We start from the raw sequence: 55,590 nt of genomic DNA, 5'->3' as shown, positions 1-55,590 counted from the left end.
CTCATGGCTGGCAGTGTTTGCGCGGTGGAGGGGATCCCCAGAATGGGTGAATACCCAGCAAACCTTGGCGTAAGAAGAACCGAATGAATTACGATAGGCAACGCCGGCCACGCTCTTGTACCACTGGTAGGTGTCCGTGAAGACGACCATCATGCGGTTTGAGCTAGATGTGGCATCGTAGACGGAGCGGTCAGTCGTCACGTTGATATTGAAGGGGAGGTAGTCCTCCTTGACGGTTTTCCAGATCTGCTGGATGTCGTGGTCGTTGTTGAAGCGTGAAGCAGAAGCATTGATTGTGTTGCCGTTGTTCCACCAGGCGGCGTTTACCACTTCACCGTCGAAATCGAGATAGAGAGTGTGCTGGCTGCCAGGAAGACTCTGAAGTGAGAGGGTGGAGCTATTTGTAGGCTCGGCATCGGGAGCTGCTGGCGCTGAGGTGTCTTCTTCGGCTGCAGGAACCGCATGAGTACCGGGAAGGCCGATTTCTGGAGCCGTGCCGCAGATGAGATCGGTAATGGCGACGTTTTTAACTTCATATTCAAGGCTGTCGTGGGTGCCTTGGATCTGGTAGGCGACTGAACCTTGTGGGTTGGCGATGGAGCCGCCCATGCCATAGCGCTCGTCATTCCAGAGTTTGAGAGTTGCGCCGTCCATATCGTCCAGGCTGACAATGAAGAGCCAGTTGCCGTGTTCATCTTCCGGCGTATTTAGCATGACCGAACCTTTGACATCCAGGTCGCCGAGTTTGAATTCAGCTTTGGCAGCCTTCGGGAGGCTTCTAAGGGCTAGGATAGGAGCCGAGTCGATACGCTCAAGTGTATTGCCTACGTTCAAAGGGTCTTTGGTGGCCTGCTGCCCAAGACGGGACAGGAGTGCTTCTTTGGCCTTAGCCTTTCTGGCTTCAGGAGATTGAAAGGATGCGCTTGCTGAATCGGAAACTTTGGAAGCTTTGGTGTCCTTGGAATCCTTGCTTGCTGCATCCTGACTCTCAATCTGAGAGTGGAGTGTGAAGAGGCTGACTGAAAGTGAGCCAGCTAGTAGCAGTGTGACGTGTGTTGGTTTGATTTTCATTCTGTCAGGAATGTGTGTGGTTTTATGAATGGAATGTAATGCTAAGTACGTCCTCTTCATGACAAGTCAATGAGAATAAATTCATGTAACTAGCTAAAAATGATAGAGATGTGGGTGGTTTTATTGTCCCGCAATGGATTTGTCCTCTCGAAGTCGTATGAAATATTTTTGGATAAATAATCTACTTATCTTAAGTGAGTTGTCGTTTTTGGGTTCGATTTTGTGAAGATGACTTCATGGTCGTCTCCAAATTGAGATTTTAGAGAGTCTTTCAAGCAGGAGTGTGAGGATTGGAATCCTTGTGTTTATCAAGGTAAACAGTCGTTTGTGAGAATGGATGTCAGGCAGAGGTGGTGCTAGATGAATTCATTTTCATGAAACGATTGTTCATCTGCTTACAATCAGGGTAGTACACGAAAAAGCCCCACCCTGATTTCAGGGTGGGGCTGGTAAATCCGGTGATGTGACCGAGAGTGCCTACTGTGCGGAGTTCTCCAGGATTCCGAAGAATGAATCAGGATCGAGGGCCGCACCGCCGACGAGTGCGCCGTCGATGTCTGGCTGGCCGAGAAGCTCTGCAGCGTTCGCAGGCTTTACGGATCCACCGTACTGGATGCGGATCGCTTCAGCAGCAGTGGTATTGTAGAGGTCCGCGATGACGGAGCGAACGAACTTGTGAGTGTCCTGAGCCTGCTCAGCAGTGGCTGTTACACCTGTACCGATTGCCCATACTGGCTCGTAGGCGATTACAACATTAGCGAGGTCTGCGTCGGAAACGTCCTTGAGACCCTCTGTGATCTGGGTGCGGAGGACGGACTCAAGCTTGCCGCCTTCGCGCTCTTCGAGAGTTTCACCGATACAGAAGATCGGCTTGAGGCCAGCTGCGATGGTCTTCTTGACCTTGGCGTTGATGATGGCGTCAGTCTCATCGTAGATGGAGCGGCGCTCGGAGTGACCGAGGATCACGTACTCGACGTGAAGTTCCTTGAGCATGTCTGTGGAAACTTCGCCAGTGAAAGCGCCGTTGTCCTTGTCAGATACATTCTGGGCAGAGACTGCGACGCTGGAGTGGCCGCCAAGTGTACCTACTGCGGTAGGAATGGAGATGAATGGAGGCGCGATGACGATGTCTGCGCTACCAGTGAAGCCGTCGAGCTTCGGGATAAAGGCGTTGAGGAAATCAGAAGTTTCCTGTGGGCCTTTGTTCATCTTCCAGTTTGCTGCGATAATTAAAGTTCGTGAACTCACTTTTCGTTAATGGTTATTGGTTAAACGTGAATAGGAATGGGTGCGGCTCTGGGGAGCCGACTATGATTTTAGATTACTTGTCGGTGAGGGCTGCTACACCTGGGAGGGTCTTGCCTTCGAGAAGCTCAAGGGAAGCACCACCACCAGTGGAAATGAAGTCGAAGTCAGCAGGGTTGCCGAACTTGTTCACGGCTGTCACGGAGTCACCGCCACCCACGATGGAGAGGGCAGGAGACTTGGCTACCGCCTCAGTGAGGGCCTTGGTGCCTGCGGCAAAGTTGTCCATTTCGAACACGCCCATCGGGCCGTTCCAGAGGATGGTCTTGGCGCCAGCAACCACTTCAGCGAAGTCTGTGATGGCTTGGTCACCGATGTCGATACCTTCCCAGTCGTCTGGGATTTCGCCGCCGTCAGAGTATGGAGCGGTTACCTTGGTCTCAGCGGTAGGGCTGAACTCCTGGGTGATGCGGGTGTCAGCAGGAAGGTGGAACTTGATACCTTTGGCCTCAGCTTCAGCGAGGATCTCGTTGGCGAGGTCGAGGTAGTCGTTTTCTACGAGAGATTTGCCGATCTTGTAGCCCTGAGCCTTACGGAAGGTGTAAGCCATGGCGCCACCGATGATGAAGGTGTCTGCCTTGCCCATCATAGCCTTGATGACCTGGATCTTGTCGGAAACCTTGGCGCCTCCCATAATGGCGACGAATGGCTTCTCTGGATTCTCCAGTTTACCCTGGAGGAATTCCAGTTCCTTCTCGATCAGGAAGCCCATGGCGGACTGGGAAACATAGTGAGTGACACCTTCTGTAGAGGCGTGGGCGCGGTGAGCGGTACCAAAGGCATCGTTCACAAAAATCTCAGCATTACCGGCGAGAGCCTTGGCGAATTCTGGGTCGTTGTCGGTTTCGCGGTTGTCGAAGCGTGTGTTTTCAAGCACGACGATGTGGCCTGCCTCCAGAGATGCACGGAGGGTCTGGGCGTGTTCACCGATAGTGTCGTCTGCGAAAGCGACTGGGGTGCCGAGAAGTTCAGAAAGACGGAAGGCGACAGGGCGCAGGGAGTACTTCTCCTGAGGCTCGCCCTTGGGGCGGCCGAGGTGGGAGCAGAGTACGAGCTTGGCGCCTTTTTCGATGAGGTGCTTGATAGTTGGGAGTGCACCTTGGATACGGGTCTCGTCAGTGATCTTAAGTTCGTCGTTGAGCGGGACGTTGAAGTCGACTCGCATGAGGACTTCCTTGCCTTGGACGTCGAGGTCGGACAGTTGCAGTTTCATTGCTTTATTAGGATTGGTTTGGATGGAAAAGCGGTAGGGGAAGCAAAACGGGGGAGAGCCTGATGTGGCAATCCCCCGTTGAAAATGTTAGTTCACGAGAACCTGAGCATTAGAGGGAAGCGCCAAGCATGGCGAGACCTTCAGCTGCACGGTTGGAGTAACCCCACTCGTTGTCGTACCAAGAAGCAACCTTGATCATGTTGCCTTCGATGGCGTAGGTGCAGCCAGCGTCGAAGATGGAGGAGTGTGGGTTGGAAACGATGTCCTGAAGAACGATCGGCTCTTCTGTGTACTCGAGCACACCTTTCATTGGGCCTTCAGCAGCTTCCTTGAATGCGGCGTTTACTTCCTCAACAGTCACTTCGGACTTCAGTTCAGCAACGAAGTCTGTGATGGAACCGGTAGGAGTAGGTACGCGGTAGGAGTTACCGTTGAGCTTGCCCTTCATCTCTGGGATGACTTCACCGATGGCCTTGGCAGCACCTGTGGAAGTAGGGATGATGTTAAGAGCGGCAGCGCGGGAACGACGAAGGTCGCTGTGTGGAAGGTCAAGGATGCGCTGGTCGTTGGTGTAAGAGTGGATAGTCGCCATGATGCCACGTACTACGCCGAACTTGTCGTTGAGAACTTTTACAAGTGGAGCCAGGCAGTTCGTGGTGCAGGAAGCGTTGGATACGATGTGGTGCTTGGAAGCGTCGTAGTCACCGTCGTTGATGCCGATGCACATGGTGAGGTCTGGGTTCTTCGCAGGAGCGGAGATGAGGACCTTCTTGGCGCCAGCGTTGAGGTGCTTCTGGCCACCCTCCTGGGAAGCGAAGAAACCTGTGGACTCGAGAACTACGTCTACGCCGAGCTCTTTCCATGGAAGTTGCTCAGGGTCACGCTCAGCAGTCGCTTTGATCTTGTGGCCGTTTACGATGAGGTTTTCGTCATCGTAGGAAACTTCAGCGTCAAGCTTACCCTGAGAAGAGTCGTACTTCAGAAGGTGAGCAAGAGTGTGGTTGTCTGTAAGGTCGTTGATAGCAACGACTTTTTCGAGTTCGCCTTTTTCGATGAGCGCGCGCAGAACGTTACGTCCGATGCGTCCGAAACCGTTGATAGCGTAGGTAGCCATAGTGTGTAAAATTTTGTTTCTAGGATTAGAATTTACCCAGTCAGAGAGACTGGGGCGGAGCGATTATGGGGTGCGAGTAAGAGACGTCAATACCGGCTTTAATTGATGCTGTCATGCAAACTTGTGCAGATGCGTAAGAATTATGAAAGTCTGATGAATCCATGGAAATGTGGCTTTCCAGCAAGCTGATAGGATGAGAGGTTAGGTCACGTACTTGGAAAACGAATGAGGAAAGGAATAGTATCTCTTGTAAGTGTCTCAGCTCTAGCGCTGTGTGCTGTCTTTGTTGGGTATCGATTGTGGGATGCGGGTAAGGGCGAGGTGGTCAAGAAGGAGTCTGATGAGTGGCCGGATACAGGAGTGCAAGTGGGCGAATTTGAGGGAGTTGTCATTTATTCCAATGGTCCGGAAGTCTATAAAAGCCACGGCAAGTATTACTCAGAAGACGGATATTATTACGGACATCAGTGGCAATGTGTAGAGTTTGTGAAACGATACTACTACGAGGCCAAGCGACACCGGATGCCCAATGTGTGGGGCCACGCGAAATCATATTTCCAAGAGGGGCTGGATCACGGGGCGCTCAATGAGGGGAGAGGGATGCTACAGTATCATAATGGCGGCGATGTTGTGCCTAGTCCGGGAGATCTGCTGGTATGGAACGAAGGACCTTATGGTCATGTCGCTGTGGTGAGCAAGGTGAATGGTGATTCCGTCGAGGTAGCCCAGCAGAACATCAAAGGAAAGCCGTATGAGATACTGTCCATGACGCGGCATGGGAAAGGCATCCGGGTGGGTGGCGAGCAGGGGCCAGCGGGCTGGTTGCGGTTGCCCTAAGTGACTTTCCGGTTCCAGCGCGTAACGATGGCCGTGGAGGCGACGAGACAGAAGAAGGTGATCGTGAAGAGGATCCCCTTGCACCAGACTAGGGTGCTTAGCTTCTTGCCGAACCAGAACTTGTATTCATCATAGAAAATCGATTGCTTGGGAATTCCGCCGATGACATCCGGATCAACCTGGTTGTCAATGGATGAACGCTGGATCTCAGCCCGGCGCACGAGAAGTTCATTGCGGCTGTTCTGGAAGAAGGATGAACTGGATGGAACGCTCATAATCGGAGGGTAAGGTCGTACCTCGAGCTTATGAAACTCTTCCCAAGTGCCGTAGAGGGCGGTGCTGGCAATTTCTCTGGAGCGCTCAGCAGCCTCATCCGCATTCTTCGCTTCGGAGCCGGCGATGTAAGTCAGGCCCTGCTTGAGAATGTCCAAGCGCTCAGCCTCTTCATCGGTAAGGAAGTTTTCCTCCTTACTCGGGTCAGCCGGGATGGTTTTCTCTTTGAGCTCGTCGATGCGATGCTGGATGCGGCGCCGCTCTCGCTCGTAAGGGTTTTCCGTAGCTTGTGATACCACCACGCCCTCGAAGGCATATCGTAGCGGCATGAAGCGGGCCGGGACGGGTTCGGCTCCTTTGTTTCGAGCCTTATCACCGCCAACAAAGAGACCACGGTTCATTTCATCAAAGGGAACCAAGGCGCCAGCAAGAAGGAGCTGGGGGACCAGCAGCAGAGGTACTGAGGAGAGGGCTGCACGCTCGCTTTTGACGATGGTAGATACCAGCATGGCCATGGCGGTCCCGCACAAAGCGGCAGAGCTCATCCATAACCAGTGAATGACAAACATGCCTTTGATCTCTAGCATGAAGTGGCCGATCCCCACATAGATGCAGCATTGCAAGAGAGCGAGGATTGTGAGGGTGGAAAACTTGGCGGCTACATAGAGGCCAGTGCCAAAGCGGTAGTTTCTCTCACGCCGAAGTACAGGCAGGTCACGTAGGATTTCCGTGGCACTGTTAGTGAGCCCTAGGAACATGCCCACCGTGACGGTCAGGAACAGATAGGTGACGATGTGCAGGCCAGTTGAGAACTCATAGGAGCCATCAGCGGATGCCCGTAGGGTGAGTGAGATCAGAAACGCCAGTAATGGGGCCTCGAGGATCGTACAATAGAAGGTGCCCCGGTTTCTAAACTTGGAGTAGAAGGAGCGCTTGAAGTGGGTGAAGAACAAGCGCATATGGTCCTTGGCTCTGCGTGCGCGTGAGACCGGGATGGGCATGTTGTCATCTGCCCTTGGCATGTCACCCAGTTGGGTCTGAGCGGGCATGTCGCCACGGGCAACACTCTCAAGAAGCCGGTGGCTCTCCAGTCTTTCCTGCCAGAATGAGGGGGGGAACCGGCGGGCGAAGGATGAGGACTCGTTGGTGGCGAGCATGCCATGGAGCGGGGTTTCTAAAACGTCGAAAACAAAATCAGCGCCTGACTTTTCAGGGGAACCTTGTTTCACCCGGCTAGGGATGCGTAGCTCGTTACACGCATCCGTGAAATAGGCGAACATTTCATCCGGAGCTCCGTAGAAAGCGACTTTGCCTTCCTTGTCTAGCAGGAGCACCTTATCGAACAGGCTCAATACGCTTGAGCCCGGGCGGTGTAGCGAAGCGATAACGATCTTGTCTCTGGCCAGGCCTCGCAGAGTCTCTGCCACGTGTTCGGAGTCTTTTGATGAGAGTCCGGAAATAGGTTCGTCAAACAGGAAGATTTCGGCAGCGGACCCGAGGTCCAAGCCGAGGTTGAGGCGGCCGCGTTCACCGCCGGAGATAGTTTTATCTCCCCGGGTGCCCACGCGTCGGTTCGCCAGAGGCTGGAGTGCTAGCTCGGAAAGAATGCTATCGACCCTGCGTGAGTGCTCGCTAGAGCTGAGATGGGGGCGCCTGATGGAGCATGCATGCACCAGGTGTTCGCGGATAGTAAGTTGGGGGTTAAGAGCTTCCTCCTGTGGCATGTGGGTGACAAAAGGAGCCAGACGACTACGATGAGTGTAGAGCGAGATGCCGTTGAGTCGGACGTGTCCGCGGGTGGGCTTCAGGTGGCCGGCCAGTGTTTCCAGGAGCGTGGATTTACCGCTGCCGCTGGGACCCATGATGCACAGCATCTCACCTCGTTTGACAGTGAAGTCGATGTTGTCGAGAGCCGTGGTGCTCTTGTTGAAGCGGTGGGTGAGCGCGTCTACGTGGAGTTCGCGGATGACGGTACGTTCTTCATCAATGAGGCCTTCGCTGAACCGGCAGCGGACAGCCTGGCTGGCACTGAGGCGGATCAAGGTGCCGTCTGTTAGCTGGGTTTGGCCGCGAACGATTTGACCATTGATCAAAATTTCACGTTCCGACTGGATGATCTCCAAGAATCCGTTTGAGGTTGCCGGATCAAAGGTGATCTTGAGGACTACCTTTCCTGCGAGACCGGGTGAGAGCAAGAGGTCTCCTTTTCCAACGATTGATGGTTCATTGGAGACCAGACAGCTTTGCTGCTCGTTAGACAGGCGGAAGCGTCCACCTGCTTCCATGGCCTGGTGCCGGATGTTCTCCAGGGAAACCTTTGAGCCGTTAGAGAGTGTTAAGTGGTCGTGTAGACTGAGGACGATGGGGGTGTCCTCCATGAGAGTCTGGCCTTCGATAGTGATATCCGATGGACGCAGGAGCTGAAGCTCTACCTTGGTGCTGAAATCGATCCGAATGGTGGAGGAGCGCGTGCGGCTTCGCTCTGCAATGAGGCCGTTGTCTGTCTGGTGTACGAAGATGGAGCGCTTTTCGTTATGGCGTTTGCTATTGAGAAAGAACGCCAAGTCTGAATTAGAGAGTGCCCACTGCGGCAGGGTGATGCGCTGGTGTGAGCGAAGTCTCGTAATGTTGCCAGGGAGAAGGGCTGTTCCACTTAGCCAGAGGGTGCGGATGCCCGTGTTGCGGATCAGAACGACTTGACCCGCTTGATAGACGCGGTAGGCGTAGGCGGCGGATTCAGGAGGCAGGATGACATCGGCATCCGGTTCTGCGGAGAAAATCAGGCGAGTGAAGGGGAGTTCTTTCTGCCCCTCGTAGCCTTCGGTCATTTCCTGGAGAATCAGATTTCCGATCGATTGGTCGCTGAGGCGATCCATGAAATCGACAAAAATGCTGCGACTGCGTGTGCGGCGGTCAGAGGCTTCCACCAGGAGAAGGAGCTGAAGGCCCAGAGAGACAATGCCCTCATTGTCCAGCTTGTCTGAAATATAGAGAGCGAGTGATTTGGGGGAGGCCGGGGACTTGAGCGCTCGCTGGAGCCTGCGAGCCAGCCAGGCGTGATCAGCCTCTGGAAAAGCATTCCGCAGCAAATCAAGAGCGATGTCTGCCTCTGAGGTGTCTACACTTCTATCAATGGAGATGAAGGACGCGAATACATCCACCAAGGTGCTGGCGTGAGAAGATTGCTCAGGTGCTTTGGCGAACCAGCGGCTGAACATAGAGCCGCCATTGCGCAATTTATTCTTCGCGGGTCGCTGGGATGCATCGGTGGGTGATTTCACTTCCATGATGCTGCACGCGCCGGGGCTGGAACGCAAGCCACCATAAAAAAGGATTTATTTTTTCGAATCCGCGTTTAGCGTGTTGCGCACCAAGGTTCAGAAACCTGAGTTTTGTTGCTATTTTATATATCTGATCGAATTTAATTCTATGTCCGAATCGAAACCACCGAAACCACCGATGGGGCCCAAGGGGGCTCCCGGAGAGCAGCCGCCAGGGAGCGGAGGCACCAACTGGCGAGTTCTCATTCTCTTTGGCTGTGCATTGGCGATTCTTATGATTGCCTGGTACACCTCTACCAACGCCAATACTGCCCAGCTGGATTTCGCAGAGTTTCGTAAGAGTTATGAGCGGGGGCAGGTGTTAGAACCAATGGCTCTGCCGGAGGTGCAGGAGTTGTCCAGTCGCGAAGAAAAGATCAAGAAGCTGGGAGAGCTTGGCTTAAAGGAAACAGATCGGCTCACTTTCGTGACCCAAGAGGGGGCTCCTAGTGGTCGCCTAGTAGGTAAGCGAAATATTGTTGATCCAAGGGATTTGGAGAAGGAGCCTAAGCTGGTGCCATTCCGTGTGGCTATTGATACCAGTCTGCACTCAGCAGAGCTGGATCAAATGCTTAGCTCCCGCGATGTGCCTCTTGTGAACGTGGCTGAATTGTCCTCACATAACGACTCCAAGAATTACTCTATCAAGCAGCTCCGAGAGTGGCTGGCCAAAGATGAGGTGGTTCTCGACGGTGAAAATGTGCTCAAGATCTACAAGAAGGCTGGCACCAGTGATGCTGTGCTCGAAGGTACGCGCCGCGAGTACCCTATGAAGGGTGGCGAAGCTGCAGAGCCTGTCTGGCAAGCCTTCTCTGTGAGCGTAAATACTTTCCAGTTGAGTGACAGAGATAAGAATCTCATCAACTCAGCTGCATTTCTCAAGCCGGAGTCCAATACCATGCGCATGGTGTTGCTCAACTTCCTGCCGATCATCCTGATCGTCTTGGTTCTTTTCTTCCTTTTCCGTCATCAGATGAAGAATGCGGGCAAGGGGGCCATGAACTTTGGCAAGAGCAAGGCGCGCCTGCTTTCCCAGGATAAGCACCGCGTTACCTTCAAGGATGTTGCTGGTATTCAAGAGGCCAAGGAAGAGCTTTTTGAGATTGTGGACTTCCTCAAGGATCCAAAGAAATTTGAAAAGCTGGGTGGTAACATTCCTAAAGGTGTCCTCATGGTAGGCCCTCCAGGTACAGGTAAGACACTTCTCGCCCGTGCGATTGCTGGTGAGGCTGACGTGCCATTCTTCTCTATCAGTGGTTCAGACTTCGTTGAGATGTTTGTTGGTGTGGGTGCCAGCCGTGTTCGTGACATGTTCGAGCAGGGTAAGAAGAACTCCCCATGTATTGTCTTCATCGATGAGATTGATGCTGTAGGTCGTCACCGCGGTCACGGCATGGGTGGTGGTCACGATGAGCGTGAGCAGACCCTGAATGCCCTTCTTGTGGAGATGGATGGTTTCGACGCCCGCTCCGGTGTGATCATTATCGCTGCAACCAACCGTCCAGACGTTTTGGATCCTGCCTTGCTGCGTCCAGGTCGTTTCGACCGTCAGGTTACAGTCGCTCTTCCGGATGTGAAGGGGCGTGAGCAAATTCTCCGAGTGCACTCCAAGAAGATTAAACTCGCTGAGGGTGTAGATCTTGGTGTTGTGGCCCGAGGTACTCCAGGCTTCTCTGGTGCTGAGCTTGCCAACCTGATTAATGAAGCTGCACTCCTTGCTGCCCGCCAAGGGAAGAAGGAAGTCAAGCTTCCTGAGCTTGAAGAGGCACGTGACAAGGTTCGTTGGGGGCGTGAGCGTCGTTCACTGGCTCTCTCCGACAAGGAGAAGGAAAATACAGCCTACCATGAAGCAGGTCATGCTATCCTGAATATCCTCTGTGAGCATACTGATCCTCTGCACAAGGTGACCATCATTCCGCGTGGTCCGGCATTGGGGATGGCGATGTTCCTTCCTGAGGAAGACAAGATCAGTTTCCGCAGGGCCGAACTTATTGATCAGCTTTGTGTCGCCATGGGCGGCCGTGTGGCAGAAGAACTCGTCTTTGGGAATCCTACCATTGGAGCTATGGGAGATATTCGTCAGGCTACCAATATCGCACGCAAGATGGTGTGTGAATGGGGGATGAGCGAAGAACTCGGCATGGTTGAGTACGGCGGTGATGAGAGTGGTGAGGTGTTCCTGGCTCGTGATATGGGTAAGGTGAAGAACTACTCCGAAGAGACTGCGCGTAAGATCGACTTTGAGATCAAGGGGTTGATCGATGATGCCTACAAGCGCGCTGAGTCCATGTTGACTGAGCACCGTGAGGCGTTGGATCAAGTGGCTAAGGCCTTGCTTGAGTATGAGACGCTTGATGGTAAGCAGGCTGAAGAGATCTTGAAGTATGGTGAGTTGAAGAACCCGCCTTCAGCTCCGACTCCGCCGGCAACTCCAAATTCTCCGACCGTAGAGAGTGGAGACAAGGTGAAGTCTGCCAGTGATGATAAAGAGGATGATGACCCGCTCGCTGGAGATGTGGTTGGCGCGCCAGCGTAACCTCTGAGATACTCTGCAAATCAAAACGGGCCACTCGCGTAACTGCAAGTGGCCCGTTTTTTTGTGTTTAAAGTTCGGACGTGGAGCTGGGGCTCACTGGATGAACTTGCTCAGATCCTTGTGGAGCTTCTCCAGGTCTGGCTGGTTGAGGTAAAACATGTGACCTGCCTCGTACCACTCTACGCTGATGTTTTTCCGGAGTTGGTCTGGCAGCTTGAGGTGGTCGACTGAATGAAGGATGCCGCCGGGAGGGGTGGCTAGGTCGGTTTTTCCGCAAAGGATCAGGAATCGTGCCTTCGGGTTGTCGCTCAAGGCTCCTTCGATAGAGTCGGAGAGGTTGACGTAGCTGTTAGTGGCGCCCCATTTCCAAGGGTGGACTTTGCCGGTGAGGATTTCATAGGTGCGCTTGTCCTCCCATCCGAGCTCCCTGGTCAGGTAATCAAGCATGGCGGTAGAGAATGGGCCTTTTGCAACGCTGAAGGAGGGGTCGTAGGATGGGTGGTCGGACCCGGGGTTCATGGCGTCCCAGGCGACTCGGGAATCAAAGCGGCCGACCACTTTACCTTGTTCGGCTAGGAGTTCCTTGCGGAATTTGGAGGGGTGGATGCGCAGGTCGTTTCTCAGGATCCACTCTTTATCCATTCCTGTGAGCTTGGAGAGTGTGCTGGCGACTTCTTCTTTCTCCTGAGAGGTGATCTTGGAGCCCTTGTGGAGTGCGGACAGGTAGGTGGTGTCTGCGAAGGTCTTCGCTTCTTGCATGAGTTTGTCTCTGTCTCCTTTGATGACGCCATGGTAGTGGGCTGTGGCTGTCAGGGTGGGTAGATAGACGATGTAGGAGAGGTCGTTTCCTGTGGATGGAGATAGGGTGCGGAAGTCAATCAGCCCGGACAGGAGTACCACGCCATTCAGGTGCATGCCGTAGCGGTTTTGAAGGTGTCCTGAGAGTCCTGCGGCGCGCAGGGCGCCGTAACTTTCTCCGATCAGGTATTTTGGGGAGGACCAGCGTTGGTTGTCGGTTACCCATCTGCGGATAAACTCGCCGACGGAATCGAGGTCTCCCTTCACACCATGGAATTTTCCAGCCTTGTCTGGGTCTTCAGGTCTGGACAGTCCTGTGGAAACGGGGTCGATAAATACCAGATCTGCTACATTGAGGATGGAGTAGGGGTTTTCCTGAACGGTGATTGGTGGGTCGAGTGGGGTCGTGCCATCAGGGGAAGTAGGAACGATGCGGGGACCGAGGGCGCCCAGGTGGAGCCAAACGGCGGACGAGCCCGGGCCGCCATTGAAGGCGAAGACGACGGGGCGTTTGGAGGGATCGTTTTCTCCTTTTTTGATGTAGGAAACGTGAAAGATGCTTGCTTCGCTCTTGCCTTCATCATCTGTGAGTTTGAGTTCTGAAGTGGTGACCGTGTAGTCGATACTTTTACCGTCGATGGTCACGGAGTTGTGGCGGACTACAGGTTTCTCTGTCTCGTTTATGTGTTCGGTGCTGGCTTTCTCTGAGCTGGCAGTGTCCTGCGCAATAAGCGGTGAGGCGATGCCCATGGTTAGCAGGAAAGCAAAGGTGACTGGTTTGATCTGCATGTTTGCTATGTTAGGCATAGAACAGCAGCCTTGCAACGATAAGGGAGTTAGGCTGGGAGAGATTTTGAGGTGCAGAATGGGAAAAAGTGGCTATGATGAAGGTGTCTATGAAATTACTAGCCCATGTTATTCTCGCTACATTTGTCTTCTTTTCCGTGGGCTATGCGGAGGAGGGTCCTAGTTTCAAGGCCAAGGTGGCGAGATTGCTCATGGGAGAATCCGGAGGTGATCGACTTTTTTATTATCCCACCAAAAAGCAGCCCCATACCCCAGGGAAATATGGATACAAGTATGAGGATGTGTATTTCAAGAGTGAGGATGGCACGAAGCTTCATGGCTGGTTCCTGCCTAGTAAGTATGGGGCACAAAAAGCAAAAGGCACGATTGTCTTCTCTCACGGGAATGCTGGAGCCCTAGGGCATCACTTCTACTTCACTTACTGGATGGTGCGGGAGGGGTATAATGTATTTATGTACGATTACCGAGGCTATGGGAGTTCTGGTGGTAAGGTATCTCGCAAAGGTTTGGTGGAAGATGCGCAGGCGGCATTCAGGTATATTGTGACGAGGGTCGATATTGATCAGGACAAGCTGGTTTCCTTCGGGCACAGTCTCGGTGGGGCGAAGTCGATAGCGGCCTTGGCGGCAAATGCTCCAGAGGGGCTCAGGGCTGTGATCGTGGATTCTACTTTTAACTCCTACGTTGAGATGGCGGAGATCATCGCCGGAGATACGGGAAAAAATATTGTTTCCGGTAGTTACGAGCCTGGAAAACTAATCGCTAAATTACCTAAAGTACCGCTTCTGGTGGTGCACGGTACCCTCGATCGGACGATCCCTCTGAGTCAGGCGGAGAAACTTTTTCAATCTGCTCATCAGCCCAAGACTCTCTTCAAAGTAGAGGGGGCAGGGCATACTTCCACCTTGATTATCAATCAGGAGGAGTACAGGAAGAAGCTTTTGGTTTGGCTCGATGCAGCCATGGAGAAGGAAAAAATCGCATTTTAGGTTAATTTTTTGTAGACAGTTCATGGGGTCTGCGTTAAATCGCCCGCGCCGCAGCGCAAGCTGAGGCAGTGGAAATTGTGGCACGATAGCTCAGTGGTAGAGTAGGGGACTCATAAGCCCTTGGTCGCGGGTTCAAATCCCGCTCGTGCTACCAATTTCTCCATATTTTACCTTTATTGGTTAAAAAATGTGAATAACTACACCAGCCTAATCCGCTGGTGTTTTTTTATTTAGATTGAAACTGGTTATAGGAGAGGGGTTTGTGTTCTTGGCGGGGTGCTTGGCTGAAATCGGAATTATCTCAAAATAGGGCTTGCCAGATGACTTTTTGTGGGTAGATTCGCCGCCCCACAACGCGTGTCTGAATGAAATCAGATATGCACTCAATCGAGAAAAACTAAGAATTATCGGGTGCAGCACCGGAAAAATGGCTCTACGAGAGAATCTCGTCGCCCTTCCGTCGCGCCCTGTAACTAAACTAAAAAGCAGGAAATCCATGCCGACAATTAACCAACTCGTTCGCAAAGGGCGTAAAGTAATCAAAGAGAAGTCCAAGTCCAGGGCTCTCCAAAACTGTCCACAGCGCCGCGGTGTCTGCCTTCAGGTCATGACCCGTACGCCGAAGAAGCCAAACTCCGCTCTTCGTAAAGTAGCCAAGGTTCGTCTTACCAATGGCCGTGAAGTCATGGCTTACATTGGTGGTGAAGGTCACAACCTTCAGGAGCACTCCATCGTTCTGGTCCGTGGTGGCCGAGTGAAGGATTTGCCAGGTGTTCGTTACCACATCGTTCGTGGTGCTCTCGATACACTCGGAGTCAGCAACCGTAAGCAAGCCCGTTCCAAGTACGGTGCTAAGCGTCCTAAGGCATAATTAGATCCTTAGGTTTTTTATTTTTAAAGATTTACTGAAATTTTATTATGGCACGCCGTAGAAAAATTCACGCAAAGAAAGATCGTCGCGATTCACGTTACGACAGCCAGCTTGTTGGTACTCTTATCAGCAAGGTGATGAAGGATGGTAAGCGCTCCCTCGCAGAGCGTATCGTTTATGATGCCATCGATTCTGCTAACAGCGGTACCGACACTGTTGATCCACTTGAGATCATCACTCGTGCGATCGAAAACGCCAAGCCACGCGTAGAGGTTAAGTCTCGCCGTGTTGGTGGTGCAACTTATCAGGTGCCTCTTGAGGTTGAGCCTGCACGTTCCGAGTCCCTCGCTATGCGCTGGCTCGTTACCTTCGCTCGCAACAAGAAGGGTGTACCAATGCACAAGGCTCTCGCTAACGAGATCAAGGACGCAGCGAACAATCAAGGTTCCGCAGTCCGTAAGCGTGACGACATGCACAAGATGGCTCAGGCCAACCGTGCGTTTGCTCACTTCCGCTGGTAATCACCAGCCCCGCCAAGCTGTAGGAGACTTACTAACTCGCTTTAGACAATGTCATCGAACCCAAACAATCCGAACCGTCCTTGCCCATTGGAGCGTACGCGCAACATCGGGATCGCGGCTCATATTGATGCGGGTAAGACGACGCTTACTGAGCGAATTCTCTTCTACACCGGCATGATTCATAGGATCGGTGAGGTGCACGATGGTGCGACTACTACCGACCATATGGAGCAAGAGCGCGAACGTGGTATTACCATTACCTCGGCTGCCGTGACTTGTGAGTGGGTTCAGAAGCCCAATGATGGGATCTTTAAGCTTTTCGAAAGCGAGAAGCAGCGAGTGAATATCATTGATACTCCTGGTCACGTGGATTTCACGGCTGAGGTTGAGCGCTCCCTGCGCGTTCTCGATGGAACAATTGTGGTATTCTGTGGTGTGGCTGGAGTCCAGCCACAGACAGAAACTGTCTGGCGCCAAGCGACCAAGTACAATGTCCCGCGCATTGTATTCGTCAATAAGATGGATCGTGTTGGCGCAGACTTTAACAATGTCCTTAATGAGGTGCGCGAGAAGCTGCATGCTACGGCTGCAGCTGTTCTTATTCCGATCGGAGCCGAAGATCAGCTTCGTGGTCAGATCGATGTGGTCAACCAGCAGGCTGTCATCTATTCGGATGATGACAAGTTCGGTTCCACCTTTACAATTGAAGAGCTTAGTGAAGATCAGAAGCTCATTGCCATGGAGGCTCGTGAAGAGCTGATTGATACTGTGGCAGATTTGGACGACGAACTCGGTGAGAAATATCTCATGGAGGAAGAGATTACTCCTGGGGATCTCAAGTCCGCTATCCGTCGTGTGACCATTGCGAATAAGTTCGTACCGGTATCCGGCGGTTCCGCTTTCAAAAACAAAGGTGTTCAGTTCCTGGTGGACGCCGTCATCGACTATCTGCCAAGCCCGCTTGATGTGGTTCCGGCCAAGGGTCAGAAGGCAAACGATGAAGAGGCTGTTGTCATTGCCGAGGCAGACGATAACAAGCTATTCTGCTCATTGGCATTCAAGTTATGGGCGGATAAGTACGTTGGTAAGCTGGTTTTCTTCCGCGTGTATTCCGGTACCGTGTCCAAGGGGGATTCAGTCTACAATCCGCGTACAGGTAAACAGGAGCGTGTTTCCCGTATCATTCAGGTGCAGGCAGACAAGCACGAGGAGATCGAAACCTGCTATGCTGGTGACATCGCCGCGTTTGTAGGGATCAAGAATGTTACTACCGGTGACACTCTTTGTAACAAGAAGTTCGACATCATGCTCGAGCCGCCGACTTTCCCTGAGCCAGTGATTGCCATGGCTGTTGAGCCTAAGACAAAGGCTGACCAGGAGAAGATGTCCATTGGTCTGGGTCGACTCCAGGAGGAGGACCCAACTTTCGTTGTGAAGACAGATGAGGACACCGGCCAGACGATCATCGCAGGTATGGGTGAACTTCACCTCGAGGTGATTATTGATCGTCTCAAGCGCGAGTTCAAAGTGGAGGCCAATGTGGGTAAACCACAGATCGCCTACCGCGAAACGATCACCAAAGCAGCTGCTGGAGACGGAGTTCTCAAGAAGCAGACTGGTGGTAAGGGGCAGTATGGCCGCGTGAAGCTCGAGGTTCGTCCTAACGAGCAGGGTAAGGGTCTTACCATCGAGAACAAGGTGGTTGGCGGTGCCATCCCTAAAGAATTTATTAATGCAGTCTATGGCGGAATCAAAGACGCCATGGTGAACGGTAGCGTTGCTGGTTATCCAGTCGTGGATGTACACGTCGAAGTAGTCGACGGTGATTCCCACGATGTGGATTCCAACGAAAACGCTTTCCATATGGCTGCTATTTTCGCCATGAGAGATGCCTTTGAGAATGCTGGTGCTATTCTCCTTGAGCCTGTCATGGATGTCGAGGTGACCACTCCTGATGAGTATCAGGGGGATATCATGGGTGACCTCAATCGCCGTCGCGCGCTCATCGGTGGTATGGAAACCAGGGGTCCAGTGTGTACCCTGAAAGCCAAGGTGCCACTTGCCGAGATGTTCGGCTACATGACCGCGCTCAGAACAGTCTCTTCTGGCCGTGCTTCATTTACTATGGAGCCGTCCAGTTTTGAACCAGTCCCACAGGCAATCGTCGATGAAAAATTCGGCGAGCGCGTGTAATCAACAAACAATAACAAGGTAAAAACAATACATCTTCATTATGGAAAATCAGAAGATTAGAATCCGTCTCCGCGCCTACGATCATCGTGCGATCGATCGTTCCGCACAGGAGATCGTCGAGACCGCCAAGCGTACAGGTGCTAAGGTGGCCGGCCCGATTCCTCTGCCGACTCGCGTTGAAAAATTCAGCGTTAACCGTTCTGTTAACCAGAACAAGAAGTCAGCCGACCAATTCGAGATCCGGACCCACAAGCGCTTGCTTGATATCGTAGACCCTACAGCCCGCACCGTAGATGAGCTCAAGAAGCTTAATCTTCCAGCTGGTGTAGACATCGCAATCCGTATCTGAGCCCTAACCAAGTAGAAATCATAAGATATGTCACTCGGACTATTAGGTAAAAAAGTAGGTATGACTCGCGTCTTCGACCAGGAAGCAGGAATCATGATCCCTGTCACTGTGATCGACGTAGCAGGTAACGAATTCCTCCAGCTCAAGACCACTGAATCTGACGGTTACTCCGCAGTTCAGATCGGTTACGACGAGCAAAAGGAAAACCGCCTCAACGCTCCAACCAAAGGTCATTTCAAGAAGTACGGCGCAAACGCCAAGAAGCTTGTTAAGGAGTTCCGCTTCACTAGCGACGCAGATCTTCCTAACACTGAGGAAGCACACCCAGGTGCTACCCTTTTCGAAGACGGTCAGACCGTTGACGTAATCGGTACAACCAAGGGTAAAGGTTTCCAGGGTGTTGTTAAGCGTTACAACTTCTCCGGTCAGCCTGACTCACACGGTCACATGATGCACCGCCGTCCTGGTGGTATCGGTGCCGGTACATGGCCAGGTCGTGTATGGAAGAACAAGAAGATGCCAGGTCGTCACGGCCAGTATCGTCGTACTGTTCAGAATCTCAAAGTTGTTCAGGTCCGCGCTGAAGACAATGTCATCCTCGTATCAGGTGCCGTTCCGGGCCACAAGGGTGGTTACGTTGTCGTTCGTCCAGCAGTTAAGGGCGCTAACAAGTAATATTAATTAAGAAAGGATCACTGAAATGTCAGGAAAACTACTTTCAATCTCCGACGCCAAGGCAGCCAACATCACTGTTGTTGAAGGCGACAAGGGTGCACAAGCAGTGCACGACTTGATTACTGCCTACCGCGCAAACCGTCGTACTGGTTCCGCTAACTCCAAGACTCGTTCTGAAGTAAGTGGCACTGGTAAGAAAATGTACCGTCAGAAGGGTACTGGTAACGCACGTCACGGCGACAAGGGTGCACCAATCTTCGTGGGTGGTGGCGTTGTCTTCGGACCTAAGCCACGCAGCTACAACAAGAAGGTCACCAAGAGCGTACGTAAGCTTGCTCTTCGTAAGGTTCTCGGTGAAGTCATCGCTTCCGAGCGTGTACTCGCTGTTGACTCCTTCGAGATCGCAGACGGCAAGACCAAGTCTTTCGTTTCCGCTATCAAGGGTATGACCGACGCCAAGAAGGTGCTCGTCATCGCTGGTAGCTTCGACGAGAAGACCTACCTCGCTGGACGTAACGTACAGAACGTTCTTCTCATGACTGCAGCAGAAGTAAACGTGGAGCAAATCCTCCACGCTAACGCTATCGTCATCGTGAACGACGCTCTCGAAACACTCGCTAAGCGCACAGCATAACCCAAACCGAATAGAAAACGATGAAAGACATTTATCAAGTCATCGACACCGTTCGCCTCAGTGAAAAAGCTACTCTCCTCCAGGAGTTGAACAACGAGTTTGTTCTTAAGGTGGCACCTAGGGCAAACAAGCTCGAAATCAAGCGTGCTGTAGAACAGCTCTTCGGCAAGAAGGTTGAGTCTGTACGCACATGCAACTACAACGGCAAAAAGAAACGCCAACGCCGCAGTGACGCGGGCCGCACCGCTAACTGGAAGAAGGCCATCGTCCGTCTCAAGGACGGTGAGACTCTCGACCTCGTCTAAGGTTTAGACGGAGTCAATCCGCTGCAAAAACGAAATACTAACATTCGAAAGGAATAGCGAAATGCCTTTAAAAACATTCAAACCAGTAACTCCAGCCAACCGCTACAAGGTCTGGAACACATTCGAGGAGATCACTAAGTCGACTCCAGAGAAGTCCCTTACTGCTCCGCTTAAAAAGACTGGTGGACGTAACAACCGCGGTCGCATCACTTGCCGTCACATCGGTGGTGGTCACAAGCGCAAGTACCGTCTCATCGACTTCAAGCGTCGTAAGTTTGACGTAGAAGCAACAGTTGTAGCTATCGAGTACGATCCAAACCGTACATGCCGCATTGCACTCATCGAGTACGCTGACGGTCAGAAGAGCTACATCCTTGCTCCTGTTGGTCTCACAGTTGGCAACACTGTTGTCGCAGGTGAGAAAGTAGCTCCTAAGCCTGGTAATGCTACACCACTGAAGAACGTACCACTTGGTACAGCTGTCCACAACATCGAGCTCGTTCCGGGTGCAGGTGGTAAGGTAGCACGTTCCGCAGGTCAGCAGGCCATCGTTTCCAACCGTGAAACTGGTTATGCATTGGTGAAGATGCCATCCGGCGAGATCCGTAAGTTCAACGAAAACTGCCTCTGCACCATCGGCCAGGTAGGTAACCGCGATCACATGAACGAGGTTTCCGGCAAGGCTGGTCGTACACGTTGGCAGGGTGTTCGTCCTACCGTCCGTGGTATGTGTATGAACCCAGTCGACCACCCGAACGGTGGTGGTGAGGGTAAGTCCAAGTCCGGTGGTGGTCGTCAGCACCTGAAGTCACCTTGGGGTCACACCAAAGGCCAGAAGACACGTAAGAAGAAAAAGGCTAGCGACAAGTTCATTGTACAGCGTCGCAAGACCAAGAACCGCTAATCAACTGAACTTATAACTATTTAGAACTATGCCTAGATCGCTTAAAAAAGGACCATTCGTGGACCAAAAACTTCTGGATAAGATCGATGCTGCTATTGAAGCAAACAATAAGAAGCCGATCAAAACCTGGAGCCGCCGTTCCATGATCACGCCTGACTTCGTAGGTCACAACTTCGCAGTTCACAATGGCAAGACATTCGTCGCTGTCTACGTGACTGAGAACATGGTGGGCCACAAGCTCGGGGAATTCGCTCCTACGCGTATCTTCAAAGCTCACGGAGGTATCGGTAAGAAGTAATTCTTAGATTCACTCGTCTCATGCGTCTGTTTTCACAACTTCTGGTACTGTTCGGGCTTCTGGTCCTGGCAGCCGGGGTGGGGCAGGCGCAAGATTCAGACGAACGCGATGCCCGCATCCGCAGGCTAGAACAAGAAGTTCGAAGCCTGCGTTCACAGAATCAGAACCTCTCCGCAGCCCTTGCTAATGCCAACAAGCAGGCGCAGGACGCGAACGGAGAGCTAGAGAAAATCCGCTTGGAACTTGAGGCGCTCGGAACCTACCCGCTAGGGACTGACGATGAACGACTCAAGCAAGCAGTGGCTAACCGCAAGGTGCTCGAGGACAAACTAGCGTCGCTTGAAAAAGCGTCTCTGGAACTCAAAGCTTCGATGCAGGAGTACCTCAAAACCGCCTTTGCTGCCGATCCCGAAGCAAGACTAAAAGTCGAATCTGCAATCAGAGGACTTGACGTCGAGCTCGGTTTAGGGCACAAGCCGCGTCCCCAAGTAGACTTAGGTAACTTACAGGAAGCCAAAGTCATTAGTATTGACGGTCAATCCGGCCTGTTGGTGCTGAACGCGGGGGCAAAGCAGCAAGTGCGCATGGGGATGACATTCCGCATCATGCGCGGTAACAGCCAAATCGCAGAAGCAATGATCGCCGGGGTCAGACCAGATATATCTGGAGCCCTGGTAATCAAAGTCGAAGACACCAAAAACGCGGTTCGCCTCGGTGACATCGCAACAATCAAGATTAAATAATCAGGAACAAATCATCCAACGGAACTACAACGATGGAAGTTAAATCAACATACAAATTTGCTCGCATCTCTGCCAAGAAGGCACGTGATGTGGCTCGTGAAATCCAAGGTCTTCCTGTGTCTGCTGCCATTGACGCACTTACCTTCACTCCGAAGAAAGCTGCTTTCCTTATCGGCAAGACCCTGAAGAGCGCTATTGCTAACGCAGAAAACAACTTCGAACTTGATGCAGACGACCTCTACGTCAAGGAAGCCGTCATCGGTGAAGGTCCTACCTTCCGCCGATTCAAGCCACGTGCACGCGGATCCGCAGGTGCTATCCGCAAGCGCACGAGTCATATCTTCATCACACTCGCCCCTAAGGCCGAGGCATAACCACAAACTACTTAAAGAACCAATATTATGGGACAGAAAGTAAATCCGATCGCATTCCGCCTCGCAGTCAGCAAGGACTGGCGCTCCAAGTGGTATGCCACCGGCTCAGACTACGCCAACAAGCTTCATGAAGACCTCAAGGTACGTAAGTACATCAAGGGCCGTCTTCAGTTCGCAGCACTCTCCCGCGTGACCATCGAGCGCGCATGGAACAGTGTTCGTGTTACTCTTCACACCTCACGCCCTGGTCTTGTTATCGGCCGTAAGGGTTCTGAGATCGAGAAAATGACCACAGACATCTCCAAGATCTGTGGTGGTTGCCAAGTGAAGATCGACATCATTGAAATCCGCAAGCCTGAGCTCGACGCTCAGCTCGTGGCAGAAAACATCGCCGTTCAGCTCGAGCGCCGTATTGCTTTCCGCCGTGCGATGAAACGCTCCATCCAGACTGCCATGGACTTCGGTGCCGACGGTATCCGTATCCGCTGTGCAGGACGTCTTGGTGGTGCTGACATTGCTCGTGCAGAGTGGTACCGTGAAGGTAAAGTGCCTCTTCAGACACTTCGTGTACCTATCGACTACGGCTTTGCAGAGGCTTCCACCGTTTATGGTATCATCGGTGTGAAGGTATGGATCAACAAGAAGGAAGAGAAGGTAAACGCCGGTGGTGGCCAAGGTCGCGGTAATCGTGGCGGACGTCGTCCAGCTCGCGAGCGTCGCCAAGGCTAAGTCTTACCGAAACTAAGAACATTAACTATAGAATTTAGGAGGACAAAACTATGCCTTTAATGCCAAAACGCACCAAGTTCCGTAAGTTCCAACGTGGTAACCGTGGCGGTAACGCCCAGCGCGGTACTGACGTGAGCTTCGGTGACTATGGTCTTCAGTCCCTCGGACGCGCTTGGATGTCCAACCGTCAGATTGAAGCATGCCGTATTTCCATCAACCGTTACCTCAAGCGTAAGGGTAAAGTATGGATCCGAATCTTCCCTCACAGATCAGTCACCAGCCGTCCACCAGAAACTCGTATGGGTAAAGGTAAGGGCGCTGTAGACCGTTGGGTAGCAGTGATCAAGCCAGGTACAGTAATCTTTGAGGTTGCTGGTGTTCCTGAGGCAGCTGCTAAAGAGGCACTTCGCCTCGCATCAAACAAGCTCGGCTTCCGCACTCGTTTCATCGAGCGTAACAAGCTCAGCTAATCCTCGCATCTAGAACCGCGAAACATTGACCAAATACCATGGCAACTAAAATTAGCGAAATCCGCGAGCTTTCTGTTGAGGAACTGACCAACCGTCTTCGTGACCTCAAGCAGGAAAGCCTTAATCTCCGTCTCCAGCAGGCTACTGGCCAGCTCGAGAATACCGCCCGTATCAAAGAAGTACGTCGTGAAGTAGCCCGTGTGAACACCGTTCTCACCGAGCTTCGTAACAAGGCCGAACAATAATAACACAAGGAATCGAAAATCATGAGCGAATCAACTACTAATAAGCCAGGTTTGCGTAAGTCCCGCGTCGGCGTTGTTGTTTCTACTAAGATGGATAAGACCATCGTGGTGGAATACGTAGCCCGTGTACCTCACCCTCGCTTCAAGAAGATCGTTAAGCGTACGAAGAAATTCTACGCTCACGATGAAGAGGGTCAGGCCGCTGTAGGTGACAAGGTGCGCATCACTGAGACCAAGCCAATCTCCAAGAAGAAGTGCTGGGTTCTCGCAGAGGTGCTTTCTCACTAATTTGTTATGCGGCACTTCCGGGTGCCGCATCTTTCTAAGAATTGCAAACTACTAACTAGAAGAACTTTTATGATTCAAATGGAATCCAAGGTTTCGATCGCCGATAACACCGGTGCTCGTACCGCAAAGATGATCGGTGTTCTTGGAACTCGTTCCAAGGTCGCAAACGTGGGTGATATCATCACTGCTCACGTTCGTGAAGCAATCCCGACTGCAACCATCAAGAAAGGTTCTGTTGTGAAGGCGGTTGTTGTACGTACAGCAGCTCCGATCCGTCGTGAAGATGGTTCAGTGCTTCGTTTCGATAACAACGCTATCGTCATCATCGACAAGGACAATAACCCTAAAGGCACTCGTATCTTCGGACCGGTTGCTCGTGAACTCCGTGATAAGAAGTTCATGAAAATCGTTTCCCTCGCTCCAGAGGTGCTCTAACCCTAAACTGAAAGCAGATAATATCATGGCACACGTTAAAAAGGGTGACACCGTCAAAGTGATCTCCGGCGGCCACAAAGGCAAAACTGGTACAGTTACTTCCGTAAACGTTGCTAAGCAGCAAGTTATTGTGGAAGGTGTCCGTAAGATCAAAAAAGCTGTCCGTCGTTCTGAACAGAACCAAGAGGGTGGCATTGTTGAGATGGATGGTCCAATCCACATCTCCAACGTTAAGAAGGTGGACTAATCCCATCCGAATATCAGATATTCCCAAGAGCGGCTTCCAATGGAGGCCGCTTTTTTCGTTTCAAGGTCGGGCTCAAAGTGAGGTGAATCTCTGGCGGGTCACTGGGCCCCAGTAGGGGTCGTGGAGTTGTTCCTCTGAGTAGAGGCCTCCGGTGTAGTTGTGGATGGCGCGTCGCCAGAAATTTCTTGCTTTGTGGGCTCCTTCTATCTGGCGTACTTGCCATGGACCCTTGTGCCTTGAGAAAATTTCGTGGGCGAGTTGTTCGCCACGGCCATTACTGCGCAGTTCAGGCTGGATGTAGAACTCCAGGATATCATGGTGCCCGTCTGTTTCTCCTTTGATGCAGAAGCCGATTGGGGTGTCTTCGAGTAGGTAGAGGTGGTTCTCGGTGAGGGTGAGATCCACATCCAGCATGTATTTTCCATCGGGGCCTGGTTGTTTGCCTGTCAGTGGTGAAAACTCGGCTTCGTAGCTCTGAAGTCGCTGGTGGAGTAGGGGGCAGGAGTCGGAGGTTTCTGTGATGCTTGACTTGTTCACTTGTGCGCTAGTGTGAGTGTGCTTGCGCCTCAGTTAGCCGAACAGGTTCAGATGGGGGAGTGAAATCTGACAAAAAGATGATTTTTTGGTGAAATGGGCTCTTTCCGCTTGCTGTTTAGGGGGAAGTGAGTTAAAGCCCCCGCCCGCCTTCGTGTTTGGGACGCCCAAATACGTTGGAGAGTAGCGCTTAAGCTGAGCATTATCAACTATAAGCTGACCCGCAATTATGAAACCAACAATGCAAAAATATTATGAGGACACCGTCTTCGCTGCTCTTAAAGAAGAGCTCGGATGTGTGAATCCTCATCAGGTGCCTCGCTTGGAAAAGATCGTAGTGACCACACACTGTGGTGGTGCTTCCGATCGTAAGCAGGCAGTAGAAGACTCCGTCGAGGAAATCGCTAAGATTACTGGCCAGAAGCCAAGCGTTTCCTACGCGCGTAAGTCCGTAGCTAACTTCAAGGTCCGCGCTGGTGAAGCAGTGGGTGCCCGCGTTACCCTTCGTGGTGCACGCATGTGGGAATTCCTTGACCGCTTCATTCACATCACAGCTCCAAACATCCGTGACTTCCGCGGTATTTCACCAAAGAGCTTTGATGGTCGTGGCAACTACGCCGTAGGTATTCCAGATCAGTCCATCTTCCCAGAAGTGGAGCTTGACCAGATCAAGCGTCAGATCGGTTTCGACCTCATTTTCGTAACTACTGCTGAAACTGATGATGCAGGCCGTGCACTTCTTCGTGCACTTGGCATGCCATTCCGTGAGACAGTCAAGAAAGAGGAGTCTGCAGCTTAATTACTGCATTAGTCCAATAACTAGAAACTAAAGAAGGAATAATATTATGGCAGTTCTTAGCGACCCAATTTCCGATTTCCTTACCCGTTTGAAGAACGCTTCTAACGCAGGTAACGAAACATTTACCGCTCCTTACTCTAAGATTAAGGAAAGCATCGCCCAGATCCTCGCTGACGAGGGTTACATCTGGAACTACGAAGTCAAAAAAGATGGCAAGTTCCCTGAGATCCAAGTGAAGGTGAAATACTCCGACGCTGGTGAGAAGGTGATCACAGACCTCAAGCGAGTGTCTAAGCCAGGTCTTCGTCAGTATGTTGGTGCGGGTGAGATCCCGCGTGTACTCAATGGTCTTGGTATCTCCATCATCTCTACCTCCAAAGGTTTGATGACTGGTGCAACAGCCAAGAAGCAAAACATCGGCGGCGAAGTTCTCGCCCTCGTTTGGTAATTTAACTCAGGAGGATAAAACCATGTCACGAGTAGGTCTTAAATCCATCTCACTTCCAGATAAGGTAAGCGTTACTGAGAGCAACGGCACCGTTTCCGTTGAAGGTCCTAAAGGTAAGCTTGAATTCCAGCTTCCAGCAGGTATTTCCGTTTCTCAGGAAGACAGCTCTCTTAGTGTTAACCGTGCTTCTGAGCAGCGCCAGATGCGCGCCCTTCACGGCACTTGCCGCAGTCTCATCAACAACATGATTGTTGGTGTTTCCGAAGGCTTCACCAAGGAACTTGAAATCATCGGTGTTGGTTTCCGTGCAGCGGTCAAGGGCGATAAGCTCGACCTCAGCCTCGGTAAATCCCACCCGATCCTTCACCCAATTCCATCCGGTATCACTGTTACTGTAACAGACAATACCAAGGTGAAAGTTGAAGGTATCGACAAGCAGGGTGTAGGTCAGTTCGCGGCTGAAGTTCGCAGCTACTACAAGCCGGAGCCATACAAAGGTAAGGGTATCCGTTATGTGGGCGAATACGTTCGTCGTAAGGCTGGTAAGAGCGTTGGTAAGTAAACGTTACTACCTTAATTAACCTCAACTGAATTTCTGAAAATGAGCAAACTCAATCGTAAATCAGTCCGCCAGCGTATCCACAGCCGTATCCGCAAGAAAGTTGCTGGTACAGCCGAGCGTCCACGCCTCGCGGTCAAGTATTCCAACCAACACGTCTATGCACAGCTGATTGACGATGTAGCAGGTGTTACCATCTGTTCTGCATCCTCACTCGACAAGAGCATCGAGACTCCATCTTCCAACGTTGCTACTGCAGCTAAGGTAGGTGAACTCATCGGTAGCCGCGCCAAGGACAAGAATGTGGAAGCCGTTGTCTTCGACCGCGGTGGTCACCTTTTCCACGGCAAGATCAAGGCTCTTGCAGACGCAGCACGTGAAGCAGGTCTTAAATTCTAACCATCCTCGAAACCATGTCTGAAAACAAAGAAAAAGCAGAAGCTACAGAAGCAGCAAAGCCTGCTGGTAACGCAGAAGCTACAGCGAAAACTGAGGCTCCTTCCAGAGAGTCCCGCGGTGGTCGTGGTGGCAAGGGTGGTCGCCGTGAGCGTCCACAACGCCAGGCTCCAGCCAAGCCTACTACCGAAGACGGTGTAGAGCTTACTGAGAAAGTGGTATTCATCAACCGATGCGCCAAGGTGGTTAAAGGTGGACGTCGTTTCTCCTTCTCCGCTCTCCTCGTATCCGGCACAGGCGAAGGCCGTGTTGGTGTAGGTTTCGGTAAGGCAAACGAAGTTGCTGACTGTATCCGCAAGGCAAGTGAAGACGCCAAAGGCAGCCTCAAGCGTGTATCCCTCGTTGACGGTACTATCCCTCACGAGACATACGCTGAATTCGGCGGCGGTAAGGTGCTTCTCAAGCCAGCATGTCCTGGTACCGGTGTTATCGCTGGTGGCGGTGTGCGTGCCGTATGTGAGGCAGTCGGTATCCACGACGTTCTCGGTAAGTCCCTTGGTTCCAACAACCACGCTAACGTAGTGAAAGCTACTATCAAGGCACTCACTCAGCTCCGCACTCGCGAGCAGGTTCTTGGTGCACGTGGTAAGCACAAGGAAAAGGCTAAGTAAACTTGGATCAGCCGCCGGCTCATCCCGGCGGCTACGAACATAAACAGAATATTTAGAAAATGAATCTTCACAATCTTAAGCCAAATCCAGGCGCCAAGCACCGTAACAAGCGTCTTGGTAAGGGTGAAAGCTCAGGCCTTGGTAAGACTTCCGGTAAGGGTCACAAAGGTCAGAAGGCACGTTCCGGTAGCGGCGTACGCGTCGGTTTCGAAGGTGGCCAGATGCCACTTCACCGTCGTCTTCCTAAGCGCGGCTTCAACAACATCCGCTTTGCTGACAAAGTGGTTATCGTAAACACAGCTCACCTCGAGAAATTCTTCGCTGAAGGTGACACTGTGAACGAAGAAAGCCTTCGCGAAAAGGGCCTCATCCGCGGTCAATTTGACCAGATCAAGGTTCTTGGTAACGGCCAGCTCAACAAGAAACTCACCGTTTCTGTTGATGCAATCAGTGCTTCTGCCAAAGAAAAGATCGAGAAAGCTGGTGGCGCAATTGCCTAACACGCTTTCTCTTACAGAGGTGTTAGTTCACCTTTTTTGAATTTTGGTGAGGAAGCGCTTGCGCGCTTCCTCACTTCTTTATACAAGCTGCCACACTTTTTTCATTAAATTATGATTTCCGCATTCGCGAATACATGGAAGGTAACCGAGCTCAGGGAACGCATCATCTTCATGCTGGTGATGATCGTCGTCGTTCGACTTGGTGTACACATCACATTGCCCGGTATCGACGGTGCTGTTGTAGAAGCCTACACCGAAGGTGTCATTGAGAAGGGCGGACAGGACGGTGGTATCCTGGATACAATGGCTACAATTTTCTCCGGTGGTGGTTTGCAGCAGCTTGGTATCTTTGCCTTGGGCATCATGCCCTACATTTCTGCATCCATTCTGATGCAGCTCATGACTGCGGTGATGCCTAAGCTTTCCAAGCTCTCCCGTGAGGATGGTGGTCGTCAGAAGATCAACCAGTACACTCGCTTCATTACCATTCTCATTGCTTTGGTGCAGGGGGCATTCCTAGCAAACCAGATTTCAAACAACCCAGGATCCCTTCCATTCTTTACCGGGATCGAGGCATATGGGGAGCTCGTTCCAAACGCAGGCTTCATGTTCATTGCCATGTTCACGCTTTGCATCGTGACTGGTACTCTGTTCCTGATGTGGATCGGTGACCAGATGACTGACCGTGGTATCGGTAACGGTACTTCCATGATCATTACCGTAAACATCATTTCATCACTTCCAGCTGCACTCAGCCTGATGTGGAAGACTCTCATCACAGGTGAGAAGGGTGGACCTGCAGGTGCCGCCTTCGTTGTATTCCTCTTCGCTTTCCTTATCTTCATCGTAGCCGCTACTATCGCGATCACGCAGGCTCAGCGCCGGATCGCCATCCAGTACGCCAAGCGTGTTGTGGGCCGTAAGCAATACGGTGGCCAGACTCAGTACCTGCCACTCAAGCTCAACTACGCAAACGTGATGCCAATCATCTTCGCGACTGCGATTCTCGGTATCCCTGTGATGCTTGCTAACCAGGTTTTCTCTGGTCAGCGCTGGGCAGCCACTATGAGTAACGTTCTCGCGATGAACAGCCCATGGTACTATGTGATTGCGGGTGCCATGATCTTCTTCTTCTCCTACTTCTGGGTGGCAACCATGTTCCAGCCTTCAGAGATCGCGGAGAACCTCAAGCGCAGCGGTGGCTACATTCCTGGTATTCGCCCAGGTCAGCCAACAGCGAAGTTCCTGGACTTCACGATGACCCGTCTGACTTTTGCTGGCGCCATCTTCCTGACCATCATTTTCATCCTTCCATGGATCGTTTCTCAGATGCCCTTGTTGTTCAATGGACCTGAGTTGAACCAGATGGTGACCGGATTCTTCGGTGGAACCAGCCTTCTGATCATGGTTGGTGTGATCCTTGACGTCATGCGTCAGGTGGAAACACACCTCTTGCAGCGCAACTACGATGGCTTCCTTCGTAAGGGCAAGATCAAGGGCCGCACTGAGCGCCGCCAGAACGTGGCAGCTAGCAAGGGTAGCAACTCTATGCTTTACCTCATGGTGGTTATCGCCATCCTGTTGATCCTCGGCGTCGTCGCACTCACAGTGAGGTAATTCTGTTCCCTTCAGGGGAACCTGACTGCTTCTCTCATTGGCCGCGGTGTTTTTTAGGAAACCTGCGGCCATTTCATTTTACCCATTATACCTCTATCACACACATCCGTTATGCATCGCATCGTACTTCTTGGACCTCCCGCGAGCGGTAAGGGCACTCAGTCCGACCGCATTTCCTCACTTCTGAATATTCCGCACCTCAGCACAGGTAATATCCTGCGTAAGGAAGTGGAAAATGGCAGCCCTATCGGGCTTGAGGCTCAGAAGTATCTGGACAGGGGAGCCTACGTGCCGGACGAACTTATCCTGAGCATGGTCCAGGCTTGGCTCAGCGAGCGCCCGGAGGGATGGCTGCTGGACGGCTTTCCTCGTACCAAGGCTCAGGCAGAAGCTCTACAGAATCTGCCAGGTGTGGATAAGCCGACTCTTGTGCTTGGTCTGGAAGTTCCCAAGGAAGCTCTTATCAGCCGTATGGAAGGCCGCCGTGAGTGTTCTGGATGTGGTAAGACCGTATCTATCACTGAAGGGCAGAAAGAGATTTGCGCCGATTGCGGTGGTGATCTCGTCAAGCGCTCAGACGATGTGATTGATAGCTTCAAGGTGCGTTACCAGAATTACGAGGAATTGACGCTGCCTTTGTTCGACTTTTATCAGGAGAAGGGTATCTTGGTGCGCATCGACGGCACCCAATCACCGGATGCTGTGTTCGATCAAATCAAACAACATCTCGTATCGGAGCAAGTACATGGCGAAGCGTAAGAAAAACAGCAATAAGATCCCGCTCAAGTCAGCTGCAGACATCAAGCAGATGAGGGTGGCTTGCGAGCTCGCAAGCGAAATCCTGCAGCAGACGGCAAAGTTCATCCAGGCTGGCAAAACCACAGGCGAAGTGGATGCCTATGCTGCTGAGTTGATGAAAGAGCGCGATGTTGTCAGTGCCTTTCTGGGCTACCGCGGTTTTCCCGGACATATTTGTATCTCACCAAACGAAGAGGTGGTTCACGGCATTGGTAACGATCGTGTGATCCAGGATGGTGACATCATCAGTATTGATGTCGGCATCGTGAAGAATGGCTGGATCGGAGATAATGCCACCACAGTTCCTGTGGGTAACGTGGACGAAGAGACCAAGCGTCTCCTCGCAGTCACTGAGCAGTCACTCTACGAAGCTCTTCAGCACGCCAAGGATGGAGTATTCTTGGCTGATCTCTGCGGGGCTGTCGCCGAGTATGTGCGTCCGTTCAAGTTTGGTGTAGTGAAGGAATTCGTTGGTCATGGTGTTGGCCAGGAGCTTCACGAGGAGCCTCAGGTGCCGAACTATCGTCCGATGGGCCGTACCCCTCGCTTGCGTGAAGGTATGGTGCTGGCGGTGGAGCCGATGATAAATGCAGGTACGCCTCGCGTAAAGATTCTCGACGACGGCTGGACCGTGATCACTGGCGATAAAAAGAATTCCGCCCATTTCGAGCACACGGTGCACGTGACCAAAGATGGTCCGGATATCCTTACGGCTCGTCCACGTGAAGCTACACCAGAGCTTCTCGGCATCACACTTTAGTCCTTAAATCACTCCATCTTGGGCGATTTCTGGGATTAATTGGAAATAGTAGTGGTGGACGTGGCGTAACTTTTAGTTAAAGTTTCTCTCGTAGTGCGGAAAAAGAAGCAGCCATATCTCCAAGGTCGGCGCTCATCCAGATGGATGAGTGTTCTTACCTGTCCTTTATTGGCTGTTGGCATGGCTGGCTATGCGCAGCAGACGGCTCTCGTGGCTGCCAGTAATTCCACGGCTCCCGCGGAAAAGGCTCCGGAAGTGGCGGCGCCTACTAAGCGCTCGGCCGATCAGGCGGATGTCTTTACCCGTCCGGATGCCCGCACCATGACTCTTTCCATTCCGGCTTTGCGAGGCCAGATTGTCGACCGCTATGGTAATCCGCTCGCCCAGAACAAAGTCGTCTGGTACCCGGCACTGCAGTTCCAGCAGTTTGAGAATGCTGACCGTGAATTCGTAGTCAGATGGGGCAGGGAGCGGATCAACAAAGCCAACCAAATCTTTGGTATCAACTGGAAGGTCAGTGATGATGAGCTTTGGGAGCACTATCGTCATCGCCGCTGGCTGGCGATGCCATATACTTATGTGGTGACTGCCGAGCAGAAAAAACTGTTCGAGCCCAAGCTGATCGATGGTCTCATTCTGCACCCGCTGTACCAGCGCTACTATCCTCAAGGCGAAACAGCCGCCCACATCATCGGTTATGTGGGAAGCAAGGGAAAGCTTGAGAAGGGGCCGATTAACTATGGTGACCCTATTTTTGAATACACCGAGGGCCGTTCTGGTCTGGAGCTGTTATTCGATGAGCAGTTGACAGGTACTCCTGGATTACGCCAGTTGCAGTATGACTCCAATGGTACGGAAGTGCTTCGCGAACTCAAGCGTGCACCCAAGCAAGGCAATACGGTGGTGACCACCCTGGATCTGGCTTGGCAGCAGCGTGCCGAGGAGGTGCTTGATAAGCACGCGCGCAAGGGGGCTCTGGTGATTCTTGATGTTCGCAGTGGTGAAGTAGTCGCGATGGCTTCCAAGCCATCCTATGATCTCAATACCTTTGTACCTTTCATTTCTAAAAAGGAGTATGATGCTTTGCGGGAAGACCCTGATGCACCGCTCTTCGGGCGTGCTTTCCAGGCGGCTTATCCACCGGCTTCCACATTCAAACCTATCGTGGCTATGGCTGCGCTGCACCATGATGTGCTCGATGGCTCTACCATGATCAATTGTCCTGCCTATATCGAACTCGGTAGGCACAAGATGTGGAACTGGTCGAAGAAGCCTGAGGGGCAGATGAATATCGTCCGCGGGATGATGCGCTCCAATAACCCATTATTCATCCAGATCGGTATCGCCACGCGCCCGGGTAACCTGACGAGTATGGCAAGACGCTTGGGCTACGGCAGCAAGTCTGGCCTGCCGCTTGTAGGTGAAGAGAAAGGGCAGTTGCTCACAAACGACTACACTTTGAAGCACTACAAGCGCCGTGTGACTGATGGTGATACGGCCAACATGTCTATCGGACAGGGTGCTATTCTGGCTACGCCTTTACAGGTGGCGCAGGGGATGGCTGCTATCGCAAACGGAACTTCCTTACCTCAGCTTCAGCTGGTCAGGCAAATTCAGGATGCGAAGGGTAGGGTGGTAACCGCCAATAAACCTCATGAGCGTAATCCGCTCGGTGTACAGCCCTATAAGGTTAGCTTGGTGCAGGAGGGAATGATGGCTGTGGTTAATTCTCCGGAGGGCACTGGTAAGGCAGCGTGGCTGGATTACACCGTAGTTTGTGGTAAGACGGGTACTGCCCAGTGGGGACCCGAGTCCAAGGAGCAGAAGCTTGGTTGGTTTGCTGGATTTTTTCCGCTTGAGAAACCGAAGTACGCCTTTGCGATGGTTTATGAGGGGATGCCCGGTGAGAAAGTCAGCGGTGGTAGCAAGGCTGCACCGATGGTGAAGGCCTTCTTCGAACCAATCAAAGATGATGTTGTTTTCCGCATCAATCCACCCGCCCGTGCGATGGTGGTGACTGAAGAAGAGATCATTCCCCCTCAGGCCCAAGTGGTCGAAGGTGATGGGATCATTGAGGATGGTCCAGCTAAAGCCATCCCTGTCGACGAAGATAATCTCGATCTCCCGCCGCCGCCCAAAGCAGTTCCTGTCGAGGAAGACGATGTCCCTTCATTGCAAGAGCTTCCACCTGGAGGCCTGCCTGATACGCCGCCCAATGCCCGTCGAGACGGGATAGTGCCTAGTCAGCCACTGCAGCCGCTGAATCCACAGGATCCCTTACAAGATCCTAATGCCCAGCAAGGGCAGAACGGCGGTCAACAAGGGCAGCAGAGTGGCCCACCGAAAGCGGTCCCTGTGGAAGAGTAAAAGACGCGTGTCTGAGTTTCCACGTCAGCCCGCGCATGATTGGTTGAACTGGTCTCGTTGTTAGGTTGGCAAGTCTGAGCTGTCGAAAGAGACAAGGCAGACTCCCGTGAAGAAGCCTGCCTTGTCTATGGGTTTGGGTTTTGTGTTAGGGGTAGATCGTGGTGCGAGAATCCTGAGGATTCTTTGTGTTGGGGTAATCGTTTGCCTAGACCATGCGGGAGGCCAGCATCTCACGCTGATAGACCAGCTCTCTAGGGATGGAATTGTGTAAGCGGAGGAAGAGTTCACTCTGGGAGACCAGCTCCTGGAACCACTCTTCTGGATTGATCGCCATCACGCGCTTGAAATCTTCTTCACTAAAGCCATCCATGCCGTCGGTATCGATATCCTTGTACTCAGGAATCCAGCCGATGCCGGCTTCGATAGCGTGACCAGTACCTTCGCAGCGTTTCACGATCCATTCGAGCACACGCATGTTCTCGCTGAATCCTGGCCAGAGGAACTTGCCATCCTCATCCAGGCGGAACCAGTTTACGTGGAAGACGCGTGGCAGGCGGGAGATGTGCTTGCCCATGTTGATCCAGTGGCGGAAGTAGTTGCCCATGTTGTAGCCGCAGAATGGCAGCATGGCCATTGGGTCGCGTCGAACCTGGCCGATGGCGCCAGCGGCAGCAGCGGTGGTCTCGGATCCCATGGTGGCACCGATGTAGACACCGTGGTGCCAGTTGAAGCCTTGATAGACGAGCGGCATAGTGGTCTTGCGGCGGCCACCGAAAATGATGGCGGAAATAGGGACACCCTCAGGGTTCTGCCAGTCAGGGTCGATGGTTGGGCACTGGCTGGCTGGGGCGGTGAAGCGGGCGTTCGGGTGAGCGGCTTTGACGCCGTTCTTGCCGTCTTCCGGAGTCCAGTCGTTGCCTTGCCAGTCGATCAGGTGAGCTGGTGGCTCCTTGGTCATGCCTTCCCACCATACGTCACCGTCATCAGTGAGGGCTACGTTGGTAAAGATGCAGTTCTCTTTCATGGACTCCATCGCTGTCGGGTTGGAATCATAGGAGGTGCCAGGTGCTACGCCGAAGTAACCAGTCTCCGGGTTGATGGCGTGTAGACTGCCGTCCTCATGAGGCCAGAGCCAGGCGATGTCATCACCCACGATCGTGGTTTTCCAGCCCTCCTTCTCGTACTTCTCTGGAGGCACGATCATGGAGAGGTTGGTCTTGCCGCAGGCAGATGGGAAAGCGCCAGTCACATAGCGTTTTTCACCCGTCGGGGACTCAAGGCCTAGGATGAGCATGTGTTCGGCCATCCAGTCGTGTTCACGGGCGATGTTGGAGGCGATGCGGAGCGCCAGGCACTTCTTGCCGAGCAGGGCATTGCCGCCGTAACCGGAGCCGTAGGAGGCAATCTCACGGGAGTTAACGAAGTGGACGATGTATTTCTCATCGTTACATGGCCATGGCACGTCTTCCTGACCTTCCTCCAGTGGCATGCCTACGGAGTGAAGGCAGGGAATGAAGAAACCTGGCTTGGTGCGGCGGGATTCGATCTCGCCAAATGCTTCTTTCTCAAGGCGGTCTAACACGTGGCTACCCATGTGGGCCATGATGCGCATGTTGATCACCGCGTAGGCAGAGTCGGTGACCTGCACGCCGATCTTGGCGAGCGGGGAATCAAGTGGGCCCATGCAGAAGGGAACCACATACATGGTGCGGCCACGCATGGAGCCTTTGAAGACCTCAAGGATCTTCTTCTTCATTTCGTATTCCTCTACCCAGTTGTTAGTCGGGCCGGCCTGATCCTTGCTCTTGGTCGCGATGAAAGTGCGTTCCTCAACGCGGGCCACATCGGAAGGAGCAGAGCGGGCGAGGAAGGAATTCGGGCGTTTTTCAGGGTTAAGGCGTGTGAGAGTGCCTTTCTCTACGAGTTCATCAGTGAGTTGGGTCCACTCCTCGTCAGAGCCATCACACCAATGGATATCCTTTGGCTCGCAGAGGTCCACCATCTTGGTGATCCATTTGGTGAGGGCTTTGTGACGCGTGGGAATTTCAAAATTCATAATGTTGATAGAAACAAGTATGACTCAGTATGACAATCTAAGAGGCTGATTTTGCGGTTTTTTTTGGCATGGGCGACGATGCTGCACAGTGCAAAGAAATTGCCATTCAGGCTGAGATGACCTATCCATGGTCATGATCAGGTGGATGGCAGTGCTTTATATGTCCTTGATGGTACAGGTCTGGTCGCAAACAGCGGCGGGAATTGTGCTCTATTGCGAAAAGCCGGATGGCGTATGGGTGCTGGTGGCAGATCACAAGATGGGCAAGCGTGGTTTTGCCTCATTTGGCGGTAGCTACGAAAAGGGGGAGACTTACCAGGAGACTGCAGCTCGGGAAACGAGTGAGGAAACAAGAGGCTACTTCAAGCAGGAGGATTTGCTGAAGGGGATCGCTGGCCAGAAGGGGGTGGATTATCTCATTTACCGGATGTTCTTCCTTAAAGTTCCTTTTGTGGAGGCGGCGGAAATTGAGAAACGTAAGGGGGCCGGAGTGATGGATGAAAGGTTCGACTATGTTTGGGTGCCGGAAAAGGAGCTCAGCCGTTATTTCGGTGTTGTGGCGGATCTCCAAACTCCCTTGAAGCTGGATCCTGCTTATCTTCCCAAGAAGGCCAAGACGGACTATTACTGGAGGCTCTGGCTGGGACAAATGGCTGAAGCGCAGCGACGGGGAGCTTTTCCGTGGCAGAAGAAGAAAGCGGGATTGCCGTAGGGGTGAGCATGGGGTAGGAGTCTTTGCAGCAAGGATGATTTCGATTAGCGATGGATTTGCGGCGTCTGGAAGATTGGCCGAAGAGATCCGGGGAGTATTCTCCGATAATGGGCTATTGTCCAAATCTCCGGACTTTGCCTATCGCCCTGAACAGCAGCAAATGGCCTATGAGGTGGCCTCCGCGCTGGAGGAGTCCCGCGTGCTCTCCGTGGAGGCGGGTACGGGTGTGGGTAAGAGCCTGGCCTACTTGATCCCGGCGGTGAAATTCGCCATCGAGAGTGGGCGCAAGGCGATCATTTCCACCCACACGATCAACCTGCAGGAGCAGCTGATGGGGAAGGATATCCCGATCGTGAAGAAACTGCTCAACGAGGATTTTGATGCCGTCCTGCTGAAAGGACGCCAGAACTACATCTGCCCCGTGCGTCTACGCATCGCGATGGATCAGCAGGGAGATCTTTTCACCAGCAGTGAGGTGGAGGAGCTCAAGGCGATCTGGGACTGGGCCGAGGGAACGACCGGGGGGACACTCAGCGAGCTGGACTTCCAGCCCAGCATGAAGGTGTGGGGCCAGGTCTGTAGTGAGGCGCATATCTGTACCCAGCGTACCTGCGGGGTGAGAGGCAATTGTTTTTACCAGCAAGCGAGGCGCCGGGTGGAAAAGGCTCAGGTCGTGGTGGTGAATCATACGCTGTTCTTTTCTTTGTTAGATGCCGGTATCGAGGAGCGTGATGAGCGGGATATGGGCTATATTTTTCCGAATGACTTCGTGATCTTTGATGAGGCTCACACGCTGGAGCACGTAGCCGCGACTCAGCTGGGCATGCGTTTGAGTCATGTGGGGCTGAAGTTCGACGTGGGCCGTCTCTATAATCGCAAGACAAAGAAAGGCCTGCTGAAGACTCTGCGCAGTGGTGAGGGAATCCAGGCTGCGGAGGAATTGTTAGATAGGGCGGAGGATTTCTTTGATGAGATCGCGGAGGCGGTCGAGTTTGGCGACTTTGGAAAAGAATTCCGCGTACGCAAGCCGGGGCTGGTGGATAACTGTCTGGCAGAGTCCCTGAGAACGCTATGGCTGGCGATCGAGGATGCTTCAGAGCGGCTGGAGAAGGAATCCAGCACCCGCAAGGAGCTGATGGAAGGCGCGCGCAAGCTACGTGAAACGCACGCCGCGGTGAAGATGTTTTTGGATCAGGAAGACGAGGAAAGCGTCTACTGGGTGCAGCGTGGAGGCAGGGACAATGATGCGCTCAGCCTGCATTCGGCGCCGATCAATGTGGCGGACCGCCTGCGTGACTCGATGTTCGGCAAGGGGCGCACCTGCGTGATGACCAGTGCCACACTGAGCGCGGGAGAGGAAGACATGAGCTACTTCCGCAGGCGCATCGGTGCAGAGAAATCCAAGGCAGTGCAGATCGGTAGTCCCTTCGACTACAAGAAGCAGATGGAGATCTACGTGATGCAGTCCATGCCAGATCCTGGAACGCCTGATTATGAGAAGGCGTTGGTACACTGGATCGGCCGCGTGCTGAAGTACACCGAGGGCAAAGCCTTCGTCCTCTTCACCAGCTACAAGACCATGCGCAATGTGGCGGAGGAAATGGAGGACTACTTCGATGAAATGGGCTGGCGTCTGTTAGTCCAGGGAGACGGCATGCCGCGCCACAAGATGATCGAAACCTTCCGCAAGGATGTCCACAGCGTGCTTTTTGGAACCGATAGTTTCTGGGCCGGGGTAGACGTGCCGGGCGAGAGCTTGAGTAATGTCATCGTGACCCGCCTGCCATTCGCCGTGCCGGATCACCCGCTGGTGCAGAGTAAAATCGAAGCCATCGAGGAAGAGGGCGGCAACGCCTTCATGGACTACTCCGTGCCCGAAGCCGTCATCAAACTCAGGCAAGGCGTCGGCCGCCTGATCCGCTCCGAGAAGGATTCCGGCATGGTCGTCATCCTCGACAACCGCGTCGTCACCAAACGCTACGGAAAGACTTTCCTCAAAGCCCTGCCAGATGCGAAGGTGAAGATCGTTAAGGAGAAGTTTTAGGAATGGAAGAGTTCGTTCTAGAATTAGGGGAGGATGGCTCGGAACTCTATTATGTGAGTGAAGGTTTTCTGAGGCTTTGTTTGTACACAGAGGTGAAGATGTCCATTGCTCAAGCTTTTGACCAATTGTTGGAGAGGTTTTCTGAACCAGTTATCAAGTCAGTGGTTGTGGACTTGGGTTCCCAGCATGATCTTACAGGCCTGCCATGTCACTTATTTGAATCGGTTTTAGATCTGCAGATTACTGGATCAAGGGACGTAGACGTCGCACCGTTGTTATCACAAACAAAACAGTTAGAGAATCTCGTTATAAGAGGGGCAACAAGGGTTGAGAGATCTATACCCTCTCTAATGGTTCTCAGTGTTGAGATGGATGAGTGTAACGGATGGCATATAGATTTAACTAATTTCCCCAATATTAAAGGTCTTATACTTGAGTTACAGAGTGAACTGCCTCGAGTGCTGGAATCAAATACAGTAAGTTCTCTAAGTCTGTATTTTAAAGAACAGTCATCACTGAATCTCGACTTGTTAAAGTTGCCTGCGCTCGAATCATTAACACTTGAAAAAGTGAAAGCCCTCGAGGCTAAACTACTCTGTAATCAATTGAAACAGGTTGTTTCATATGGCTCTCTGCTACTTGAGGAATGTCAGGAGAAATTTCCTGCAGGTGCCGAGTTAATTGATGTTGCCACTACTTAGGTTTTTGCAGGGATATGTTCATTCGGAAATAGCATTGAGATTGAATTACCACGCATCATCTAAGCCGACGACTGAGTGTATTGGTACGAGTCTACTCAGGATCTGGAGCGTGACGTGGAATCTCCCGACATTGAAGAAGGTATCTATACCGTGTGGGATGCCGAGGGGAAGGTGCTAAAGCTGCAACTATGCGAGCCAGTGAAAAAAGGCTGGTTTTCAAGATCCATTTCTAAGGGAGTTATCACGGCGACTGGCAAGTATGACTTTGAGGCAATGCGCACTGAGATCGCTAAAGGCTTGGAGATTGATGTGAACTCCTTGCCTGAGGAGGCGCCAGCTTTAGTAGAGCATTTCTGTTCATCTAAGCCGGCTGAAAAGTAAAGTGTGCGCCCATGCTAGATGAGCGCACAAGGCAAGAGGGGAAAGACTAGTTCGTATAACGCAGGATGTCCTTGGCCCAGATTTCGTAGCCTTCGGTGGAGAGGTGAATGCCGTCGAAGAAGATCTTTTTGTTAGGCTGCCCTTGTTCGTCGAGGAGCTGCTGGTTGATGGAGCAGCGGATGACCTTTTTACCGTCGCAGAGGGAGTCGGTGAGATCATTGGCCTGGCTGCAGAGGTTCTGCATAGGGGAGCCTCCGCGCAGGCGGGGGAAAATATCATAAAGCAGGATGGTGGTGCCTGGGCAATGCTGCTGCACGGTCTGGATGATGGCCTCGGTGCCGAGGTAGATCTCGTAGGGCGTGTGGAGTGATGTGGCGTTATTGGTGCCGATCATGAGGACGGTGAAATCGGGATCGAGGTTTTCCAGGTTTCCGTTCTGCAGGCGGTAGAGCAGGTGCTGGGTGCGGTCTGAACCGATTCCGAAGTTGGCAGCCATTCTGTCCCTGAAGTATTTGTCCCAGAGCTCTTGGCCGTCGGTCTTACACATTTTGTTAGATTGCCAGTAGTGGGTGATGGAGTCGCCGATCATGAGGATGTCCACTTCTCCTTGCTTGGCGCGTTCATTGAACTTGGCTTGGCGCTCACTCCAGAGATCCCAGTGTTTTTTGTGGGCTGGTGTAGCTGCCTCCACTTGTGGTGTGTCCATCAGGTCCTTCATTTCGTAGACATTGAAAATGATGCCCTCTTCGATGTAGGAGGCGTAGCCGCCCTCAAAGAGGATGGCGACTTTGCCCTCCTTGGTGATGGAGAGGTCTGAGTAAGCAGAAGAGTAGGGGTGGATACGCTTGCTATAGGGCCAGGTCTTGCCGCCGTCGTCAGAGATGCGGATGGTCATGTCAGTGCGTGCGCTACGTGAGGCAGGGTTGGAGAAGATCAGGCGCTGTGGCTTGGAATAGTCACGAATGACGGAGCCTTGGCAGCGTGGTCCGGGGAGATTGAAGTCGTGCTTCATTTCCGTCCAGGTGGCACCACCGTCGGTGCTGGTGCGTACACCGCGTACCTTCTGACTGTGGGTCTGCATGCGCATGTTGTGGTAGAGAAGGTCCGGCGCAACTTCGGCGATCTGGCTCTCGTTGCTGCCATCGGCTGCGGAGGTGCCGAGCTGCCAGGTTTTACCCAAGTCATCAGAGTAGAGGGAATGGGCGCGGTAGATGCTTTTTCCGTTCTCAAACGTGGAATGGTTGGCCGGAGCGACGAGACGCTTGGCGTGTTTGCCCTCTCTGATCTGAATGCCGGAGCATGGGCCAGTGGCGTACCAGCGCCAGTTCTCCGGATAAATGTTAGAAGCAATGTCACGCGGTTCGGTCCAGGTTTTACCGTCGTCATCAGAGTGCTGGATGAAGATGCCGCGGCGGCCTTTGCCGGCCATAATAGCTCCCTCGTGGTGGTCGGAGGTGCAGCTGAGAAGGAAGATGCGGCCCGTGTCTTGCTCGACGATCGGGCATGGGTTGCCCGCGACGTGCTTGCCGTAGTCATAAATCACCTGCAGAGGAGACCAAGTCTTGCCGCCATCGGTTGAGCGCTTGAGGACTATGTCGATATTGCCGTGGTCGCCTGCGTGGTCTTTACGTCCCTCGCAGAAGGCAAGCAGGGTGCCGCTCTTGGTAGTGACGAGTGCAGGGATGCGGTAGCTGGCGTAGCCTTCCTGACCGCAGGCGAAGAGGTGGTTAAGCTTGGCAGGCTTGGTAAATGTACCAGTCACTAGGAACTCTTTGACTAGTATCTGTCCTCGGTGAGGGCGTAGTGCTACGTGTGAGAGGTCCGCCACGGTGTAAGGGCGCTCTGCAACAGTCTGGCCGTCGATCTGGAAGGTGATCTTCCCGTCCTTGCTCTCGGCTGCAAGGGTGAAGGGCTTGCCTGCCACGACCTTTGCGTCGAGTTGCTGGAAGCCGCCGAAGCCTGAGCCCTCCAGGAAAAGGGTCTGTCGGTTGCTGTCAAAGCCGAAGAAATCATTGCCGATGATGATACCGGCTGCGGTATGCTTGACCTCTTTCAGAATCAGCGTGGCGGAGATGGTGAACTCAGAGCCGTTGGTGAGCAGCTTCATGCCTAAGGTTTGGCCAGGACCCTTGCCTGTGACAGCTGCTTTCTCTTCTTTCCAGGATGAGCCTTTCTTATAGGCGTTTTCGGTGATTTCACCGTCTTTCACCAAATAAAGCGTTTCGGCCTGAAGGAGGACAGGAAGGCATATGGTGAGTATGAGTGTGATCCATTTCATATGCTCTAGGGTACGGGATCTGTCACCATCCGTATCATCAGACGAATGGTTTATTTTTAGACCAGTTTGGTGTCAGGGTACACCATCCCTAGGCAAAATGCGAGTCTGCAAATGAGACAGACGGCTTTAGCTAAGACTCCGGTAATCCCCGTCCCGCAGAGTCAGACCCTCAGCATCGAGACGCTCCAGGGTGGGCATGAGGGTTTTACGGGTGGCGCCGGTGGCTTGGCGGATCTCACTGGCGGTGGCTTTGCCAGTGGACTGGATGTGCGAGAGGATACTCTTCTTGAATTCCTCATACACCGAGGCTTCGAGCACGGCCTTCGGGTCAAGCTCGATGACTTGGCCGGAGCGGATGAGGAAGGTGAGCACCTGCTTGCTGTCCTTGTCCGGTGCCAGTTCGACAACGGGCGGCGGCGTGAGGCCTGATCCCTTGAGTGTGCTGAGCATTTTGTCCGCGATGGGCTGGAGCTTTTCCGGTAGTTCTAGAGAGTGCTCTTGAGAAGCAATGCCATCACCTTTGGAGCTATAGCCGTTTGCCAGGAGATGTTTCTGGATTTGTTCTAACAAGTCAGCCGGAGCCTTGCTGGATTTGGCGAGGGCTTTGCGCCAGGCCTCAATGGGCATGGAGGGTGCATCCGGGTTCTGCTGATGGTAGTCGGTGACGAGTTGTCCAGCTTGAGTGGTGACCTGCTGCCACCAGTCAGAGTCTAACAGCCAGTTACCACGCTGGGTGGCTTTCTTCTGTTTCACCACTTGCTCACAGGTCTTGCTGAAGGTCTCTGTGGTGAATGGGGTATTCGGAATACTCTTGGTGGTGGAGAGGAAGGGTGTCTTGCGAAGCTCGGAAAGGATGACCGTACGGAGGTTGGTTGGGTCTTCGGATCTCTCTGTGAGGAAGGCGGCACGATCCTCGGAGCGGAAGAGGCGCGGCTTGGCATTGGCATCCAGGATGATGCCTCCGGCGAGCGTTCCTTGCTGGGCGCCGTCGCGGAGTACGAAGCGGTCTCCGGTGCAGGCGGCGATAGGCTCTTCCAGTCGCAGCTGGGCAAAGCAGGCCTCACCAGGATGCAGTGAGGGCTGGGAGTGAAGGACGATGCGGGCGCGGGTGCGGGAGGTGCCGTGATGCAGGATCACGGTCTCGGTGTTTTTCAGCACGCGCTTGGTGGCCGTTTGACCTGTGATCGGGCGCTTGTCCCGCTGCAGCTGCACATCCAGCGTAAGGGGGGGCTGGAGATAGCCGGGAGTCGTGATGACGCTGCCGCGCTTCACTCCTGGCTTGCCCTTGCTGGAGAGCGGGAGATCGGGAAGGTTTAGCGCGGTGCGGGTGCCGCTGCTGACGGTGTCGAGAGATTGGTTGTGGTTCTGGGCATTTCGCACGGTGCAGTCCAGTCCCTGTGGCAGACAGACCAGCTGGTCGCCTTTATGGAAATCACTACCTGTTAGGGTGCCTGTGACTACAGTGCCCACGCCGGTGGGGGAGAAGGCACGGTCCACGGAGAGACGTGGATTGAGCGAGCTGGAGTTGTGATTGATGCCGACTGCGAGCTTGAGGATTTCCTCCTTGAGCGCATCGATCCCCATACCTGTGATGGAAGATACGGGAACGATGGGAGCCTCTTCCAGAGTAGTCCCTAACAGCTCCTCGCGTACCAGCTCAACGGTGAAGTCCAGGTCCTCGGCAAGGTCTGCCTTGGTGAGGGCGATGATGACGTTCTTGACGCCGAGGTAATTGAGGATGTGCAGGTGTTCCTCGGACTGGGGCATCCAACCGTCGTCGGCAGCGACGATGAAAAGGGCGATGTCCAGCGAGCCAACACCGGAGACCATGTTGTTAACGAAATCTGCGTGGCCTGGCACGTCGATCAGGCCGATTTCATACTTTCCCAGAGTCAGGTGGGCGAAGCCCAGCTCGATAGTGACACCGCGTGCTTTCTCCTCGGGGAGTCGGTCTGGGTCCGTTCCTGTTAGAACTTTAACGAGGGAGGATTTTCCGTGGTCGATGTGTCCGGCTGTTCCGAGAATGAGATGCATGATTACAGAGAGAGCAGTTTGCTTTACGCTTCTACGCGGGCGACGATGCGGGCTTTTTCAAAATCAAAGGGAGTCATTTCCAGCTGGACGGTTTCGTTTGGCTGGAGGGAATCGCGCAGGTCGGCATTCTTCTTCTGCAGGTGGCCGAGCACGACCTTTCCATTGGGGAGCTTGACGAGGAAGGTCATGTTGTCCTCGCGTTTCTCGAGGATGGTGCCAGTGGTGGAGATAGGTGCGTCTTTCATGGGACTCGTTATTGGTGAATTGTTAATCGTTAATTGGGGGGGCGACGCTGGGGCGTCGGTTTTTTAAAGTGTTTAATGGATGTCTCGCCAGCTGACGAGGGAGGAAAGTGGGGGAAAGCCGTCGTGGTGCCAGATGAGTGGCGGCTGCTGGCCCTCGCCCAGTGAGCAGATGCGCGGAGGGGAGAGAGGCTCGACTTCTTCTAACAGTTCATCCAGTGGTTCCAAGGCGATGGTGGAGAGATATTGGGTTTCGCTGCCCAGTTCACTGAGGTCCACCGGCCAGGGGCGGACGTAGACGGTGCGGTTCAGCGGGGAGGGGACGAGATGCGCGTTGTTCTCGAAAATGATGGTCCAGGCGGTGCCTTGCTTGCTTTCTAGCAAGAGGTAGTTCTCCGGTTCTACGGCAGCGTGGTAGCGGTAGGTCTCGCGCAGGTTGGAGATGGCACCAGATTCGGAAACGGAGATGGGACCACGAGGGTTATCCTCTTCAAAGCGCTGCATGGCGGTGGCCAGCATACGGGCGAATTCCTGCGGGGATTCCTTCACGTAGACGGTGTGGAGGGAGAGGCAGCCTTGCTGGTTGAACAGGCCGATGTCGCGTGCGGCCTTGGTGGCGGCATCCGTGCTGGGCTGCTCGATGAGGCCGATGCTGAGTTTATGGCCGTGGGGTATGAAGCGTTGGTGAGCGCTGAGGCGGGAATGGATCGCGGCGATGGCTTCGTCCGACCCGATGGCGACGACAGCCTTGGCCTTGGATAGGGTAGCTTGGTCGAGCCGAGGGCTGAGAGTGAGCAGAGGCTGGAGCTCCGCTGGGAGTTTACCGGCAAATTCTTCTACCTCCGGAAGGCCGCTGGAGGGGAGTTTGACGATGTTCTCCGCTCCAAGCAGCAGCCCACGCAGGATGCTCTGAAGGGCGGCGTGCGGAGTATTGCCACTGACCACATGGACGACGGGGCTGAGCGGGACCGCTTTGCTACGGATATCTCCATAAGGGACGAAGGCGTCCAGCGCCTCGTCATGCTGCAGCTCCAGCGTGACCCAGTCGATGAGGTCGTCTGCGGAGAATTCGCCGAGGAACGCTGTGTAGTCTGCACAGATTGTGGCGAGGATGTCTGCTCGTTGCTGGGTGGTCATAGTGCTCAAGAAAGACTCTGCACAGCCCGGGCGGCTTGTCTAGTGTGAGAGTGGGGGATTAACACCAAAAATCAGATGGCAGAGCGTGGAACGATGATGCAAGCTACAACCAATGAAGCTAGTAAGTGAGCCTATCAGTGATTATGATCTTTTCTTGGATGTTCTAAATTTCGGTAGAGAGGTACTTCGGATAAACAATATTCCAGAATGCCCAGAAGCGTGTGAGCGAGAAGTGAAAAGGATTAGTCATCTTCTAAGCGATACAGTTGAAAAACCATTTACATTGTCGTTCACCGGGAAAAATAAGTCCGCTATCGGCTTGGTATACGCGATACTACTCAAAAATTCTTTTGGGTGGAATGTCGTCCAAGTGAGGCATGAGAAGCAGAAAGGAGAAGATGCTGTAGACGCAGTAGTCAGCCCTGATGGAAGATACTGCGTATATCCAATTGAGATCGTTTATTGGGAGTCTACAAAGCAAGACAATGAATCTCTGAGGGTTTACGAGGCTATCAAAAACTCGCAACTACCTGATGTCCCCCGAAATAGTTTTAGCAAAATAGGCGGACACCCCAGGGGGCGCTGCTACTAAGACTACTCATCTCATGATTGGAAGTGGTAGACTCACCTCGACAACGTCTCATCCGCCGACCTCGAACAGCCTCTGGGGATGGCAGAGGGGTCACGGCCGATGAGGGTGAAGGAGCGTTCGTCGTGATAAGTGGCGAGGTCCTGGGTGCGGATGGCGAGCACGGAGTGGAGGTTGGCGAGGTCGTAGATGTGAAGGTAGCCGGTTTCGCCGGGCTTGACCTGCGCTCCGGTCTCTGGGTTGACGACTTTGATGCGGGTCCATGGTGGGCCGCTGTGGGGGCGGTCGATCTCCCGGGTGTAGAACTGGGAGCTGAGCTCGGTCATGGAGTATTCGTTCCAGATGCGTGAGGCGGGAAGTCCCAGCTTTTCCTCAAAGAGTGCGTAGAGTTCCTTTTTGGAGAGACTGCGACCTGAGCCTTTGTAGCCGCCGGTTTCCATGGCCCAGCTGCCGTCTGGAAGCTCAAGCGGTTCATCAATGCTCTCGAAAAGGTGGAGGAAGGCGAGGGCGGTGCCGAAGATGGTGATGGGCGAGCCTTGCTGGATAGCCTGGCGGATCTTTGCGATGGAGATGTGGCCCTCGCGGATGAGGAAGGTGGCCTCTGGTGCAAAATGGTCGCGCAGTGTCTGCATCATGTGCACGAGAGAAGAGTGGGGCATTTCCTCGGGCGGCTGGGAAAGGATGAGGCAGTTGTAGATGGCGGGCAGGCCGGCGTCCTTCCATCCCTCGATGATGGATTTCTCGTAGAGGCTGGTGTCCTGGAAGTAGTGAGTGCCCTGGGTCTCACCGGTCGTGCCGGAAGTTTTGAAGTGCTTGCCGCGCTTTTCTTCCGGCAGGCAGGTGGGATTGTTGGTGGATTTAAAGGCGTCTGTCGGTACGGCAGGGATATCCTGCCAGTGAAGCTCCTCAGACGGGGAGATACCATGGGCATCGCAATAGGCGCGGTAGGGGGCGTTGTGCGCGTACTGATAGGCGAAGATTTTCTTGGCGAGGCTGTCGAAGTCCCATTCCTGGGGGGATTCGTTAGAAATGGCTTCTATCAGTTCTGCTGTAATGGCTTCTATCTCCATGGTTTAGCAATGTTAGGGGTGCGAAAAAGATTGAGGAAATGAGTGGCAATGTATTGATACTTATGCTTCTATGTTAGTGTATCGTTTTTCTCTGCGGCACTCTGTTTTTGGGGTGTGCTTTGGCGATGCATCCTACTACCACAAAGTAGAATCACCAAGACAATGTATCCAGTATCTGATGTGGTGAGAATGAAGTCACTGGGCAAAGCCGCCGGGTTTGTCTCGCCGGTCCTGCGCTTCGTCTCCACACGGCAAGGTACGGGCTGCACCCTGCTGGTCTGTTTGGCCGTCCTTAGCGACTGCCTTGATTGGTGGGTGGCTGGCATTATCTTGGCTGCTGGTCTGGTGAGGGAATCCTCTCTGCGCCAGAGTCTTTCTGATAAGACCCTCACCCTCGCCAAGTCCGTGTACGCGGGTAGCGTCATGCTGGTGGTTGTCATGGCTCTGAAGCCTTCTGGTCTAGTTTCCGAGTTGACGGGACAGCCGCAAGTTCTGGCTCTTAGTTTGCTGGCTACAGTTCTCGGCGCGGGTGGGGCGATCTTTCTCGGAATAGAAGTTTATCTTTCTCTATCTCATTGTCCATGTATGCATGAAGGCAAAGATAGTAAGGGATATCTCAGCTGCAGCGTCTGTCAGGATGGCACAGATCTCTTGAACCCGATGATAAATGCTGCTAGCATACTCCGTAAAAATGTTGGAGTTACTTGACTTTAGGGTCTTTCGGCTTCATCATAACATCGCTGCTGCTTTTGTAGCCTTTTCGCCCAAAATCATTCAATAAAAGAACTTTTTATGAAAAAATCTCTCGTATCCATGATGTCCGTGGCATTCTGCGGTCTGGTGACGTCATGTTACCCACCTTATCCGCCATCTCCGTATGATCGTCCGGTGCCAACAGACCGTGTAGATCCTGCGCAGAGAACAGCAACCGTAGGTGACGATGCACAGCGCCAGCTCGAAGAGGCACGCCGCCGCTTGGAGCAGCAAGAGGCTATGGGAAATGCAGGTGGTGGCCAAGCCGGCACCAACGTTGACCCGACTCCAACGCCCAATCCTACTCCCGGTACTTATCAGTACGCAGATCCAGTTCCAGGGAAGGCAGGCTATGTCTTTAACCCGTACACCAAGAATCAGGTAGACGTGCGCGGTATCCCAAGCGGCACCCTCGTTCGCGATCCTCACGATCCGAACCCAGCTCACAAGTTCCGTGTGCCTTAAGGGATAGACACAATTAAATGTATCATTTTCGCGCCGAGTCTTGCAATCAGGGCTCGGCGCTTTTTATATCGCTGCACGATGTTCGAACGCGTGACCATATTAGGCCCGGGGTTGCTGGGTGGATCGGTGGCTTTGTCCGCCGTCAAAAAGCTATCCGGCTGCCAGGTGACCCTGTGGGGACGACGCGAGGAGCCGCTGAAGGTCGCTCAGTCCGTGGGCATCGAGTCCGTCACCACGGATCTCGAAGAGGCGGTTAAGGAGGCTGATCTGGTGATTTTGGCCACTCCAGTGGGAGTGATGCCGAAACTGGTGGAGAAGATCGTGGAAGTGGCCGGTGAGCGGGAAATCCTGCTGACCGATGTGGGCAGCGTGAAGCGCATGGTGCACGAGATGTTGGCTCCTACGCTCAAGGGTACCAAGATTCGCTTCGTCGGGAGTCACCCGATGGCGGGTTCCGAGCAGACTGGCATGGAAGCCGCGAAGGACGATCTGCTGGATGGTGCCACTTGTCTAGTGACCAATGACGGCGGAGTGGATGAGGATAGCGTCAAGCAGGTGGAGGCCTTTTGGCTGTCACTGGGCTGTCGGGTACGCCGCATGACTGCTGAGGATCACGACTACGCCGTAGCGCGCGTCAGTCATTTCCCGCATGTGCTTGCCTGTGTGGGCGCGACCGTGGGGCTGGCTTTTGATGACATTGCCGACTTGTGCGGCGGAGGAATGCGCGATACGACCCGCGTGGCGGGAGGGGATCCGACCCTCTGGACTGAGATTATGATGGAGAACCGGGATGCTCTGCAGCGCTCCATGCGTGAGAGTATCGGTGATCTGGTCAAGCTGATGGACATGCTGGAGAAGGAAGACCGGGAGGCACTGCACGCCTATCTGGATGAGGCGAAGAAACGCAGAAGTCTGATCTAAAATTTTCAAACACGAAGAATCATGGAAAGTATTACACTGGAGCCGATCAAGAAGATCGAGGGTGAGATTCACCTGCCGGGCTCGAAGAGTCTTTCTAACAGGGCCTTGTTGTTGGCGGCTCTGGCAGAGGGAAAGACAGAGATTACCAATTTGCTGGATAGTGACGACGTGCGCTACATGCTGGGTGCCTTGAAGCAGCTCGGTGTGGACTATGAACTCTCTGAGGATGGCACCCGCTGTGTGGTCACAGGTAAAGGTGGTCCGCTGACAGATGCTGGCAGCTATGAGCTCTATCTGGGAAATGCGGGTACAGCGATGCGCCCACTGAGCGCGGCGCTCTGCCTGGGCAAAGGCGAGTTTACCCTGACTGGTGAGCCTCGCATGGAGGAGCGCCCGATCGATGCTCTCGTGGATGCGATGCGCCAGGGTGGTTGCCAGATCGACTACTTGAAGAGCGAAGGCTATCCGCCGCTGAAGATCACTGCGGATGGATTTGCCGGTGGTAAGATTTCCATCGATGGTTCCATTTCCAGCCAGTTCCTGACCGCGGTTTTGATGTCTGCTCCCTTGGCGAAGGCCGATACAGAGATTGAGATCGTAGGCGAGCTGGTGAGCAAGCCATACATCGATATCACCATCCACACGATGGCTCAGTTCGGTGTGACTGTGGAGAATGACAACTACGAGCGCTTCCTTGTGAAATCCGGCCAGACCTATCAGGCTCTGGGTTCCTTCCTCGTTGAGGGTGATGCCTCATCAGCTTCCTACTTTCTTGCCGCCGCTGCTATCAAAGGTGGCCGCGTGAAGGTGACCGGTATTGGCAAGAAGAGCATCCAGGGTGATGTGCGTTTTGCCGATGTGCTGGAAGACATGGGTGCCAAAGTGGAGTGGGGTGATGACTACGTGGCAGTCGAGAGCGGTAAGCTGACTGCTGTGGATCAGGATATGAACCACATCCCGGATGCTGCCATGACTATCGCGACCACGGCCTTGTTTGCCGAGGGAACCACGGCGATTCGCAACATTTACAACTGGCGCGTGAAGGAAACTGACCGTCTCTTCGCCATGGCCACGGAGCTCCGCAAGGTGGGTGCCGAAGTCGTAGAAGGTGAAGACTTCATTGAAGTGACTCCTCCGGCTGAGCTCAAGCATGCAGCGATCGATACCTATAACGATCACCGCATCGCGATGTGTTTCTCCCTGCTGGCTCTCGATCCTGTGTCGGTAACTATCAATGACCCGGGCTGCACGGCGAAGACCTTCCCGGATTACTTCGAAAAACTAGAGAGCGTCAGCGTACGCTAAGGAAAGGCAGTAGTGATGGAGAATATAGCAATTGCAATCGACGGACCGGCTGCCTCCGGCAAAAGCACCGTGGCAAAGACCTTGGCCAAACGCCTGGGTTTGATCATGGTGAACACGGGGGCCATGTACCGTGCTGTGGCATGGGCAACGATTCAGAAGGACGTAGATCCTGCTGATAGCGAGGCTGTGATCAAGATGTTAGGCGAGGTGGAGTTCAGCTGTGGCGTGAGCGACAACCTGTCCACCATCCTAGTAGATGGAGTCGATCCCGGAGACGCGCTACGCCAGGACGCCGTGAACCAGCGTGTGTCCAAGGTCGCCGCCATTCCTGAGGTGCGTGAGCTGCTGGTGCAGAGACAACGTGATTATCTGCAGCTGGGCAGTGTGGTGATGGAGGGCCGTGACATCGGCTCCGTGGTGTTCCCGGATACTCCGTTTAAAATTTATATCGATGCCAGCGAGGAAGTTCGCAGGCAGCGCCGTGCCGCTGAGGGAATCGTAGACGAACTCGGTAAGCGCGATGAGGAAGACAGCAAGCGTAAGACGGCTCCACTCGTGGTCGCTGAAGGCGCGGTCAAGATCGACTCCAGTGAACTGAGCATTGAGCAGGTGATCGAGCGTGTGCTCGAAATCCTCAAGGAACGCGGGGCTCCAGCAGAGCTGTTAGGGAACTAATTTTAAAATCTGAAACTATCTATGAAGACGGTATACTGGATCGGGTATTTGTTTTTCAAGTGCGCCGGAAAAGCATTCTTCAACCGCCGGATCATCAATGAGGAGAAGCTTGTTGAGGATGGCGGCGTACTGATGTGCGCCAACCACGAGAGCTTTTTGGATCCTCCGCTGATTGGTATTTCTTACCCGGAGAACGTGACCTATCTGGCCCGTAAGACCCTCTTCAAAGGTTTCTTCAAATGGCTCTACACCAACTGGGATGCTATCCCAGTGGATCAGGAAAATCCTGACATGACGGGGCTGAAGAATATCATCAAAGCGCTGAAGAACGGCAAGAAAGTGGTGATGTTCCCTGAAGGAGCTCGGACTCTCGACGGTAACCTCGGTCCTGCTCTGCCCGGGGTAGGTCTCATCGTGGCCAAGTCCCAGGCAACCGTGCAGCCGATGCGTATCTTCGGAGCCCGTGAGGCCCTGCCTCGTGGATCCGGCAAACTGCGCCGTTGCCAGATTGATGTCGTCGTAGGTGATCCGATCTACTTCACCAAGGAAGAGCTGAAAGAATACCGCGGCAAAGAAGGCTACCAGAAGATCTCCGAACGCATCATGGAAGCCATCGCCAAGATCGAGCGACCTGAGTTTAAGGAGGTTTAAAGAACAAAAGTGAATTTAACCATTCTACATCTGCCAATTGAGCCCCACTTAGGTGTTGGGCCTTTTAAGCTCGGAAGTACCCGTGAGGAAATCAGGCACTGTATGAAATTGGTTGGTTTCCCACTAGAGCGGGATAACGGTAGCATGGACTATTGTTGCTCATCTTCTATTCAGGTAGAATACGGAGATGATGACTTGGTTGATTTTGTCGGTACATCTTACGATGAGAGAATGCTTGTGACCTACAAAGGTCAGAATGTTTTTAAACTGAATGCCCGAGAGTTATTCGAGTTCATTAACGCCCATGAGGATGACCCATCGGAATATACTGATTACGAATATGTATTCCCCTCACAGATTGTGACATTATGGGACGCTGATTCACAGTACGACTATCTAGGTGGTGAACAAAAGCCTGTTTGGGCTCAAGTTGGTGTGGGTACCGAATCATACCTCAGAGCGATAAATGCAATCCACGATCGAAAAATTTAAGGAGGGGATTTTAAGTTATTTAATACATTAAAAAACCTTCTTGTCACCCAACGCCTCCACATCGAGCTGGAGGCGTTTGTTTTTTGTAGTGCGCAGGGAGACCTGCGCATCAAATGTTTTGGAGAGGTTCTCGGCGGTGATTGTCTGCTTGATGGAACCGCTGGCGAGAACACGGCCTTGCTTCATCAGCAAGGCATGGCTGAAGGGGGGAATGATTTCCTCCACATGGTGGGTGACGAGGATGATGCTTGGCGTTTCCTTCTGACGCATCAGCTGTTCGAGGAACTGGAGGAAATGCTCGCGAGCGACTGGATCCAGCCCAGCACAGGGTTCGTCCAATACGAGCAATTTGGATTCATTCATCAGCGCTCGGCCGATGAGAATACGCTGGCGCTCTCCCTGCGAGAGTTGTCCCCAGAGGCGATCTCGCAGGTGCCAGGCATCGATGCGATGCATGATCTTGATGGTCTTCTCGACATCTTCTTTTTCAGGCTTTTCCCAGAAATTGATAATGCCTTCACGTCCGGTCAGGACGACATCGGCCGCAAACTGGTCTTCCTCAATGCGGTGGGCCAGAGCCATGGATACCCAGCCAATGCTTTTGCGGATATCAAACCAGCCTTCATCGGCGTCTTCGGTGCCGCCTAGGGTGAATACTTCACCGGAGGTCGGATTCTCGTAGCCAGTTAGAATGCGGAGGAGCGTGGTTTTACCAGAGCCGTTTGGCCCCATGACGACCCAGTGCTGGTCTTCCCGGATCTCCCAGGAGGCGTTGTGAAGAATGGTTTCTTCACGCTCATAGGTAATGTTCCTCAGGCTGACCAGCGGTTCGGGCATTGCTTGTTAGAAGCTCTTAAGGAGTGCGATGAGCTGTTCCAGGGAGATGATGAAGTGGTCGGCGCCTTCCTGGACTTTTGGGCGCGGGGTGTAGCGGCCGAAGCCGATGAAGCTGTCCACTTCCGACTTGGTTTCAAGGTCGGATACGCCATCACCAATCATGATGACCTTCTTGGGAGAGAACTCTGCTTTGAGCTGGCGGATGATCTCAGGTTTACCGCCGTTGTAGGTGGTGGGGTAGGTGGCATCAAAGGAGATGTAGTTACCCTCATCATCCAGGTTGAGTGGGACTGCTTCAATGCGGTCTACTTCGAGGTGGGCAGCGAGTGGCTCAATGAGGCGCTTGAAGCCGCCAGAGAGAATGATCGGTGTCCAGCCTTCGGCTTTGAGCTGGTCGAGGGTTTCCTTGGCTGTCGGTTCGACAGTTTCAATGTAGAGCTGGGCCACTTTCTCACAGGTTGCCAGATCCGGCTGAATGATTTCCAGTCGACGGGCAAAGACTTCATCGAGCGGGATCTCGCCATTCATGGCTGCATTGGTGAGGGCCTCTACTTCGGAGAAGGTCTTCGGACCTTTGGCGCGTGCAAGCTCATCGATCCCTTCGATGGAGGAGAGGGTCGAATCACAATCGAAAACAGCTAGCTTCATGGAGCAGAAGCTAGCTATCACCCTACCGCATCGCGAGCGGGAATTTGGTCATTTGTGAATTAATTGATCTACCCAAGCAACTTGCCGTCCTTGGCGTCGGTGGCGTTGTGGTAGTGGCTGTGGTAGCTGCCGTCATCGTGCAAATCAATGATGGTGTAGCCCATCGGGGTGCCTTCATAGGAGTTATCTTTACCCGGGCTATCCATGTATTCCCACCAGTAACCACTGACAGAGCCATTGCAGTGGAAGTGGACGTTCTTGTAGGCCAGCTCATCACGGACGTGGATGTGGCCGCTGACGAAATGGACCGGACGCGCCTCGACCTTGGCCTCGACGAGCGGATTGACCAGTTCCTTCTGGCGTTCGCTCATGCCCTTGCCCAACAGGCTGCCGCCCATCATGATGGGCTGGTGGGAAAGGATGACGAGTGGCTTGTCTTTGTGTTCTTTGATTTCCTTGAAGTACCAAGCCTCTTGCTCCTTATCCAGTAGACCGCCATTGTTGCAGTCGAGCACGAGCACACGCCACTTGCCTAGGTCAAAGCCCATGTAACGATCCTTCTGCTTGAGGCGCTGGAGGACGTAGGGTTTACCGTACATCTTGTCGGTTTTCTCGGTCGCCCACCACATGTCATGGTTGCCGAGGGCGCTGACCATTTTGTGGCCCTTCAGAGGAGCGGCTACGTAGTCGTCCCATACTTTCCATTGTTCCAGGACACGCTCTCGTTTGATGTTTTTGTAGTCCGCGGCGTAGATGGAGTCGCCACCGTTGAATACCATATCTACGTGACCTGCTTGCTTAAGTGCGCTTTGTAAGAGTCTTTTGCAGCGCTCCGGAGCCTTGTGCTCCGGGCGGATGTGTAGATCCGTGATGTGCAGGATGCGTGTAGCACCCTCCGGTTTTTTAGGGACGGGCTGGTCAAAGTTGCGTCCAAACGCGGCGGTAGCAAGGCCTGAGCTGGCTGCGCCACCTGCGAGGATGGACTTGAGGAAGTTTCTGCGATTATTCATGATTGCGGTTAAGGTGTAATATGTTTCTCTAGAGAAACATGGTTGTCAAAATTAGACTACACGATTAATCGCAAAATTTGTCATGAATGACGGATTAGCTCAGCACCTAGCTGATAATGACAAGCGTCAGCTCGGGTACGAGCTCGAATAGCTCGATGATGTCCTCGTTTCTCATACGGATACAACCACAGGAGGCCGGGGTGCCAATCTTGTCCTCGTGATTGGTGCCGTGGATGTAGATGTAGCGGGCCTTGGAGTTGGTATTTGCTTCATCCTGACCGTCTAGCCAGAGAATACGGGAGGTGATGAGATCATCCTCACAGCACTCACAGGGATCCCAGATGCCGGTGGGAACGCGTCCCTTGAAGGTGGTATGGATCGGTTCTTCGTGACCGAATTTTTCAGACACGATGAAGCGGCCGGTAGGCGTGCAGTAGGAGCCTTCCTGGAAACCGATGCCATTGGCTGCGGTGGAAATAGGGTAGCGGTGGAGAACCTCATTCCCTTTACGCAGCTCAAGAGTCTGCTCTGCGACGGAGACGAGGATGTTTAATTCGCTGCTCATGGCTGATGTCTACTGGGGCGGAGTGAGGGAA

60 protein-coding genes and 1 tRNA gene (2 of these 61 running past the window's edge) are annotated in these 55,590 nt (G+C 53.2%); 43 read left to right on the top strand and 18 right to left on the bottom strand.

The window, feature by feature from the left end:
• The 4 genes from BUB27_RS17855 to gap form a co-directional block, all read right to left on the bottom strand.
• A protein-coding gene (locus BUB27_RS17855) for a proprotein convertase P-domain-containing protein (protein ID WP_159435062.1) crosses the window boundary here: on the bottom strand, positions 1–1,071 show its start. Its footprint begins 1,623 nt before the window's first position; the window shows 1,071 of its 2,694 coding nt (coding positions 1–1,071); it begins with the start codon at positions 1,069–1,071; its stop codon lies off the left edge, out of view.
• 477 nt (positions 1,072–1,548) lie between these two features.
• On the bottom strand, positions 1,549–2,280 hold the full coding sequence (gene tpiA / locus BUB27_RS17850; RefSeq protein ID WP_143185271.1) for a triose-phosphate isomerase: 732 nt from the start codon (positions 2,278–2,280) through the stop codon (positions 1,549–1,551).
• Between the two features lie 112 nt (positions 2,281–2,392).
• Entirely contained in the window at positions 2,393–3,589 is a 1,197-nt protein-coding gene (locus BUB27_RS17845; RefSeq protein ID WP_143185251.1) for a phosphoglycerate kinase, read from the bottom strand.
• 109 nt (positions 3,590–3,698) lie between these two features.
• A complete protein-coding gene (gene gap / locus BUB27_RS17840; protein WP_143185250.1) occupies positions 3,699–4,703 on the bottom strand; it encodes a type I glyceraldehyde-3-phosphate dehydrogenase in 1,005 nt (334 codons plus the stop codon).
• 225 nt (positions 4,704–4,928) lie between these two features.
• Here gap and BUB27_RS17835 point away from each other — a divergent pair, with 225 nt between their 5' ends.
• Positions 4,929–5,540: a CHAP domain-containing protein gene (locus tag BUB27_RS17835; protein WP_143185249.1), complete on the top strand. Its 612-nt coding sequence runs from the start codon at positions 4,929–4,931 to the stop codon at positions 5,538–5,540.
• Here BUB27_RS17835 and BUB27_RS17830 read toward each other — a convergent pair.
• Positions 5,537–9,100 carry an ATP-binding cassette domain-containing protein gene (locus BUB27_RS17830; protein WP_143185248.1) on the bottom strand — a complete coding sequence of 1,188 codons (3,564 nt, stop codon included), beginning with the start codon at positions 9,098–9,100 and terminating at the stop codon, positions 5,537–5,539. The two genes, BUB27_RS17835 and BUB27_RS17830, sit on opposite strands and share 4 nt — an antisense overlap.
• A 142-nt stretch (positions 9,101–9,242) precedes the next feature.
• On the opposite strand from BUB27_RS17830, the gene ftsH reads away from it, so the two are divergent.
• Positions 9,243–11,669, top strand: coding sequence for an ATP-dependent zinc metalloprotease FtsH (gene ftsH / locus BUB27_RS17825; protein ID WP_143185247.1), 2,427 nt, complete (start codon positions 9,243–9,245; stop codon positions 11,667–11,669).
• 93 nt (positions 11,670–11,762) lie between these two features.
• Here ftsH and BUB27_RS17820 read toward each other — a convergent pair whose 3' ends face one another.
• Entirely contained in the window at positions 11,763–13,274 is a 1,512-nt protein-coding gene (locus BUB27_RS17820; RefSeq protein ID WP_143185246.1) for a S10 family peptidase, read from the bottom strand.
• Positions 13,275–13,363: 89 nt separating this feature from the next.
• Between BUB27_RS17820 and BUB27_RS17815 the strand changes: the two genes are divergently transcribed.
• The 19 genes from BUB27_RS17815 to rplX all read left to right on the top strand — a co-directional run bounded on the left by BUB27_RS17815 (position 13,364) and on the right by rplX (position 24,544).
• Positions 13,364–14,263, top strand: coding sequence for an alpha/beta hydrolase (locus BUB27_RS17815; RefSeq protein WP_159435061.1), 900 nt, complete (start codon positions 13,364–13,366; stop codon positions 14,261–14,263).
• 79 nt (positions 14,264–14,342) lie between these two features.
• Positions 14,343–14,417: transfer RNA gene (locus BUB27_RS17810), tRNA-Met, on the top strand.
• 342 nt (positions 14,418–14,759) lie between these two features.
• Entirely contained in the window at positions 14,760–15,134 is a 375-nt protein-coding gene (rpsL, locus tag BUB27_RS17805) for a 30S ribosomal protein S12 (protein WP_143185244.1), read from the top strand.
• Between the two features lie 47 nt (positions 15,135–15,181).
• Positions 15,182–15,655, top strand: a complete 474-nt coding sequence (gene rpsG / locus BUB27_RS17800) for a 30S ribosomal protein S7 (protein WP_143185243.1) — start codon at positions 15,182–15,184, stop codon at positions 15,653–15,655.
• A 48-nt stretch (positions 15,656–15,703) separates the two neighbouring features.
• The gene (fusA, locus tag BUB27_RS17795) at positions 15,704–17,848 is read left to right on the top strand and encodes an elongation factor G (protein WP_143185242.1); all 2,145 of its coding nucleotides are present in this window, start codon (positions 15,704–15,706) and stop codon (positions 17,846–17,848) included.
• Between the two features lie 40 nt (positions 17,849–17,888).
• Positions 17,889–18,197 carry a 30S ribosomal protein S10 gene (rpsJ, locus tag BUB27_RS17790; protein WP_143185241.1) on the top strand — a complete coding sequence of 103 codons (309 nt, stop codon included), beginning with the start codon at positions 17,889–17,891 and terminating at the stop codon, positions 18,195–18,197.
• 27 nt (positions 18,198–18,224) lie between these two features.
• Positions 18,225–18,872: a 50S ribosomal protein L3 gene (gene rplC / locus BUB27_RS17785; protein WP_143185240.1), complete on the top strand. Its 648-nt coding sequence runs from the start codon at positions 18,225–18,227 to the stop codon at positions 18,870–18,872.
• A 25-nt stretch (positions 18,873–18,897) separates the two neighbouring features.
• On the top strand, positions 18,898–19,506 hold the full coding sequence (gene rplD / locus BUB27_RS17780) for a 50S ribosomal protein L4 (protein ID WP_143185239.1): 609 nt from the start codon (positions 18,898–18,900) through the stop codon (positions 19,504–19,506).
• 20 nt (positions 19,507–19,526) lie between these two features.
• On the top strand, positions 19,527–19,811 hold the full coding sequence (gene rplW / locus BUB27_RS17775; RefSeq protein ID WP_143185238.1) for a 50S ribosomal protein L23: 285 nt from the start codon (positions 19,527–19,529) through the stop codon (positions 19,809–19,811).
• A gap of 61 nt (positions 19,812–19,872) precedes the next feature.
• Entirely contained in the window at positions 19,873–20,715 is an 843-nt protein-coding gene (rplB, locus tag BUB27_RS17770) for a 50S ribosomal protein L2 (protein WP_143185237.1), read from the top strand.
• Between the two features lie 28 nt (positions 20,716–20,743).
• Positions 20,744–21,013, top strand: a complete 270-nt coding sequence (rpsS, locus tag BUB27_RS17765; RefSeq protein WP_143185236.1) for a 30S ribosomal protein S19 — start codon at positions 20,744–20,746, stop codon at positions 21,011–21,013.
• A 77-nt stretch (positions 21,014–21,090) separates the two neighbouring features.
• A complete protein-coding gene (locus BUB27_RS17760; RefSeq protein WP_143185235.1) occupies positions 21,091–21,756 on the top strand; it encodes a hypothetical protein in 666 nt (221 codons plus the stop codon).
• A 32-nt stretch (positions 21,757–21,788) separates the two neighbouring features.
• A complete protein-coding gene (gene rplV / locus BUB27_RS17755; RefSeq protein ID WP_143185234.1) occupies positions 21,789–22,130 on the top strand; it encodes a 50S ribosomal protein L22 in 342 nt (113 codons plus the stop codon).
• 27 nt (positions 22,131–22,157) lie between these two features.
• The gene (gene rpsC / locus BUB27_RS17750) at positions 22,158–22,859 is read left to right on the top strand and encodes a 30S ribosomal protein S3 (RefSeq protein ID WP_143185233.1); all 702 of its coding nucleotides are present in this window, start codon (positions 22,158–22,160) and stop codon (positions 22,857–22,859) included.
• 50 nt (positions 22,860–22,909) lie between these two features.
• Positions 22,910–23,329, top strand: a complete 420-nt coding sequence (gene rplP, locus BUB27_RS17745) for a 50S ribosomal protein L16 (RefSeq protein ID WP_200797160.1) — start codon at positions 22,910–22,912, stop codon at positions 23,327–23,329.
• Positions 23,330–23,367: 38 nt separating this feature from the next.
• The gene (rpmC, locus tag BUB27_RS17740; protein WP_143185232.1) at positions 23,368–23,574 is read left to right on the top strand and encodes a 50S ribosomal protein L29; all 207 of its coding nucleotides are present in this window, start codon (positions 23,368–23,370) and stop codon (positions 23,572–23,574) included.
• A gap of 21 nt (positions 23,575–23,595) precedes the next feature.
• Positions 23,596–23,862 carry a 30S ribosomal protein S17 gene (gene rpsQ, locus BUB27_RS17735; RefSeq protein WP_143185231.1) on the top strand — a complete coding sequence of 89 codons (267 nt, stop codon included), beginning with the start codon at positions 23,596–23,598 and terminating at the stop codon, positions 23,860–23,862.
• A 69-nt stretch (positions 23,863–23,931) separates the two neighbouring features.
• Positions 23,932–24,297: a 50S ribosomal protein L14 gene (gene rplN / locus BUB27_RS17730; protein ID WP_143185230.1), complete on the top strand. Its 366-nt coding sequence runs from the start codon at positions 23,932–23,934 to the stop codon at positions 24,295–24,297.
• 25 nt (positions 24,298–24,322) lie between these two features.
• Positions 24,323–24,544 carry a 50S ribosomal protein L24 gene (gene rplX / locus BUB27_RS17725; protein ID WP_143185229.1) on the top strand — a complete coding sequence of 74 codons (222 nt, stop codon included), beginning with the start codon at positions 24,323–24,325 and terminating at the stop codon, positions 24,542–24,544.
• A 72-nt stretch (positions 24,545–24,616) separates the two neighbouring features.
• Here rplX and BUB27_RS17720 read toward each other — a convergent pair whose 3' ends face one another.
• Entirely contained in the window at positions 24,617–25,081 is a 465-nt protein-coding gene (locus tag BUB27_RS17720; protein WP_143185228.1) for a hypothetical protein, read from the bottom strand.
• Between the two features lie 238 nt (positions 25,082–25,319).
• Here BUB27_RS17720 and rplE point away from each other — a divergent pair, with 238 nt between their 5' ends.
• The 10 genes from rplE (at position 25,320) to BUB27_RS17670 (ending at position 33,993) form a co-directional block, all read left to right on the top strand.
• Positions 25,320–25,877: a 50S ribosomal protein L5 gene (gene rplE, locus BUB27_RS17715; protein WP_143185269.1), complete on the top strand. Its 558-nt coding sequence runs from the start codon at positions 25,320–25,322 to the stop codon at positions 25,875–25,877.
• 46 nt (positions 25,878–25,923) lie between these two features.
• A complete protein-coding gene (gene rpsH / locus BUB27_RS17710; protein WP_143185227.1) occupies positions 25,924–26,325 on the top strand; it encodes a 30S ribosomal protein S8 in 402 nt (133 codons plus the stop codon).
• Between the two features lie 22 nt (positions 26,326–26,347).
• On the top strand, positions 26,348–26,887 hold the full coding sequence (gene rplF / locus BUB27_RS17705) for a 50S ribosomal protein L6 (protein WP_143185226.1): 540 nt from the start codon (positions 26,348–26,350) through the stop codon (positions 26,885–26,887).
• 39 nt (positions 26,888–26,926) lie between these two features.
• On the top strand, positions 26,927–27,283 hold the full coding sequence (gene rplR, locus BUB27_RS17700) for a 50S ribosomal protein L18 (protein ID WP_143185225.1): 357 nt from the start codon (positions 26,927–26,929) through the stop codon (positions 27,281–27,283).
• A gap of 14 nt (positions 27,284–27,297) precedes the next feature.
• Positions 27,298–27,951: a 30S ribosomal protein S5 gene (gene rpsE / locus BUB27_RS17695; RefSeq protein ID WP_143185224.1), complete on the top strand. Its 654-nt coding sequence runs from the start codon at positions 27,298–27,300 to the stop codon at positions 27,949–27,951.
• A 59-nt stretch (positions 27,952–28,010) separates the two neighbouring features.
• Positions 28,011–28,451 carry a 50S ribosomal protein L15 gene (rplO, locus tag BUB27_RS17690; RefSeq protein WP_143185223.1) on the top strand — a complete coding sequence of 147 codons (441 nt, stop codon included), beginning with the start codon at positions 28,011–28,013 and terminating at the stop codon, positions 28,449–28,451.
• A gap of 111 nt (positions 28,452–28,562) precedes the next feature.
• On the top strand, positions 28,563–30,068 hold the full coding sequence (gene secY / locus BUB27_RS17685; RefSeq protein WP_143185222.1) for a preprotein translocase subunit SecY: 1,506 nt from the start codon (positions 28,563–28,565) through the stop codon (positions 30,066–30,068).
• 111 nt (positions 30,069–30,179) lie between these two features.
• Positions 30,180–30,827: an adenylate kinase family protein gene (locus BUB27_RS17680; RefSeq protein WP_143185221.1), complete on the top strand. Its 648-nt coding sequence runs from the start codon at positions 30,180–30,182 to the stop codon at positions 30,825–30,827.
• The gene (map, locus tag BUB27_RS17675; RefSeq protein ID WP_143185220.1) at positions 30,814–31,626 is read left to right on the top strand and encodes a type I methionyl aminopeptidase; all 813 of its coding nucleotides are present in this window, start codon (positions 30,814–30,816) and stop codon (positions 31,624–31,626) included. Before BUB27_RS17680 ends, map begins: the two co-directional genes overlap by 14 nt.
• Before the next feature lie 144 nt (positions 31,627–31,770).
• A complete protein-coding gene (locus BUB27_RS17670; protein ID WP_143185219.1) occupies positions 31,771–33,993 on the top strand; it encodes a peptidoglycan D,D-transpeptidase FtsI family protein in 2,223 nt (740 codons plus the stop codon).
• Positions 33,994–34,198: 205 nt separating this feature from the next.
• Here BUB27_RS17670 and BUB27_RS17665 read toward each other — a convergent pair whose 3' ends face one another.
• Complete coding sequence (locus tag BUB27_RS17665; protein WP_143185218.1) at positions 34,199–36,049, bottom strand: phosphoenolpyruvate carboxykinase (GTP); 1,851 nt, start codon at positions 36,047–36,049, stop codon at positions 34,199–34,201.
• A 145-nt stretch (positions 36,050–36,194) separates the two neighbouring features.
• Between BUB27_RS17665 and BUB27_RS17660 the strand changes: the two genes are divergently transcribed.
• The 4 genes from BUB27_RS17660 to BUB27_RS17645 all read left to right on the top strand — a co-directional run bounded on the left by BUB27_RS17660 (position 36,195) and on the right by BUB27_RS17645 (position 39,887).
• Positions 36,195–36,761, top strand: a complete 567-nt coding sequence (locus BUB27_RS17660; RefSeq protein ID WP_159435060.1) for an NUDIX hydrolase — start codon at positions 36,195–36,197, stop codon at positions 36,759–36,761.
• Positions 36,762–36,795: 34 nt separating this feature from the next.
• Positions 36,796–38,805, top strand: a complete 2,010-nt coding sequence (locus BUB27_RS17655) for an ATP-dependent DNA helicase (RefSeq protein WP_143185216.1) — start codon at positions 36,796–36,798, stop codon at positions 38,803–38,805.
• A gap of 2 nt (positions 38,806–38,807) precedes the next feature.
• The gene (locus BUB27_RS17650; protein WP_143185215.1) at positions 38,808–39,506 is read left to right on the top strand and encodes a hypothetical protein; all 699 of its coding nucleotides are present in this window, start codon (positions 38,808–38,810) and stop codon (positions 39,504–39,506) included.
• Between the two features lie 75 nt (positions 39,507–39,581).
• Complete coding sequence (locus tag BUB27_RS17645) at positions 39,582–39,887, top strand: hypothetical protein (protein ID WP_143185214.1); 306 nt, start codon at positions 39,582–39,584, stop codon at positions 39,885–39,887.
• Positions 39,888–39,933: 46 nt separating this feature from the next.
• On the opposite strand, the gene BUB27_RS17640 is transcribed toward BUB27_RS17645, so the two are convergent.
• From BUB27_RS17640 to BUB27_RS17625, 4 genes are all read right to left on the bottom strand, one after another.
• Positions 39,934–42,165, bottom strand: a complete 2,232-nt coding sequence (locus BUB27_RS17640) for an exo-alpha-sialidase (RefSeq protein WP_143185213.1) — start codon at positions 42,163–42,165, stop codon at positions 39,934–39,936.
• Between the two features lie 126 nt (positions 42,166–42,291).
• Complete coding sequence (gene selB, locus BUB27_RS17635; protein WP_143185212.1) at positions 42,292–44,199, bottom strand: selenocysteine-specific translation elongation factor; 1,908 nt, start codon at positions 44,197–44,199, stop codon at positions 42,292–42,294.
• Positions 44,200–44,222: 23 nt separating this feature from the next.
• The gene (infA, locus tag BUB27_RS17630; RefSeq protein WP_143185211.1) at positions 44,223–44,444 is read right to left on the bottom strand and encodes a S1 domain-containing protein; all 222 of its coding nucleotides are present in this window, start codon (positions 44,442–44,444) and stop codon (positions 44,223–44,225) included.
• 72 nt (positions 44,445–44,516) lie between these two features.
• Positions 44,517–45,578 (bottom strand): acyl-CoA reductase, encoded by a 1,062-nt coding sequence (locus tag BUB27_RS17625; RefSeq protein WP_143185210.1) that lies wholly within the window; start codon positions 45,576–45,578, stop codon positions 44,517–44,519.
• A 112-nt stretch (positions 45,579–45,690) separates the two neighbouring features.
• Between BUB27_RS17625 and BUB27_RS17620 the strand changes: the two genes are divergently transcribed.
• A complete protein-coding gene (locus BUB27_RS17620) occupies positions 45,691–46,170 on the top strand; it encodes a Rossmann-fold NAD(P)-binding domain-containing protein (RefSeq protein ID WP_143185209.1) in 480 nt (159 codons plus the stop codon).
• 32 nt (positions 46,171–46,202) lie between these two features.
• Here BUB27_RS17620 and BUB27_RS17615 read toward each other — a convergent pair whose 3' ends face one another.
• Positions 46,203–47,237: a LuxE/PaaK family acyltransferase gene (locus tag BUB27_RS17615; protein ID WP_143185208.1), complete on the bottom strand. Its 1,035-nt coding sequence runs from the start codon at positions 47,235–47,237 to the stop codon at positions 46,203–46,205.
• Between the two features lie 162 nt (positions 47,238–47,399).
• Here BUB27_RS17615 and BUB27_RS17610 point away from each other — a divergent pair, with 162 nt between their 5' ends.
• From BUB27_RS17610 to BUB27_RS17580, 7 genes are all read left to right on the top strand, one after another.
• Positions 47,400–47,945 carry a hypothetical protein gene (locus BUB27_RS17610; protein ID WP_143185207.1) on the top strand — a complete coding sequence of 182 codons (546 nt, stop codon included), beginning with the start codon at positions 47,400–47,402 and terminating at the stop codon, positions 47,943–47,945.
• Positions 47,946–48,029: 84 nt separating this feature from the next.
• The gene (locus BUB27_RS17605) at positions 48,030–48,455 is read left to right on the top strand and encodes a hypothetical protein (RefSeq protein WP_143185206.1); all 426 of its coding nucleotides are present in this window, start codon (positions 48,030–48,032) and stop codon (positions 48,453–48,455) included.
• Between the two features lie 78 nt (positions 48,456–48,533).
• Positions 48,534–49,376, top strand: a complete 843-nt coding sequence (locus tag BUB27_RS17600; RefSeq protein ID WP_143185205.1) for a prephenate dehydrogenase — start codon at positions 48,534–48,536, stop codon at positions 49,374–49,376.
• A 21-nt stretch (positions 49,377–49,397) separates the two neighbouring features.
• Positions 49,398–50,681: a 3-phosphoshikimate 1-carboxyvinyltransferase gene (gene aroA / locus BUB27_RS17595; RefSeq protein ID WP_143185204.1), complete on the top strand. Its 1,284-nt coding sequence runs from the start codon at positions 49,398–49,400 to the stop codon at positions 50,679–50,681.
• A gap of 15 nt (positions 50,682–50,696) precedes the next feature.
• Positions 50,697–51,356 (top strand): (d)CMP kinase, encoded by a 660-nt coding sequence (cmk, locus tag BUB27_RS17590; RefSeq protein ID WP_143185203.1) that lies wholly within the window; start codon positions 50,697–50,699, stop codon positions 51,354–51,356.
• A gap of 21 nt (positions 51,357–51,377) precedes the next feature.
• Positions 51,378–52,007 carry a lysophospholipid acyltransferase family protein gene (locus BUB27_RS17585; protein WP_143185202.1) on the top strand — a complete coding sequence of 210 codons (630 nt, stop codon included), beginning with the start codon at positions 51,378–51,380 and terminating at the stop codon, positions 52,005–52,007.
• Between the two features lie 9 nt (positions 52,008–52,016).
• Positions 52,017–52,499 (top strand): hypothetical protein, encoded by a 483-nt coding sequence (locus BUB27_RS17580; RefSeq protein ID WP_143185201.1) that lies wholly within the window; start codon positions 52,017–52,019, stop codon positions 52,497–52,499.
• A 27-nt stretch (positions 52,500–52,526) separates the two neighbouring features.
• Here BUB27_RS17580 and BUB27_RS17575 read toward each other — a convergent pair whose 3' ends face one another.
• From BUB27_RS17575 to BUB27_RS17555, 5 genes are all read right to left on the bottom strand, one after another.
• Entirely contained in the window at positions 52,527–53,336 is an 810-nt protein-coding gene (locus BUB27_RS17575; RefSeq protein WP_143185200.1) for an ABC transporter ATP-binding protein, read from the bottom strand.
• Positions 53,337–53,342: 6 nt separating this feature from the next.
• Positions 53,343–53,984, bottom strand: a complete 642-nt coding sequence (locus BUB27_RS17570) for an HAD-IB family phosphatase (RefSeq protein ID WP_143185199.1) — start codon at positions 53,982–53,984, stop codon at positions 53,343–53,345.
• Positions 53,985–54,052: 68 nt separating this feature from the next.
• Complete coding sequence (locus BUB27_RS17565; RefSeq protein WP_143185198.1) at positions 54,053–54,994, bottom strand: metallophosphoesterase family protein; 942 nt, start codon at positions 54,992–54,994, stop codon at positions 54,053–54,055.
• Between the two features lie 106 nt (positions 54,995–55,100).
• Positions 55,101–55,559: a L,D-transpeptidase gene (locus BUB27_RS17560; protein WP_143185197.1), complete on the bottom strand. Its 459-nt coding sequence runs from the start codon at positions 55,557–55,559 to the stop codon at positions 55,101–55,103.
• A gap of 9 nt (positions 55,560–55,568) precedes the next feature.
• Positions 55,569–55,590, bottom strand: partial view of a beta-ketoacyl synthase N-terminal-like domain-containing protein gene (locus tag BUB27_RS17555; RefSeq protein WP_159435059.1) — the 3' portion only. The gene runs 1,133 nt beyond the window's last position; the window shows 22 of its 1,155 coding nt (coding positions 1,134–1,155); the start codon falls outside the window, past its right edge — the gene reads right to left on this strand; it ends in the stop codon at positions 55,569–55,571.

Source organism: Rubritalea squalenifaciens DSM 18772 (assembly GCF_900141815.1).
GTDB lineage: Bacteria > Verrucomicrobiota > Verrucomicrobiia > Verrucomicrobiales > Akkermansiaceae > Rubritalea > Rubritalea squalenifaciens.
This window is presented reverse-complemented; position numbering and strand designations above follow the sequence as displayed.

Bases quoted from the DNA above. Each gene is read 5' to 3' on its own strand.
- BUB27_RS17575 (WP_143185200.1), bottom strand. From the start codon at position 53,336: ATGCCCGAACCGCTGGTCAGCCTGAGGAACATTACCTATGAGCGTGAA.
- BUB27_RS17570 (WP_143185199.1), bottom strand. From the start codon at position 53,984: ATGAAGCTAGCTGTTTTCGATTGTGATTCGACCCTCTCCTCCATCGAA.
- cmk (WP_143185203.1), top strand. From the start codon at position 50,697: ATGGAGAATATAGCAATTGCAATCGACGGACCGGCTGCCTCCGGCAAA.
- BUB27_RS17815 (WP_159435061.1), top strand. From the start codon at position 13,364: ATGAAATTACTAGCCCATGTTATTCTCGCTACATTTGTCTTCTTTTCC.
- BUB27_RS17585 (WP_143185202.1), top strand. From the start codon at position 51,378: ATGAAGACGGTATACTGGATCGGGTATTTGTTTTTCAAGTGCGCCGGA.
- BUB27_RS17610 (WP_143185207.1), top strand. From the start codon at position 47,400: ATGTATCCAGTATCTGATGTGGTGAGAATGAAGTCACTGGGCAAAGCC.
- BUB27_RS17830 (WP_143185248.1), bottom strand. From the start codon at position 9,100: ATGGAAGTGAAATCACCCACCGATGCATCCCAGCGACCCGCGAAGAAT.
- ftsH (WP_143185247.1), top strand. From the start codon at position 9,243: ATGTCCGAATCGAAACCACCGAAACCACCGATGGGGCCCAAGGGGGCT.
- rpsJ (WP_143185241.1), top strand. From the start codon at position 17,889: ATGGAAAATCAGAAGATTAGAATCCGTCTCCGCGCCTACGATCATCGT.
- fusA (WP_143185242.1), top strand. From the start codon at position 15,704: ATGTCATCGAACCCAAACAATCCGAACCGTCCTTGCCCATTGGAGCGT.
- rpsE (WP_143185224.1), top strand. From the start codon at position 27,298: ATGTCTGAAAACAAAGAAAAAGCAGAAGCTACAGAAGCAGCAAAGCCT.
- secY (WP_143185222.1), top strand. From the start codon at position 28,563: ATGATTTCCGCATTCGCGAATACATGGAAGGTAACCGAGCTCAGGGAA.
- BUB27_RS17615 (WP_143185208.1), bottom strand. From the start codon at position 47,237: ATGGAGATAGAAGCCATTACAGCAGAACTGATAGAAGCCATTTCTAAC.
- rplO (WP_143185223.1), top strand. From the start codon at position 28,011: ATGAATCTTCACAATCTTAAGCCAAATCCAGGCGCCAAGCACCGTAAC.
- BUB27_RS17600 (WP_143185205.1), top strand. From the start codon at position 48,534: ATGTTCGAACGCGTGACCATATTAGGCCCGGGGTTGCTGGGTGGATCG.
- rplP (WP_200797160.1), top strand. From the start codon at position 22,910: ATGCCTTTAATGCCAAAACGCACCAAGTTCCGTAAGTTCCAACGTGGT.
- BUB27_RS17565 (WP_143185198.1), bottom strand. From the start codon at position 54,994: ATGAATAATCGCAGAAACTTCCTCAAGTCCATCCTCGCAGGTGGCGCA.
- BUB27_RS17820 (WP_143185246.1), bottom strand. From the start codon at position 13,274: ATGCCTAACATAGCAAACATGCAGATCAAACCAGTCACCTTTGCTTTC.
- map (WP_143185220.1), top strand. From the start codon at position 30,814: ATGGCGAAGCGTAAGAAAAACAGCAATAAGATCCCGCTCAAGTCAGCT.
- selB (WP_143185212.1), bottom strand. From the start codon at position 44,199: ATGCATCTCATTCTCGGAACAGCCGGACACATCGACCACGGAAAATCC.
- rpsC (WP_143185233.1), top strand. From the start codon at position 22,158: ATGGGACAGAAAGTAAATCCGATCGCATTCCGCCTCGCAGTCAGCAAG.
- BUB27_RS17620 (WP_143185209.1), top strand. From the start codon at position 45,691: ATGAAGCTAGTAAGTGAGCCTATCAGTGATTATGATCTTTTCTTGGAT.
- rpsL (WP_143185244.1), top strand. From the start codon at position 14,760: ATGCCGACAATTAACCAACTCGTTCGCAAAGGGCGTAAAGTAATCAAA.
- BUB27_RS17655 (WP_143185216.1), top strand. From the start codon at position 36,796: ATGATTTCGATTAGCGATGGATTTGCGGCGTCTGGAAGATTGGCCGAA.
- rpsG (WP_143185243.1), top strand. From the start codon at position 15,182: ATGGCACGCCGTAGAAAAATTCACGCAAAGAAAGATCGTCGCGATTCA.
- gap (WP_143185250.1), bottom strand. From the start codon at position 4,703: ATGGCTACCTACGCTATCAACGGTTTCGGACGCATCGGACGTAACGTT.
- BUB27_RS17680 (WP_143185221.1), top strand. From the start codon at position 30,180: ATGCATCGCATCGTACTTCTTGGACCTCCCGCGAGCGGTAAGGGCACT.
- BUB27_RS17560 (WP_143185197.1), bottom strand. From the start codon at position 55,559: ATGAGCAGCGAATTAAACATCCTCGTCTCCGTCGCAGAGCAGACTCTT.
- rplN (WP_143185230.1), top strand. From the start codon at position 23,932: ATGATTCAAATGGAATCCAAGGTTTCGATCGCCGATAACACCGGTGCT.
- rplW (WP_143185238.1), top strand. From the start codon at position 19,527: ATGAAAGACATTTATCAAGTCATCGACACCGTTCGCCTCAGTGAAAAA.
- rplV (WP_143185234.1), top strand. From the start codon at position 21,789: ATGGAAGTTAAATCAACATACAAATTTGCTCGCATCTCTGCCAAGAAG.
- rpmC (WP_143185232.1), top strand. From the start codon at position 23,368: ATGGCAACTAAAATTAGCGAAATCCGCGAGCTTTCTGTTGAGGAACTG.
- BUB27_RS17670 (WP_143185219.1), top strand. From the start codon at position 31,771: ATGAGTGTTCTTACCTGTCCTTTATTGGCTGTTGGCATGGCTGGCTAT.
- rplC (WP_143185240.1), top strand. From the start codon at position 18,225: ATGTCACTCGGACTATTAGGTAAAAAAGTAGGTATGACTCGCGTCTTC.
- BUB27_RS17640 (WP_143185213.1), bottom strand. From the start codon at position 42,165: ATGAAATGGATCACACTCATACTCACCATATGCCTTCCTGTCCTCCTT.
- BUB27_RS17650 (WP_143185215.1), top strand. From the start codon at position 38,808: ATGGAAGAGTTCGTTCTAGAATTAGGGGAGGATGGCTCGGAACTCTAT.
- rplR (WP_143185225.1), top strand. From the start codon at position 26,927: ATGAGCAAACTCAATCGTAAATCAGTCCGCCAGCGTATCCACAGCCGT.
- rplE (WP_143185269.1), top strand. From the start codon at position 25,320: ATGCAAAAATATTATGAGGACACCGTCTTCGCTGCTCTTAAAGAAGAG.
- rplD (WP_143185239.1), top strand. From the start codon at position 18,898: ATGTCAGGAAAACTACTTTCAATCTCCGACGCCAAGGCAGCCAACATC.
- BUB27_RS17845 (WP_143185251.1), bottom strand. From the start codon at position 3,589: ATGAAACTGCAACTGTCCGACCTCGACGTCCAAGGCAAGGAAGTCCTC.
- rplF (WP_143185226.1), top strand. From the start codon at position 26,348: ATGTCACGAGTAGGTCTTAAATCCATCTCACTTCCAGATAAGGTAAGC.
- aroA (WP_143185204.1), top strand. From the start codon at position 49,398: ATGGAAAGTATTACACTGGAGCCGATCAAGAAGATCGAGGGTGAGATT.
- BUB27_RS17660 (WP_159435060.1), top strand. From the start codon at position 36,195: ATGGCAGTGCTTTATATGTCCTTGATGGTACAGGTCTGGTCGCAAACA.
- rplX (WP_143185229.1), top strand. From the start codon at position 24,323: ATGGCACACGTTAAAAAGGGTGACACCGTCAAAGTGATCTCCGGCGGC.
- BUB27_RS17835 (WP_143185249.1), top strand. From the start codon at position 4,929: ATGAGGAAAGGAATAGTATCTCTTGTAAGTGTCTCAGCTCTAGCGCTG.
- BUB27_RS17625 (WP_143185210.1), bottom strand. From the start codon at position 45,578: ATGACCACCCAGCAACGAGCAGACATCCTCGCCACAATCTGTGCAGAC.
- BUB27_RS17665 (WP_143185218.1), bottom strand. From the start codon at position 36,049: ATGAATTTTGAAATTCCCACGCGTCACAAAGCCCTCACCAAATGGATC.
- rpsS (WP_143185236.1), top strand. From the start codon at position 20,744: ATGCCTAGATCGCTTAAAAAAGGACCATTCGTGGACCAAAAACTTCTG.
- rplB (WP_143185237.1), top strand. From the start codon at position 19,873: ATGCCTTTAAAAACATTCAAACCAGTAACTCCAGCCAACCGCTACAAG.
- rpsH (WP_143185227.1), top strand. From the start codon at position 25,924: ATGGCAGTTCTTAGCGACCCAATTTCCGATTTCCTTACCCGTTTGAAG.
- BUB27_RS17605 (WP_143185206.1), top strand. From the start codon at position 48,030: ATGAAAAAATCTCTCGTATCCATGATGTCCGTGGCATTCTGCGGTCTG.
- rpsQ (WP_143185231.1), top strand. From the start codon at position 23,596: ATGAGCGAATCAACTACTAATAAGCCAGGTTTGCGTAAGTCCCGCGTC.
- tpiA (WP_143185271.1), bottom strand. From the start codon at position 2,280: ATGAACAAAGGCCCACAGGAAACTTCTGATTTCCTCAACGCCTTTATC.
- infA (WP_143185211.1), bottom strand. From the start codon at position 44,444: ATGAAAGACGCACCTATCTCCACCACTGGCACCATCCTCGAGAAACGC.